General features: G+C 58.0%; 44 protein-coding genes and 1 tRNA gene (1 of these 45 running past the window's edge). 3 read left to right on the forward strand and 42 right to left on the reverse strand.

All coding sequences use genetic code 11. The features are described from left to right. Window positions 1-484 precede the first annotated feature (484 nt). From AC1AX7_RS07775 to AC1AX7_RS07790, 4 genes are all read right to left on the reverse strand, one after another. A complete protein-coding gene (locus AC1AX7_RS07775) occupies window positions 485-1,477 on the reverse strand; it encodes a response regulator transcription factor (protein WP_476509522.1) in 993 nt (330 codons plus the stop codon). 340 nt (window positions 1,478-1,817) lie between these two features. Beyond that, window positions 1,818-3,122, reverse strand: a complete 1,305-nt coding sequence (locus tag AC1AX7_RS07780; protein ID WP_476509523.1) for a citrate synthase — start codon at window positions 3,120-3,122, stop codon at window positions 1,818-1,820. Between the two features lie 270 nt (window positions 3,123-3,392). Further along, on the reverse strand, window positions 3,393-4,169 hold the full coding sequence (gene map / locus AC1AX7_RS07785; RefSeq protein WP_476509524.1) for a type I methionyl aminopeptidase: 777 nt from the start codon (window positions 4,167-4,169) through the stop codon (window positions 3,393-3,395). Window positions 4,170-4,232: 63 nt separating this feature from the next. Continuing rightward, the gene (locus AC1AX7_RS07790) at window positions 4,233-5,246 is read right to left on the reverse strand and encodes an HdeD family acid-resistance protein (protein ID WP_476509525.1); all 1,014 of its coding nucleotides are present in this window, start codon (window positions 5,244-5,246) and stop codon (window positions 4,233-4,235) included. A gap of 179 nt (window positions 5,247-5,425) precedes the next feature. On the opposite strand from AC1AX7_RS07790, the gene AC1AX7_RS07795 reads away from it, so the two are divergent. Continuing rightward, window positions 5,426-7,507 (forward strand): M13 family metallopeptidase, encoded by a 2,082-nt coding sequence (locus tag AC1AX7_RS07795; protein ID WP_476509526.1) that lies wholly within the window; start codon window positions 5,426-5,428, stop codon window positions 7,505-7,507. A gap of 57 nt (window positions 7,508-7,564) precedes the next feature. Here the strand turns inward: AC1AX7_RS07795 and AC1AX7_RS07800 are convergent, their stop codons facing one another. The 15 genes from AC1AX7_RS07800 to AC1AX7_RS07870 all read right to left on the reverse strand — a co-directional run bounded on the left by AC1AX7_RS07800 (window position 7,565) and on the right by AC1AX7_RS07870 (window position 23,036). Next, window positions 7,565-8,290, reverse strand: coding sequence for a single-stranded DNA-binding protein (locus tag AC1AX7_RS07800; RefSeq protein ID WP_476509527.1), 726 nt, complete (start codon window positions 8,288-8,290; stop codon window positions 7,565-7,567). A gap of 343 nt (window positions 8,291-8,633) precedes the next feature. Further along, window positions 8,634-10,430 carry a proline--tRNA ligase gene (locus tag AC1AX7_RS07805; protein ID WP_476509528.1) on the reverse strand — a complete coding sequence of 599 codons (1,797 nt, stop codon included), beginning with the start codon at window positions 10,428-10,430 and terminating at the stop codon, window positions 8,634-8,636. A 46-nt stretch (window positions 10,431-10,476) separates the two neighbouring features. Further along, window positions 10,477-10,926, reverse strand: coding sequence for a permease (locus AC1AX7_RS07810; protein WP_476509529.1), 450 nt, complete (start codon window positions 10,924-10,926; stop codon window positions 10,477-10,479). Window positions 10,927-11,048: 122 nt separating this feature from the next. After that, window positions 11,049-12,500 (reverse strand): PIF1 family DEAD/DEAH box helicase, encoded by a 1,452-nt coding sequence (locus tag AC1AX7_RS07815; protein WP_476509596.1) that lies wholly within the window; start codon window positions 12,498-12,500, stop codon window positions 11,049-11,051. Between the two features lies 1 nt (window position 12,501). After that, complete coding sequence (locus AC1AX7_RS07820) at window positions 12,502-13,356, reverse strand: Cof-type HAD-IIB family hydrolase (RefSeq protein ID WP_476509530.1); 855 nt, start codon at window positions 13,354-13,356, stop codon at window positions 12,502-12,504. 98 nt (window positions 13,357-13,454) lie between these two features. Beyond that, the gene (gene orn, locus AC1AX7_RS07825) at window positions 13,455-14,102 is read right to left on the reverse strand and encodes an oligoribonuclease (RefSeq protein ID WP_476509531.1); all 648 of its coding nucleotides are present in this window, start codon (window positions 14,100-14,102) and stop codon (window positions 13,455-13,457) included. A 187-nt stretch (window positions 14,103-14,289) separates the two neighbouring features. Further along, entirely contained in the window at window positions 14,290-15,831 is a 1,542-nt protein-coding gene (gene guaB / locus AC1AX7_RS07830) for an IMP dehydrogenase (protein WP_476509532.1), read from the reverse strand. Between the two features lie 137 nt (window positions 15,832-15,968). Continuing rightward, window positions 15,969-17,180 (reverse strand): MraY family glycosyltransferase, encoded by a 1,212-nt coding sequence (locus tag AC1AX7_RS07835; RefSeq protein ID WP_476509533.1) that lies wholly within the window; start codon window positions 17,178-17,180, stop codon window positions 15,969-15,971. Further along, window positions 17,177-17,839: an L-threonylcarbamoyladenylate synthase gene (locus AC1AX7_RS07840; protein ID WP_476509534.1), complete on the reverse strand. Its 663-nt coding sequence runs from the start codon at window positions 17,837-17,839 to the stop codon at window positions 17,177-17,179. Before AC1AX7_RS07840 ends, AC1AX7_RS07835 begins: the two co-directional genes overlap by 4 nt. Before the next feature lie 193 nt (window positions 17,840-18,032). After that, complete coding sequence (prmC, locus tag AC1AX7_RS07845; protein ID WP_476509597.1) at window positions 18,033-19,100, reverse strand: peptide chain release factor N(5)-glutamine methyltransferase; 1,068 nt, start codon at window positions 19,098-19,100, stop codon at window positions 18,033-18,035. 68 nt (window positions 19,101-19,168) lie between these two features. After that, window positions 19,169-20,257 carry a peptide chain release factor 1 gene (prfA, locus tag AC1AX7_RS07850; RefSeq protein WP_476509535.1) on the reverse strand — a complete coding sequence of 363 codons (1,089 nt, stop codon included), beginning with the start codon at window positions 20,255-20,257 and terminating at the stop codon, window positions 19,169-19,171. A 140-nt stretch (window positions 20,258-20,397) separates the two neighbouring features. Next, a complete protein-coding gene (rpmE, locus tag AC1AX7_RS07855) occupies window positions 20,398-20,610 on the reverse strand; it encodes a 50S ribosomal protein L31 (protein ID WP_476509536.1) in 213 nt (70 codons plus the stop codon). Between the two features lie 162 nt (window positions 20,611-20,772). After that, window positions 20,773-20,849: transfer RNA gene (locus tag AC1AX7_RS07860), tRNA-Ile, on the reverse strand. Between the two features lie 71 nt (window positions 20,850-20,920). Further along, entirely contained in the window at window positions 20,921-21,559 is a 639-nt protein-coding gene (locus AC1AX7_RS07865) for an ECF transporter S component (RefSeq protein WP_476509537.1), read from the reverse strand. 250 nt (window positions 21,560-21,809) lie between these two features. After that, window positions 21,810-23,036, reverse strand: coding sequence for an ROK family protein (locus AC1AX7_RS07870; protein WP_476509538.1), 1,227 nt, complete (start codon window positions 23,034-23,036; stop codon window positions 21,810-21,812). A gap of 169 nt (window positions 23,037-23,205) precedes the next feature. On the opposite strand from AC1AX7_RS07870, the gene AC1AX7_RS07875 reads away from it, so the two are divergent. Further along, window positions 23,206-24,690, forward strand: coding sequence for a xylulokinase (locus AC1AX7_RS07875; RefSeq protein WP_476509539.1), 1,485 nt, complete (start codon window positions 23,206-23,208; stop codon window positions 24,688-24,690). Between the two features lie 157 nt (window positions 24,691-24,847). Here the strand turns inward: AC1AX7_RS07875 and guaD are convergent, their stop codons facing one another. The 17 genes from guaD to AC1AX7_RS07960 all read right to left on the reverse strand — a co-directional run bounded on the left by guaD (window position 24,848) and on the right by AC1AX7_RS07960 (window position 45,695). Next, complete coding sequence (gene guaD, locus AC1AX7_RS07880; RefSeq protein WP_476509540.1) at window positions 24,848-26,230, reverse strand: guanine deaminase; 1,383 nt, start codon at window positions 26,228-26,230, stop codon at window positions 24,848-24,850. Between the two features lie 19 nt (window positions 26,231-26,249). Beyond that, on the reverse strand, window positions 26,250-26,873 hold the full coding sequence (locus AC1AX7_RS07885; protein ID WP_476509541.1) for a sugar O-acetyltransferase: 624 nt from the start codon (window positions 26,871-26,873) through the stop codon (window positions 26,250-26,252). 74 nt (window positions 26,874-26,947) lie between these two features. Beyond that, window positions 26,948-27,892 (reverse strand): nucleoside hydrolase, encoded by a 945-nt coding sequence (locus AC1AX7_RS07890; protein ID WP_476509542.1) that lies wholly within the window; start codon window positions 27,890-27,892, stop codon window positions 26,948-26,950. Between the two features lie 93 nt (window positions 27,893-27,985). After that, window positions 27,986-28,534 carry a Gfo/Idh/MocA family oxidoreductase gene (locus tag AC1AX7_RS07895; protein WP_476509543.1) on the reverse strand — a complete coding sequence of 183 codons (549 nt, stop codon included), beginning with the start codon at window positions 28,532-28,534 and terminating at the stop codon, window positions 27,986-27,988. A gap of 2 nt (window positions 28,535-28,536) precedes the next feature. Continuing rightward, window positions 28,537-28,710 carry a hypothetical protein gene (locus AC1AX7_RS07900; protein ID WP_476509544.1) on the reverse strand — a complete coding sequence of 58 codons (174 nt, stop codon included), beginning with the start codon at window positions 28,708-28,710 and terminating at the stop codon, window positions 28,537-28,539. Window positions 28,711-28,958: 248 nt separating this feature from the next. Further along, window positions 28,959-30,170 carry an iron-containing alcohol dehydrogenase gene (locus AC1AX7_RS07905; protein ID WP_476509545.1) on the reverse strand — a complete coding sequence of 404 codons (1,212 nt, stop codon included), beginning with the start codon at window positions 30,168-30,170 and terminating at the stop codon, window positions 28,959-28,961. Window positions 30,171-30,317: 147 nt separating this feature from the next. After that, window positions 30,318-31,769, reverse strand: coding sequence for a carboxylesterase/lipase family protein (locus AC1AX7_RS07910; protein WP_476509598.1), 1,452 nt, complete (start codon window positions 31,767-31,769; stop codon window positions 30,318-30,320). Then, window positions 31,766-33,355 carry a glycoside hydrolase family 43 protein gene (locus AC1AX7_RS07915; protein WP_476509546.1) on the reverse strand — a complete coding sequence of 530 codons (1,590 nt, stop codon included), beginning with the start codon at window positions 33,353-33,355 and terminating at the stop codon, window positions 31,766-31,768. Before AC1AX7_RS07915 ends, AC1AX7_RS07910 begins: the two co-directional genes overlap by 4 nt. Then, window positions 33,352-34,491: a glycosyl hydrolase family 8 gene (locus AC1AX7_RS07920; protein WP_464343351.1), complete on the reverse strand. Its 1,140-nt coding sequence runs from the start codon at window positions 34,489-34,491 to the stop codon at window positions 33,352-33,354. Before AC1AX7_RS07920 ends, AC1AX7_RS07915 begins: the two co-directional genes overlap by 4 nt. A gap of 1 nt (window position 34,492) precedes the next feature. Continuing rightward, entirely contained in the window at window positions 34,493-36,535 is a 2,043-nt protein-coding gene (locus AC1AX7_RS07925) for a right-handed parallel beta-helix repeat-containing protein (RefSeq protein WP_476509547.1), read from the reverse strand. A 49-nt stretch (window positions 36,536-36,584) separates the two neighbouring features. Beyond that, the gene (locus AC1AX7_RS07930; protein WP_476509548.1) at window positions 36,585-38,456 is read right to left on the reverse strand and encodes a sialate O-acetylesterase; all 1,872 of its coding nucleotides are present in this window, start codon (window positions 38,454-38,456) and stop codon (window positions 36,585-36,587) included. 122 nt (window positions 38,457-38,578) lie between these two features. Then, window positions 38,579-40,210 (reverse strand): glycoside hydrolase family 43 protein, encoded by a 1,632-nt coding sequence (locus AC1AX7_RS07935; RefSeq protein ID WP_476509549.1) that lies wholly within the window; start codon window positions 40,208-40,210, stop codon window positions 38,579-38,581. Between the two features lie 85 nt (window positions 40,211-40,295). After that, window positions 40,296-41,111 (reverse strand): ABC transporter ATP-binding protein, encoded by an 816-nt coding sequence (locus AC1AX7_RS07940; protein WP_033500824.1) that lies wholly within the window; start codon window positions 41,109-41,111, stop codon window positions 40,296-40,298. Further along, window positions 41,104-41,976 (reverse strand): ABC transporter ATP-binding protein, encoded by an 873-nt coding sequence (locus AC1AX7_RS07945; RefSeq protein WP_476509550.1) that lies wholly within the window; start codon window positions 41,974-41,976, stop codon window positions 41,104-41,106. The genes AC1AX7_RS07940 and AC1AX7_RS07945 overlap by 8 nt, the downstream gene beginning before the upstream one ends. Window position 41,977: 1 nt before the next feature. Continuing rightward, window positions 41,978-42,919 (reverse strand): ABC transporter permease, encoded by a 942-nt coding sequence (locus tag AC1AX7_RS07950; protein WP_226649180.1) that lies wholly within the window; start codon window positions 42,917-42,919, stop codon window positions 41,978-41,980. A 15-nt stretch (window positions 42,920-42,934) separates the two neighbouring features. Continuing rightward, window positions 42,935-43,927: an ABC transporter permease gene (locus AC1AX7_RS07955; protein WP_464343348.1), complete on the reverse strand. Its 993-nt coding sequence runs from the start codon at window positions 43,925-43,927 to the stop codon at window positions 42,935-42,937. A gap of 79 nt (window positions 43,928-44,006) precedes the next feature. Further along, complete coding sequence (locus tag AC1AX7_RS07960; RefSeq protein WP_476509551.1) at window positions 44,007-45,695, reverse strand: ABC transporter substrate-binding protein; 1,689 nt, start codon at window positions 45,693-45,695, stop codon at window positions 44,007-44,009. 463 nt (window positions 45,696-46,158) lie between these two features. Here AC1AX7_RS07960 and AC1AX7_RS07965 point away from each other — a divergent pair, with 463 nt between their 5' ends. Continuing rightward, window positions 46,159-47,967, forward strand: coding sequence for a family 43 glycosylhydrolase (locus AC1AX7_RS07965; protein ID WP_476509552.1), 1,809 nt, complete (start codon window positions 46,159-46,161; stop codon window positions 47,965-47,967). A 5-nt stretch (window positions 47,968-47,972) separates the two neighbouring features. Here AC1AX7_RS07965 and AC1AX7_RS07970 read toward each other — a convergent pair whose 3' ends face one another. From AC1AX7_RS07970 to xylA, 6 genes are all read right to left on the reverse strand, one after another. Beyond that, window positions 47,973-49,031, reverse strand: coding sequence for a LacI family DNA-binding transcriptional regulator (locus AC1AX7_RS07970; RefSeq protein ID WP_476509553.1), 1,059 nt, complete (start codon window positions 49,029-49,031; stop codon window positions 47,973-47,975). 233 nt (window positions 49,032-49,264) lie between these two features. Further along, window positions 49,265-51,154, reverse strand: a complete 1,890-nt coding sequence (locus AC1AX7_RS07975; protein WP_476509599.1) for a sialate O-acetylesterase — start codon at window positions 51,152-51,154, stop codon at window positions 49,265-49,267. A gap of 76 nt (window positions 51,155-51,230) precedes the next feature. Continuing rightward, window positions 51,231-53,258: an alpha-glucuronidase gene (locus AC1AX7_RS07980; protein ID WP_476509554.1), complete on the reverse strand. Its 2,028-nt coding sequence runs from the start codon at window positions 53,256-53,258 to the stop codon at window positions 51,231-51,233. A gap of 19 nt (window positions 53,259-53,277) precedes the next feature. Then, window positions 53,278-54,567, reverse strand: a complete 1,290-nt coding sequence (locus AC1AX7_RS07985; protein WP_476509555.1) for an MFS transporter — start codon at window positions 54,565-54,567, stop codon at window positions 53,278-53,280. After that, window positions 54,548-56,311: a glycoside hydrolase family 43 protein gene (locus tag AC1AX7_RS07990; protein WP_476509556.1), complete on the reverse strand. Its 1,764-nt coding sequence runs from the start codon at window positions 56,309-56,311 to the stop codon at window positions 54,548-54,550. Before AC1AX7_RS07990 ends, AC1AX7_RS07985 begins: the two co-directional genes overlap by 20 nt. A 284-nt stretch (window positions 56,312-56,595) precedes the next feature. Next, a protein-coding gene (gene xylA / locus AC1AX7_RS07995) for a xylose isomerase (protein ID WP_476509557.1) crosses the window boundary here: on the reverse strand, window positions 56,596-57,671 show its 3' portion. Its footprint extends 271 nt past the window's final position; only the last 1,076 of its 1,347 coding nucleotides appear in the window; its start codon lies off the right edge, out of view; its stop codon occupies window positions 56,596-56,598.

Raw genomic sequence — 57,671 nt, forward strand, 5'->3', positions numbered from 1 at the left:
AGACCGGCGACGCGTCGCATGTACCGGTCGCTGTAACGTCTTCTTCCGTCCTGTGACATGAGAAACCGTACCTCCAAAAATCAGATCAGAATATTTCCAATCCAACTTTTGGGGTGCAGTTCAAACTGAATCACCCCTTCTTTTTCCCCTGTGCTTCTTTTTTATGAATGCGCAACGCATAATGCAATTGTGGCATAAAAGAAACCCCTCATGATTGATAAGTCAACGTTCGTTGACCGATACCGACAAACGTTGATGATTTCCGCAAACAGGAAACTCGGAACAGGCGTAATATACGCCCCAGCCATGCAAGCATGGCCGATTAGAATGACGTCCATGCTCGTTACCGGCATAGGCGATTTGTTAATCCTGTCGATCGTCCACACGCGCTTTGATGATTCTTCCGACCGCCTTGCTTCCCCACTCAACATGCCTAATGTTGACGATCTTTCCGGGCTGAAGACTGTAGAGTGCCACAGACTTTTCAACGCACACCGCATCCCCCTCCCCATCCGTTCGGGCGCAGGTACGTTTTCCTCAATTGACCCCATTTCGCCGCCGCCTGAGCCAGGGTTCGGCAATGTAGTTTCTCTCTGGCGCGTTTTGTGTATGTACGAACAGTTGCGGCGGAAATGTCGAGACGGTTGGAGATCTCATTCTGGTCGTATCCCCGCAATGTGAGTTCCAGAATCTGGATCTCCCTGGACCCAAGGTCCGGCTTGTCGGCAGGGTTTGAATGTGACGGATGGTCACACTCGCGTTGATGGCTATGGGCCGCCGTATCGAACGACACATTCCGGCATTGGGGCGGAGGGGACATCGTTCTCCCCCGTGCAAGCGTTCGGACCGCAGCCGCGATTTCCCTGATATCGGTCTTTCCGACAATGCCCTGGGCGCCGCATTCGGCGACTTCGGCAGCATACGATTCCAAAAGGTATGACGTAATTCCCAGCAATGCGACCCTGCCGTTATCGGCACGTATCGCACGACAGACCTCAGTCCCCCGCATATCATCAAGCGACATGTCCACGATCATGACATCAGGCGTTCCGCCCTTCAGGCAACGGGAGACCGCGTCCCTGCCTTTTCTCGCCACCCACGCCACCGACAATCCGTACCTGCGCTCGAGCAAGAACCGCAAAGCGCCGAGCACGATCGGATCGTTATCCACGATGGCGATGGAGATTTCACTACCCGTCACAGGTTCCATACCAATCACATATACATCCGGCATGTTTCGCCGCATCGAAGCGAATCTGAACGCCGGTTGAACAATCCCGTCGAGAGCCTTCCTCGGCAGGTGCATGCCGAACGTCCCTCGCTGACCGAACGGACCGAATGAACCGAACCAGCCGAACGGACCAAATCGGTCAAACCAGCTGAACCAGCCAAACCGGTCAAACGGCCCGAACCGATAGAGCGGACCGAGCCTGCCGCCCCCACGGCGAACATCCGATGACGAATCGAGCCGATCCATACAACGGTCCGGTGCGCGTTCCGCCGGTGACCGCCGAACGTAAGCCCTCAACGGCGACAGGACACCACAGGGAAAGGAAAAACCGATTCCCGTGGAATGTCCCGCATGTTTTGAAGGCCATCTCACGATTGTGTGTACATGCGTCTTCGAACCGACCCATTGCCACACCGTTTTTCCTTGAAATTCCAACGGACGAATCACTGTCCCACGACGCTAGGGTGCACACAATCGCAAAATAGCTCCGCGGTGAAACCATTTTCGCACCACACCCGACCGTTTTGAGTAAGGTCCACGCCGGTTTTCACGGCTCGCGGCTAGGAAGCCCGGGCCACGAGCCGGTTTACAGTTCGCACTGCCGTCCCTCGATCGGCACGTAGTCGCGCTGCGGCTCGCCGGTGTAGACCTGACGCGGGCGGCCGATCTTCGTGTTCGGGTCGGCCAGCATTTCGCGATACTGCGCGATCCATCCGGGGATGCGGCCCAGTGCGAACAATGTGGTGAACATGGCCGGGTCGAAGCCGATGGCGCGGTAGATCAGCCCCGTGTAGAAGTCGACGTTCGGATACAGGTGGCGCGAGACGAAATATTCGTCGTTGAGGGCGATGTCCTCCAATTCGGTGGCGACGTCGAAGAGGGCGCGCTCGTCGGCCGGCAGACGCTTCGTGTCCTCGCGGTCCATGATCTTTTCCAAATACTGGCGGGCGATGGCCGCGCGAGGATCGTACGACTTGTACACGCGGTGGCCGAGGCCTGAAATACGCTGGCCGTTCGCCTTGGCGTCCTCGACGAATTCGCGTACGGACTTGCCCGAATCGCGGATGGCCTTCAACTGGCGCAGCACCGCCTCGTTCGCCCCGCCATGCAGCGGTCCGGACAACGCATTGATGCCGGCCGCGATGGAGGAATACAGATTGGCATGCGCGCTGCCTGCGATGCGCACCACCGACGTTGAGCAGTTCTGCTCATGGTCGGCGTGGATGATCAGCAGGCGGCCCAGCGCGTGCACATACAGCGGGTCGGATTCGAACGGCTCGTACGGCACGGCGAAGCACATGCGCAGGAAGTCGTCGACGTAGCCGCGCGCATAATCCGGGTACAGCATCGGCTCATCGCGGCGACGGCGGAAAATATAGCTGACGATGGTGCGGACCTTCGCCATGATGATGACGGCGGCCTCGTCCAACTGGTCGGAATCCAACGAATCGGTGGTGTCCGGGTAGAACGTGGCGAGCGCGTTGACCGCGGAGGCGAGCACGCTCATCGGATGCGCGGTGCGGGGGAAGGAACCCATGAACGTGCGGAAATCCTCGCCGACCATCGTGCGATGGTTGACGTCGGCGCAGAAGGCTTCGAACTGCTGTCTGGTCGGCAGTTCGCCATGGCGCAGCAGCCATGCGACTTCGAGGAAGTCGGATTGCTCGCAAAGCTGTTCGATCGGGTAGCCGCGGTAGCGCAGGATGGAACGCTGCCCGTCGATGTACGTGATTTTCGATTCGCATTGCGCGGTGGTCAGGAAGCCCGGGTCGAGGGTGACCCAGCCGTCGTTGCGCAGGGAGGAGACGACGATGCCGTCCGCGCCGGATGTGGCCTTGACTACAGGCAGCGTGTATTCGCTGGAATCCACCTTGAGCTGGGCCATCGCCATATCGCATTCCTTTCGTCGTGCCTGCCGTAAGCAAAGTATCGTTCACTATAGGGCACATTCGTTTCACGGGATGTTGCCGTCTCAAAATGACGTTTTATATGCGGGCAGGATATGCGGACGGACTGGTGACGAACCGCTGATGAGCCGCTGGGACGGGGGACGGTATGGAAAAGCGGCATCGCGCCTCATATGGAAAGACGTAATGCCGCTTTGGATGGCTGCGGATGCGATTGCGCGCCCGTACGATGCGCGCAACCGTTTGGTCTCGCGCTAGTCGCGCACGGTCAGAATGATCGGGCCGTTTTCGGTGATGGCGATGGTGTGCTCGCTGTGCGCGCCGCGGGAGCCGTCCTGCGAGCGCAGCGTCCAGCCGTCCTTCGGATCCTGGTAGATCTCGTCGGTGGTCTTGAGGAACCACGGTTCGATGGCGATGACCAGGCCCGGGCGCAGGCGGTAGCCGTGATGGGCCTTGCCGTCGTTGGGAACATGCGGGTCGCCGTGCATGATGTGTCCGACGCCGTGCCCGCCGAATTCCAGATTGACCGGGTATCCGTAGGAGCGGGCCACGTCGCCGATGGCGCAGGAGATGTCACCGAGTCGATTGCCCGGCTGGGCCATTTCGATGGCGGCCGCAAGCGCCTCTTCGGTGCTCTTGATCAGGCGCAGGTCTTCCGGATCCTGCTTGTCGCCGACGATGAAGCTGATGGCGGAGTCCGCCACCCAGCCGTCCACGTTGATGGCGAGGTCGAGGCTGAGCAGGTCGCCGTCCTTCAGGTTGTAGTCATACGGTACGCCGTGCAGCACCGCGTCGTTGACGGAGGTGCAGATGTAGTGGGCGAACGGGCCGGTGCCGAAATCCGGGGCGTAATCCACATAGCAGGATTCGGCGCCCTTGCGGTCGATGATGCGCTTGTGCACGAATTCGTCGATTTCCAACAGATTGGTGCCGACTTTGGTGAATTCCTTGAGGTCACGCAGAATGCCGCCGACAAAACGTCCGGCCGGCTTCATCGCCTCGATTTCCTTTGGTGTCTTCAATTCGATCATGCTTCCACCCTACTTCGTGAGCTCTACTTCGTCGATGCCGTCCGTCGACGCCGGCGTCGAATCCTAACGCTTGGGCGTCTTGCCGAAGGTGAAGGCGCGGATCAAAGACGATATGCCCGTGATTATCAGCGCGATGCCGCCGAACATCACCAGCCATACGGTCGAGCTGACCGGCGAGCACAGCACGATGAGCCCGGCGATGATGGAGATCACCGCATACGGGATCGCCCATCCCGATCCCGAGGTGCGCCATGATTCGATCAGCGCCATCACGCCTTCGACCATCCATCCGAGCCCGACGACCATCGTGATGAGCAGGACGAGCGTCTGCGCGGAAACCACGGAATTCTTCAATACGACCACGCCGCCGACGGCCAGCAGCAGTCCCACGAGCACGTCGAGGACACGCCAGCCGCCCGGCAATCCGACTTCCACCAGCGCCATGATGATGCGGATCACGCCGGAGACGACGAAGTAGATGCCCAAGGCGACGGCCGCGACATGCAACGTGGCGCCGGGCCACAGCAATAGCGCCGCGCCGATCAGCAACGCCGCGACGCCGACCACGCCATAGACGACGCGGACCGCGTTCTTCGCACGTTGCGGCAGCATTTCCTCGATCAGCCGGAATGGATTCGAGAACAGACCGGACGGGCCGGCGCCACCATTCGGCGCGTATCCGGCGCCGTTGTTCGCGTACCCCGTTCCATACCCTTGGCCTTGACCGTTCCCATAGCCGGCCCCATAGCCGTTCTCGTACGGCGCCCCCTGGGGCTGGTCCGTCCCGTACTGCCACTGGCCCTGCGGCCCATACGGGTTCTGAGGATATGGCGCCTGGGCGTAGGGGCCCTGCCCGTAAGGGTTTTGCCGATCATACGGGTTCTGGGCGTAAGGCCCCTGCCGGGGATGGGGTCCTTGTCCGTATGCCTCCTGTCGTCCTTGCTGTTCCTGGGGCTGTCCCGACGCGCCCCATTCCGGCTGGTTCCATCCGTTCTGCCGATTCATGCCGCCCTGTCGTCCGTCGTCATATCCACGGTCCTGGCTATCCGCGCCATTGCCGATATCGTCTGTCATCATCGCTCCTTACATGCCTGCATGCGGCCGGCCTCGGCCTTTTCACGATGGCTGAGGTCCGGTCCGCGCCCAAACCCCAATGTAGGCGCCCTACCCTGTCGTTCCCGGCAAGATTCATGCATGTTCGCTGTGAAGCGCCTGCATGGACGGGAATTGTCACCAAACGCGGATAGTGTAAAGCCATGAATACAACCCTGACTTCGGGCATCGATCCGGCATCGTTCTCCGCCGTGACTTCCGCCTCCACTGATTTGTTCCGCTATGTCAACGGTCCCTGGATCGATATGTACCGTCTTCCCGACGACCGTTCCCGTTATGGCTCCTTCGACAAGCTCGCCGAGGACGCCGAAAGCCAGATTCGAGACATCCTCGAAGACGCCGACTGTTCTGCGACCAAATCGCAGGCGCTGTATCGCAGCTTCCTCGACGTCGATGCGATCGAACGGGCCGGACTGACCCCTATCGCGGATGCGTTGAAGGCCATCGACGAAGCCGACTGCAAGGCCACGCTGACTCGCGTGCTTGGCTCGTTGAATCCGACCGGAGGCCCCGATCTGCTGGGCATCGCGATCTACGGCGATCCGGGAGACCCGGACAACAACATCGTGCATATCGAGCAGGCCGGCCTGGGGCTTCCCGATGAGGCGTATTACCGCGAAGACCATTATGCGCCGATTCGCGAAGCGTACGTCGACATGGTGGCCCGTCAGTTGAGGAACGCGCATTACGCCGATTCCGAAGACGAGGCCGTCGCTGACGCAAGGCGTCTGCTGGATGTGGAGACGCGCATCGCCGACGCGCATTGGGATAACGTCGCCACTCGAGATTCGCAGAAGACGTATAACCCCGTCGATTTCGACGAACTTGCCGAGATGCTCGCCGACTTCGACATCGTGGCTTGGGTCGACGCCTGGCAGGCCGCATATGACGCGACCGAAGCCGCTTCCAGCCAACCGGTCGATTTCAAGGGCGCACTGTCCCGCGTGATCGTTCATGAGCCGAGCTTCCTGACCGGTTTGAACGCTTTGTGGAAGAACGTGGAGCTGGATGATCTGAAGCTGTGGGCCCGCGTTCATACGATCGTCGGCTCCACGCTGGTGCTGCCGCACGAATTCGACGAAACGAATTTCGACTTCTACGGCAAAGTGCTGTCGGGCCAGAAGAAGCAGCGCGACCGCTGGAAGCGCGCGGTTTCGCTGGTCAATGGCGTCTGCGGCGAGGATGTCGGCCGTGAGTATGTGAAGCGTCATTTCCCCGAGTCCTCGAAGCACCGCATGGAAGAACTCGTGGCCAATCTGATCGAAGCGTACCGTGTGTCGATCTCCAATTCCGATTGGCTTGGAGAAGGCACCAAGGCGAAGGCGTTGGAGAAGCTGTCGAAGTTCGTGCCGAAGATCGGGTATACGGACCATTGGCGCGATTACGCCGCGCTGAACGTGCGCGCGGACGCCGGTCTGGCCGCGAACATGCGCGCCGCCAACCTGTATGAGACCGGATACCAGCTGTCGAAGGCCGGCAAGCCGGTCGACAGGGACGAGTGGCTGATGAATCCGCAGACCGTGAACGCCTACTATGAGCCGACCATGAACGTGATCGTGTTCCCGGCCGCGATCCTGCAGCCGCCGTTCTTCAATCCCGAGGCCGAGGACGCCGCGAACTACGGCGGCATCGGCGCGGTGATCGGCCATGAGATCGGGCACGGTTTCGATGACCAGGGCGCCCAGTATGACGGCGACGGCAGGCTGCATGACTGGTGGACCGAAGACGACAAGAAGAACTTCGAAGCCCGCACGAAGGCGCTGATCGAACAGTACGACGCGTTCGTGCCGGTGCAGCTGGCCGAGAAGTATGCCGACGACCCCGACAAGGCCCCGCACGTGAACGGCGCGCTGACGATCGGCGAGAACATCGGCGATCTGGGCGGCGTGAACATCGCGCTCAAGGCCTACGCATTCGCTCTCGACAAGGCGGCCGGCCGCGAAGTCGACGGTTCGCCCGAAGCCATTGAGGCCTCGCTCGACACCGCTCCGGAAATGGACGGATTCACCGGCCTGCAGCGTTTCTTCCTGAACTATGCCTCCATCTGGCGTACGAAGAACCGCGACGAACTCGCGGAGCAATATCTGCAGATCGACCCGCACTCCCCCGCCGAATGCCGGACCAACGGCATCGCCAGCAACGTGGACCTGTTCTACAAGGCGTTCGACGTGCAGCCGGGCGACGGCATGTGGCTTGACCCCGATCAGCGCGTACGCATCTGGTAGCGACGGTTTCGTCATGGCCCGCCGTTCCCGGTCGTCATAACCGTCGTATCGGACCGATCAGAACGGCGGGCCGTCATCACCGTCGTATTCCGACAGTCCGTCGGATGCGGCGGTTTCATTATGTTCGGAGTTATTCCGGTCTCCGCCCCCAGCCGAAGCCGACATGGCGGCATTGACCTGTTCCACGGCCATATCATGGTCCGCAGCGACCTCCTCATGCACGGGAACGCTCTCGTTGACGGCGTCGGAAACAACTGCGGCCCCTTCATCATGGACCGTGATCTCCACCGGCATGACCCCGGCAGCGCCGTTCGCGGCAGCCGGCGGCACATTCGGCATATTCGCCGTGTTCACGGCAACGTCTTCATCATCCCGCTCCCGGTCGTTCTCATTCCTGGCGTTCCTGCTCTGCTTTTCCGTCCACCTGCGCAGATATGTCGTGCCGTAATTCAGATCATGGCCGACGCTGCTGGCTTCCAACACCGTTCTTGAACGCATTTCGCCCTGCTCGTTCGCCCACACTTCGGTGCTGAGCACGCCCGTGACGATGGCCGCATCGCCCTTGTTCAACGATTGGCATACGTTCGACGACAATGTGCGGTAGCTTTTCACCGTGATCCATGTGGTCGGAAGGTCCTTCCAGGTCTGCGTACGCTGGTCGAAATAGCTTCGCGTGCTTGCCAGCCTGAACCTGCTCGCATGTGGCATGCCGTTCCTGTTGTACTGTTCAGGCTTGTTGCCTACAAAACCCGTTATGGTCACTATCGCCTGCTGCTGTGCCATGATAACCGCCTTCGACTCGTCGTTGAGATTCGCTATGTTGCCCACGGAAGCACGGAAACGGAAAACGTCACATCAACGGGTGTGAGGGGTCGATCTATTCGATGTTCGAATTCTCCGTTCCGGCTTCCGCGATATCACCACTATCAGGGCATTCGCTTCCCGGCACAAGGCCGAACGGGCCTTGTGGACGAATGGACGATTCCGCCGGCGTGTTGTGGATAGTGTGTGGACTGTTTTTACTTATCCACAATGCAGAAGGCGACTCCGCCCAGCGGACGGAATCGCCTCCATATCAATCAATCGCGGCATCCATGACCGCTAGGAAACGGCGTTTCACGCCGTTTCAGGCCAGCAGTACCGACAGACGGCCGGCAATGGCCTTTGCGGCGTCGGCGACCGGCACGGCTTCGGAATTCTCGCCGTTACGGTCGCGCACTTCGATGGTGCCGTTGTTCACGGTGTCGCGGCCCGCGACGGCGATCAGCGGCACGCCGATCAGCTCGGCGTCCTTGAACTTGACGCCCGGAGAGACCTTCTTGCGATCGTCGTAAATCACCTCGACGCCATTCGCCTCAAGTTCGGAAACCAGCTTTTCGGCGGCCTCGAACGCGGCCTCGTCCTTGCCGGTGGCGACGACATGCACCTGCGCCGGAGCGACGACGGCCGGCCACGCCAAGCCCTTTTCGTCATGGTGCACTTCAGCCAGACAGGCGAGCACGCGGCTGACGCCGATGCCGTAGCAGCCCATCCAGACCGGAACGGTCTTGCCGTTCTGGTCGAGCACCTTCAGGTCAAGGGCCTTGGAATACTTCAGACCAAGCTGGAACACCTGACCGATCTCCACGCCGCGTTCGAAGCTCAGCGGACCGGAACCGTCCGGGCTCATGTCGCCATGGCGGACCTCCACGGCCTCCACGGTGCCGTCGGCCTCGAAATCACGGCCGTACACCGCATGGAAGCGGTGCTTGCCGGCTTCATCGCCGCCGATGATCCATTCGGAGCCACGGGCGACGTGCGCGTCGATGAAGAAGCGGACCGGCTCGGCCACGCCCGCGGCCTCGCCCTGCCTGCCGAACACCATCGGGCCCATGTAGCCGGCGACCATTTCCGGATGCCGCTTGAGGTCCTCCTCGGTGGATTCCTCCAGCTCGGACGGAGCGAACTGGGCTTCCAGACGCTTCATATCGACCTGACGGTCGCCCGGAATGGCGACGGCGATGACTTCACGCCACGGCTTGTCATGGTCGTCGTCTTCGGCATGCAGCACGGTGACGGCGACGGTCTTCAGCGTGTCGGCGGCGGTCCATTCGCGGCCGTCCTCACGCGGGTACAGGCGGTTGGCGGTGGCCACCAGATCTTCGATGGTCTTGGATTCCGGGGTGTCCAACGATTCCATGGCTGCGGTGGCGCCGCAATCGACTTCCGGCACCTCCGGAGTGGTCAGGGCTTCCACGTTCCAGGCCTTGCCGGACGGCGCCAGCGCGAACGTGTCCTCGCCGATCGGCATCGGGGCGAGGAACTCTTCGGAAGCGGAGCCGCCCATCGGGCCGGACATTGCGAACACCGGCACGTAATCCAGGTGCAGACGCTGGAAGATGCGTTCGTATGCGCCGCGCTCGTCCATATAGCACTGCTTCATGCCCTCTTCGTCCAGCGTGAACGAATAGGCGTCCTTCATCACGAATTCGCGTCCGCGCACAAGGCCTGCGCGCGGACGGAATTCGTCACGGTACTTGGTCTGGATCTGGTACAGGGTGACCGGCAGATCCTTGTAGGAGGAATACATGTCCTTGACCAGCAGGGTGAACATTTCCTCGTGCGTCGGCGCCAGCAGATAGTCGGCGTCGTGACGGTCCTTCAGACGGAACAGGTTCTCGCCGTACTCCTCCCAGCGGTGGGTCGCCTCATACGGCTCGCGCGGCAGCAGTGCCGGGAAATGCACTTCCTGGGCGCCGATGCCGTTCATCTCCTCACGGATGATGGCTTCGATCTTGTTGAGAACGTTCAAACCGAGCGGCAGCCAGGTCCAGATGCCGGGAGCGGTTTTGCGGATATAGCCGGCACGCTGCAGCAGCTTGGCGGAATCAACGTCGGCGTCGGCAGGGTCCTCGCGCAGGGTGCGCAGGAACATGGTGGACATACGAAGTGCTTTGGTCATATGCCCAAAATATTAGCGTTGGGGGACATTACCGCCCCTGCGCGCTCTCCTCGTCGACTTCGTCCTCCACCGCTTCCTCCAGCATCTCATGTTCGATGTCGAACGGAGGATACGCGTAGATGATCAGCATCAGCAGGCATCCGATCAGATACAGCGCATCCGCCAGCGGCACGATCGAAAAAAGCATCACGCTGTTGGGAATGAAGATGCCGACGCATACCAGCACAATGCCCGCGATCGGCAGGTAATACCACACCCAACGATGCCGTGCATTGGCCGCGTCCTTGCGTTTGACCGATTCGACATACATGGGCAGCACAAACAGCAGGCCGCCGATGATGGTGAGGATGTCGGTCAGCTTCACCGTGCCCCAGGCCGGCAGCGACGGCATGCCGAACATCAGGAATACCGCAAACAGGATAAGCAGACCGACCGCGGAGATCGCATACGACTTCATGTGCTTCATGTGCTTCATCATGCACCTCCAAATCCGCGAAACGGGTCTCCCCGCTTCGCCCGCACTCGTCATCGAGTACATCCAATGATAACGCCGCGCCATGCGCTTTCCCCGTAGCGAAGCGCCGTGATGCGGATCGTCGTTCAGAACAGGGCGGATTGGGCGAATTCACCGAATTCGCCCGCGTCCGGCATATCGGAACCGGCACCGACATCGAACAATTCAGGCTGGGCCTTGCGCTGCAGGAACGAGGAGGCGCCTTGGCCGGCAAGCTGCGCGCCGGCGGCGGCGGATTCGGCGCGCAGCCGCCCGTCGAGCAGCACCGCTTCCGGCGAGACGAGGAACATGCGCTCGTTGACGCCGCCCAGATACAGGCCGTCCAATCGTTCGACGCGCGACAATGCGACGTATCCCATGCCGGGCGCGAATGTGCGTCGCAGGTCCATGACCGCGCGGTCAAGCGTCATGCCCTGCGATTTGTGGATCGTGATCGCCCACGCGCAGCGCAGCGGCACCTGATTGACGGAGGCGAGCACGGTTTCGCCGTCCATCATCTCCCAGCAGTTCTGCTTCATCGTGACGATGTTGCCGTTTTCGAATTCGACGATCGGCCATCCGCCTTTGTTTTCCGGCGCGAATCCGCGCACCGTGCCGAGAGAGCCGTTGACGAACTGATGATCGGGATCGTTGCGCACCGCCATGACGGCCGCTCCGGTTTTCAGCACCAGCTTTTCCGGCGCAAGCATGTTCTTCTTCAAACGTTCCACAAGATTCGCCGGTCCTGCGGATTCGGCGTGGAATTCATGCGCTTCGCTGTGGATCTCGAACAGGCGCATGTCGTTAAGCGTGTCCGCCTGCCTGTTCACCGGGAACAGGTTGACGGCCTGCTGGCCCGGCTCAGGAAAAACGCCAAGCCTGGTCAGCAGCAGATCGCGGTCGGCGTCGTCCACGCGTCCTTCGCGGATATCGGTGAGCACACCGAGCAGCCGCCCGTCGTCCTGACGATGCTGTTCGGTCAGATAGCACACGACAGGCGACAATTCGTCCCACACCAGCGATTCGGTGATGAACCCCTCCGGATTGCGCCCCGCCTTCGCATAGCGTTCGCGGCTTGCGACGAATTCCGGCGAAGGCGCGATCAGGTCATGGTTCCTACCTGATACGCTGACCGGCGGCAATTGGAAGAAATCGCCCGACAGCACGACCTGAAGACCGCCGAACGGCCTTTCGTCATGCCGGACGCGCCGGCACACCTGATCGACCATGTCGAACAGCCAGGCGTGCATCATCGACACTTCGTCGATGATGAGGATGTCGGCGGCCTGCAGCTTGCGTTTACGACGTGCGCGAATGGTTTTGAGCAGATTGTCGCTCAGCGCGGTCGCCAGTCCGACGCCGCTCCACGAGTGGATGGTCTGCCCGTTGATATGCGTCGCCGCGATGCCGGTGGATGCGGTGACTGATACGGAGGTGCCGTCACGCCGCGCATCGGCGACGAATTCGTTCAGCACATATGTTTTGCCGGCACCGGGAGCGCCGGTGAGGAACACGTTCGCACCTGATTCGAGAATCGCCAGCGCTTCGGATTGGAGCATGTCAGCCGACCAGCCTGTCCACGACGCGCAGCACGCCATGTTCCACATTGGTCGGCGCGATGTAGCGCGCCGCCTCCTTCAGCCGCGGATGCGCGTTGCCCATGGCGAACGACCATTCGCCGGCCTCCAGCATCTCCAGATCGTTCAGGTAATCGCCGAACACCGCGGTCTGCGCCGCAGTGACGCCCAGATGCCGCTGCAAGGCCAGCACACCCTGCTTCTTGTCGACGTCGCGGTCCATGATATCGACCCAATGCGCACCGGAGACGACGACCTGATAATCGTCCGCCAACGGCAGGAACAAGTCGTTCGTGGTCGATTCCGCGTCACCGAAATCAAAAATCGCCAGCTTGAGGATCTCATCCTTTTCCGGAATGCCGGCCAGCACGTCGTACAGGTCCGGCACGACGCTCAGCGCGGCGTAGTATTTGCCGCATTCGGCGACGAAAGCCTCATCGTCGCGCTGCACGTACGCCGTTTTCAGGCCGCACACGACCAGTCCCGCATCATGGCGTCCGCCCGCGACGGCGTCGTCGACCAGGTCGATGACGCGACGGGTGACGTCGACGTCGACGCCGTGCGTTTCGACGACGACGCCGTCGACGGCCACGACATTGCCGTTTTCCGCAATGTAGGACAGGCCGTCCGCCTTTTGGGAGAACATGTTGCGCAGCGTCGCATACTGACGGCCGGATGCGGGCACGAATTCGATGCCGGCGGCGCGCAGCCTGTCCATCATCTCCCAAAAACCTTCCGGTATCCGGCTTTGGCCGTCGAGCAGGGTGCCGTCCATGTCGGCGACCACAAGACGGATGTCCTGCGGGCCTTCGATGGCGGTCCAATCAAGTGCGGTCATGCCCGTCCTTTCCGTGTTTCAGGTCTTCGATGCCTTCGATGTCTGCGATGCCGGCACCGATTCCATGATTCCGACGCCGGCGGCGTATGCGCTTCGTTTCAGTGCGCGATGCTGGTCGCCGAGATGTCGTCGGCGATCGCCTTCGCCTCGGCGGCGTCCGGGCCGGGGGCCGGCGCCATGAAGGCCTTGCGGTAGTAGCGCAGCTCATCCAAGGATTCGATGATGTCCGCCAGCGCACGGTGTCCGCCGTTCTTCGGCGGACGGTTCTCGTATACGGCCGGATACCAGCGGCGCGCCAATTCCTTCAGCGTGCTCACGTCGACGACGCGATAATGCAGGTGGCTCATCAGCCCCGGCATGTAATGGTCAAGGAACTTCTTGTCCGAACCGATCGAATTGCCGGCCAGCAGCGGGCGCACGCCCTGCGGCGTGAAGCGGGCCACGTATTCGGTCACCTTCGCTTCGGCCTCTTCGAGGCTCAGGCCATGCTCCCATTCATCGATCAGTCCGGAGCGCGTATGCATGTCGCGCACGAAATCGTTCATATGCGCCACCGCCGCATCGGACGGCTTGATCACGTAATCGATGCCTTCATCGAGCACGTTCAGATCGAAGTCGGTCGGCACGACGGAGATCTCCACCAATTCGTCGCCGCCGAAGATATCCAGCCCCGTCATCTCGCAGTCGATCCAGATCAGGCGTGAATCCTTCGCCGTATACGTTTCGCCATCATGCGCGTCAACCATCGTCAGCCTCGTTTCTGCATTCGCCTACCGGCATGCGCCGGCTTGTGTGACCTGTATGAAGCCTACCATCGCCGTTGCCCGGCAATACGAAGGCGAGGCCTGAAACCGGAGTTCCAGGCCTCGCCTCAGATGATCCATACGATCGATACGGCTGATGGGACCTCACGGTCGCATCAGTCCGTGCGGATCAGCCGCGGCCCGTGTAGTTCGGGGCTTCGGCGGTCATCACGATGTCGTGCGGATGGGATTCGCGCAGACCCGCGTCGGTGATGCGGATGAAGCGGCCCTTTTCCGGCATTTCGGCGATGTTGTGCGCGCCGATGTAGAACATCGACTGGTGCAGGCCGCCGATCATCTGGTACAGCACGGCGTTCAGCGAGCCGCGGTACGGGACTTCGCCTTCGACGCCTTCCGGAATGACCTTGTCGTTGGACGTGACGTCGGCCTGGAAGTAGCGGTCCTTGGAGTAGCTCTTCTTGCCGCGCGGAGCCATGGCGCCCAGGGAGCCCATGCCGCGGTACAGCTTGTACTGCTTGCCGTGCAGCAGGACCTTCTCGCCCGGAGCCTCCTCGCAGCCGGCCAGGGTGCCGCCGAGCATGACGGAGCTGGCGCCGGCGACCAGAGCCTTGGCGATGTCGCCGGAGTAGTGGATGCCGCCATCGGCGATGCACGGCACGCCGGCGGCGCGGCAGGCCTGAGCGGCCTCATAGACCGCGGTCAGCTGCGGAACGCCGACGCCCGCGACCACGCGGGTGGTGCAGATGGAGCCCGGGCCGACGCCGACCTTGACCGCGTCGACGCCGGCGTCGATCATGGCCTGAGCGCCCTGGCGGGTGGCGATGTTGCCGCCGATGATGTCAACGCCCTTGAAGGCCGGATCGGACTTGATGCGACGGATCATGTCGAGGGCCAGCTTGGCTTCGCCGTTGGCGGTGTCGACGACGAGAACGTCGACGCCGGCCTCCATCAGTGCGGAGGCGCGCTGCCAGGCGTCGCCGAGGAAGCCGATGCCCGCTGCGACGCGCAGACGGCCCTGCTCGTCCTTGGTGGCGTCCGGGTACTGTTCGGTCTTGACGAAGTCCTTGACGGTGATCAGACCGGTCAGGTGGCCTTCGGAGTCGACCAGCGGCAGCTTTTCGACCTTGTTCTTGGCCAGCAGGTCGTGGGCGTCTTCCTTGGAGATGTTGGACGGGCCGGTGATCAGGTTCTCCTTGGTCATCACGTCGCGCACCTTGAGGTGGTCGTAATCCTCGGAGGCGATGAAACGCATGTCGCGATTGGTGATGATGCCGACGAGCTTGTTGTCCTTGTCGACGACCGGCAGGCCGGAGATATGGAAACGGCCGCACAGCTTGTCGAGATCGGCAAGCGTGACGTCCGGGTTGACGGTCAGCGGATCGGTGATCATGCCGGATTCGCTGCGCTTGACGATATCGACCTGGGCGGCCTGATCGTCGATGGACAGGTTGCGATGCAGCACGCCGATACCGCCGTTACGGGCCATGGCGATGGCCATTTCGGATTCGGTGACGGTATCCATGGCGGCGGAGATCGCCGGAACCTTCATGGTGATGTTGCGCGTCAGATGCGTGGTGGTGTCCACTTCGGACGGAATGACGTCGGTTTCGTTCGGCAGCAGCAGCACATCGTCATAGGCGAGGCCAAGCTGGGAGAAAATCGGCGGAAGCGGTGCATACTGGGATTGAGCGTTCATATCGGTTGTAACCATAGGCCCACTATATGAGTGCGTGCTGACGAAACGACACGGACAATGCTATGGCCGTCGTGTCGCATATCGCCACTCGGATACGCGGGGAACATCACACCGACGATGCTGACGTTTCCGGCCTGTCCGTCATCCGCTTATCACTTGTCCGCCGTTTTTCCGACGGATTTCGCGGACGACTTCGCAGACGCTTTTCCCGCTGATTCCGCAGCGGGATCGTTCGCATGCTTCGCCGCTTCCAGCATCGCGTTTTCCTCACGGATTTCCGGCAGCCGACGCCGCAGATACGGATACATCGTCGCCGCGGCAAGCAGCGCCGCCGCGACAACGAATCCGATGGCGACATATTGGATTTCGAAGAACAGCACCATGATCGACCCGAATGCGATCAAAGCCGCCCATCCCCACAGGATCAGCACCGCCCCGCGCACCGAATGGCCGATGCGCAGCATGCGGTGATGCAGGTGCATACGGTCCGGATGCATCGGCGACTGGCCTTTGCGCACGCGCCGCACGATCGCCATGCACATGTCCAGCACAGGCAGGAACAGCACCAGGATCGGCAGCAGGATCGGCATGAACACCGGCAGGTAGATGCTGGCATGGATGGAGGCCGGATCCAAGCGTCCCGTCATCACGATCGACGCGCAGGTAATCAGATATCCCAGCAGCATCGAGCCGGAATCACCCATGAACAGTTTCGCGGGATGCCAGTTGTGCAGAATGAATCCGACGCACATGCCGACCATCGCAATGTCGATCAGCGTCGCCATCGACGCGTATGACGGCGAATTGCGGGCGATGATATACGAATAGATCGCGAACGCGATACCGCCGATCGCGACGATGCCTGATGCCAGACCGTCAAGACCATCCACAAAATTGACGGCGTTGATCGAAGCGACGATCAAAAACGCCGTGATCGTGATGGAAATGCTGGGCGACGCCGCCACAAGCGACCCCAACGGCAAGGAGATGATCTGCAGGCCGCCCCACGCGACGAATACCGAGATCAGCAGCTGCCCCGCCATTTTCAGCATCCAATCGAGATCCCACAGGTCATCGGCCATGCCGAGCAGGCAGATCATGATGGCGCCGGCAAGAATCACCCACGCCTGGTACGTGTCGGTGAACAGGCCTTGTATGAATGGGATGCGGCAGGCGAACAGCATGGCGACGGTGAATCCGATCAGCATGCCGAGACCGCCCATGCGCGGCGTCGGAATCGTATGCACGTCGCGTGCGCGCACTTTGCCGACCGCTCCGATATGGATGGCCAGATGGCGGATCAGCGGGGTGATCAGATAGGTGGCGCCGCCTGCGATCGCGGCAATGAATAGGTAGACTCTCATGCGCCGAGTGCACCGCCGTTCATGGTCAGGGCTTTGCGGATGACGGATTCGCGGATCATTCCTTCGCGCAGGATCTCGATGCCGTCGCGCGCGAGCGGATTCGCCGCGACGACGGTGCTGGCGACATGGCCTTGCGTCGGCCCGCCGTCCAGATACAGATCGACGGCGTCGCCGAAGGCGGCCACCGCCTCTTCGACGGTCTGCGCGCTTTCATTGCCGGAAAGGTTGGCGCTGGACGCCGCCAACGGGCCGGTTGCGCGCAGTATGCGCAGGCATGCGGCGGAATTCGGAATGCGGACGCCTTGTGTGGCCTCGCCGCCGTTCGGATCGCGATGCAATGTGGCCAGCGAGCAGTTTTCGCGGGCGACGGCGATCGGCGAGAATGCGCCGGGGAGGAATTGCGCCGCGAGACGATTCAACGGGACCGGCAGGTCGAGCCGGAGTCCTTCCAGATCGTCGACGGAGGCGAGAAGAACCTGCAATGATTTGAATTTCGGACGATGTTTCGCTTCGTAGATGCTGCGGATCGCGTCGATGTTGCGCGGATCGCAGCAGATGCCGTACACGGTGTCGGTCGGGATGACGATCAGGCCGCCGTCCCGGATGATTGCCTTGGCTTGGGCGAGGGAATCGTCGTCAATGGCTTGTACCAGACTCATGCTTCCTCCTTTATATACATAGCCTACTATTGCATCATTGCGCCCAGACGCCGGTCGCCACGCCGAAAATCACGGCGGCCGCATATCCGCATGCCGCCGCCGCGCCGTGGCCGCATGCGATAGGCATATGCGATGGCTGCGCATAATGTTCACGAGATATGGCCACACCTTGTATATACCGCGATCGCGCGGATCATGAGCCGATTGCCTTGCAGGCGAACAGGTAGCGCGGGCGCCCTGTCAGATCATCGCCGGTATGGGCGTCGACGAAGCCGCGCCGCCTTGCGTATCGGACGAGGCCGTCGCCTTGGGTGACGTCATGCTCCATGACGAGCGCGCCGCCTTCCCGCAGCAGCTTGTATGCGCGGTCGATGATGCGTTCGGGAATCAGCATGCCGTCCGGCGAACCGCCATACAACGCCAGTTCGGGGTCATGGTCGCGCACTTCCGGCTGTTCGGGAATATCGTTGAGCGGCACATACGGCGGATTGGTGACGACCAGGTCGATGCCGCCGTCCAATTCGCGCAGGGTTTGCGGTGATGTGGCGTCGCCGACGATCAGATGGTAGCGTGAGCGGTCCGGTTCCGTCTGCAATGTGTTGCATCGGTTGAGGTCCGTCCATTGCGCGGTTTCCTGCGACAGTTCAACGGCCCACACTTCACTGTTCGCGACTTCGGTGACGACCGACAATCCGATGGCGCCGCTGCCTGCGCATAGGTCGACCACGCGCGGGCCATGCCGGACCTGCCCGTTTTCGGTACGATCAGGCTGAGGTTGCGAGGACAGCCAATCCAATCCCGCCTGCACCACGGTTTCGGTTTCCGGACGAGGAATGAAAACGCCCGGACCGACCCGAAGATCCAGCCATCGGAACGGCGCGTGGCCCGTTATATGCTGCAGCGGCTCACGCGAGGTGCGACGCGCGATCATATCGTCGAAACGACGCAATGCAGCGGCGATGTCGTCAACCGTATCGTCTTTCGCCATATCACCGGCATCATCTTGTACTGCATCATCAGCGGCATCGCCGACCGCACGGCCGGCATTCGCCGCACCGATCGCGGCGCCCGCCAATGCCGAAACGTCGTCGCGCATCAGCATCGCCTTGTCGATGTCGCGCAATTCGCAGCCGAAGGCCGCGGCAAGCAGCAATTTGGCGTCATGCCGCGGCGTATCGATGCCCGCATCCCGCAATGTCGTCGCGCTGCGGCGCACCAGTTCGGCGACGTCTTGCGTTGCGTCCGACGCGACATCCCGCATGGTATTGTGCGCAGAATATCGTCCGGCGGCGTCTGCTGCGATTTCAGCGGCGGTCATGGCGAACGCGACTACTTCTGGTTGGCGAGACGTTCCGCCTCATCGGCTTGGATATCGGAGTCGATGACGGCCTGCAGGTCGCCGTCGAGCACGGCATCCAGATTGTAGGCCTTGTAGTTCGTGCGATGGTCGACGATGCGGTTCTCCGGGAAATTGTAGGTGCGGATGCGCTCGGAACGGTCCAGCGAACGCACCTGCGAATGACGCATGTCGGCGGCCTCGGCGGCCTCCTGCTCATGCTTCATCGCCAGAAGACGCGACTTCAGCACGCGCAACGCCGCCGCACGATTCTGAATCTGCGACTTCTCATCCTGCATGCTCACGACGATGCCGGTCGGAATATGCGTCATACGCACCGCGGAATACGTGGTGTTCACGGACTGGCCGCCCGGACCGGAGCTCATGAAGATGTCGATCTTCAGATCCTTCGGATCGATTTCGATCTCGTCGTCGTCCTCATCGGCTTCGGGGAATACGATGACGCCCGCAGCGGAGGTCTGGATACGCCCCTGCGATTCGGTGACGGGGATACGCTGCACGCGGTGCACGCCGCCCTCGTATTTCAGCGACGCCCACACGCCGTCTTCCGGAGCGGGCGTGCCCTTGGCGCGGATGGCCAGCTGCACATCCTTGACGCCCCCCAATTCGGTGGTGTTCTCGTTCTGAATGACGGTGGTCCAGCCGCGCTTTTCCGCATAACGCATGTACATGCGCAGCAGGTCGCCGGCGAACAATGCGGCCTCTTCGCCACCGGTGCCGGCCTTGATCTCCATGATGGTGTCGCGCGCATCGTCGGGATCTCGCGGAATCAGCGCGGTACGCAGCTTTTCCGTGACTTCGGGCAGACGGGCTTCAAGACGCTTCGCCTCTTCGGCGAAATCGGGATCTTCGGAAGCCATTTCCTTGGCGGCCTCCAAATCGTCGCACACCTGACGATACGTGTTGTATGCGGAGACGATGGAGCCGAGTTCCGCGTGGCGGCGGCCCAGTTTGCGCATTTTGTCGGGATTGGACGCGACGTCCGGCTCGGCCATCTGTCGCTCGATGCTGGTGTATTCCTCCAATGCCGTCGCGGCTGCGGGGAATTGCTCGTCTGCCATGCTGATGTTCCTTTCCGCTGTCGCGGCAATGTTCGGATGTATTCGATGAATGTCGGGAATATACAAAAACGCCAGTCCCGCGAGGTCTGACGGGGTCGCCGAAGCGACGCCTGCCTTGCGATGGACTGGCGTTGGGAAAGCTACTTAGCCTTCTTGCCGTAGCGCTTCTCGAAGCGGGCCACACGACCACCGGTGTCGAGGATCTTCTGCTTGCCGGTGTAGAACGGATGGCACTGGGAGCACACATCGGCCGTCATGGCTTCACCCTTGTAGGTGGAGCGGGTGACGAAGGTGTTGCCGCAGGAGCAGGTCACTCGAACGGCATGGTAATCAGGATGGATACCCTGCTGCATAATTGTCTCCTAAAGATTCAGGTGACCCGGGTCGCCATGCCCCGATGGCAGGCGTGAACCGGAACTTTCGAAATTGTACTCCCCCATCCGGATTTTCAGACACGCCGAAAGGATTCGGAATCGGAAAAACGCCGCCACCGGCTGGGTGACGACGTTTGAAAATGGTGGGGGCGCACAGGCTTGAACTGTGGACCGGCGGATTATGAGTCCGATGCTCTAACCGACTGAGCTACACCCCCGACCGTCGATATGAAAACCGACGGTCACAGATAATAGCAGATGTTCCGCCGATTCGCCATACACGATGTTGTCATATGGTTTTGCGGAACGCCCGCCCGGAGGCGAGGCGGTCGAGCGCACCGGTTTTGGCGATGGCGACATACAGATGCCAGCTCATCACGCCGGCGATGATGACGCCGCCGAGGATTTCGCAAATCATGTGGATGGTGCCGCGCGGACTGAACAGAGAGACGCCCTGATAGCGGAACAGCAGCAGATAGAAGCCGTATTCGACTGCGGTCAGCGCGCCCGACGCGATCGCCAGCAGCATATTGAAGCGGCGATATCTTGTCAGTGCGAAAGGAATCTCCGCGAACAGTCCCTGCAGTATGGCGGAAACGAAAACGAAGCTGATTGAGAATTGGTTGCCTATCAGCATTTCGGCGGAGGCGCCGACGATATTGACGAATACGCCGGCCCCGGGCTTGCGGATGATCAGCATCGCCAACGTGCCGGAAAAATACCAGACCGCGTGCAGAATGCTGGCAAGGCCGGGCAATATTGCGCCCAAAATCGGCGACAATGACGAATACGCGAAATTGAATCCCCAAAACACCACGCCGCAGGCGACGCCCAAGGCGGCCGCTACGGCGATATCGGCGGGCCGCCAACGCAGTCGCGGCGATTGCAGGGATGAGGGTACGGATGATGTGCGATTGTGTTGGACCATGCGAAGGCTCCCGATATTCATGTGGCCGCGCACTGTGGATGCATGTCGCAGACGTTCCTTGACCTGCGCGGCACGGGCGGGAACGTCACCGGCAACTGTAGCAGCCGCCACGTAGAGGCGGCGTCCCGTGAAGGCGCAGCGGCTCCGATGCGATATCGGGGAACGATTCAGGCAACCGATATGTCAGTGACCGCGTCATCGGTTCCATCATCGATTCCGTCGTCAATCCGGCAAGCGCGCAATCGCATCATCAATCCTGCTGCATGAATCGCAACGGATTGTCCACGAAGCGGCGCAATCCGACCTGCGCGGCACCGAGCAGTGCCGGCCTGTCGTTGACGTCGGAAATCAGCACGCGCACCTGCACGCGCGAGCTGCCCAGCACCTGCGGGCGAGTCATCCGTTCCAGACGGGCCACCAGACCGTCGTCGAAATGCGCCCATAGGCCACCCAAAATCACCGTATCGATGTCGCTGAGATTGACCATGGTCACGATCACCGACGCCATGGCTTCGATGGCGCGATCCACCACCGCGACGACCGTTGCGTCTCCTTGATGCCAGCGTTCGGTCAGTTCGTTCAGGCATTTTCGATTGGCTGCGGCGCTGCCGCTGGCGATTCCCGCGGCTTCGACCATCGCGCGACGGCCCGCGTAGGTCTCCAGGCATCCCCTGCGGCCGCAACGGCATACGGGACCTCGCATCTCAACCGACATATGGCCGATTTCACCGCCGAAACCGTGGTCTCCGACGACGACCTGCCCGTCGCGCACGATCGCACCGCCGATGCCGATATCGGTCGACATATAGATAAACGAATCGGACGGACCGACCAGTCCGTCGTCGAGACGTTGCGATGCGTAGCCTGGAATCTGCGCCAAGGCGGCCATATTCGCTTCGTTGCCGGCCTGGACGTCAAGTCTGCGCACCACGTCGAATTTGGCCAGGTCCAGCTGCTCCCAGCCCAGATTACGCGCCACGATCAGCTGCATGTCGTCGGTGACCAATCCAGGCAACGCCAATGCCGCACCGGTTATCGTATATCCTGCTTCCGTAAGCCGCCGCTCCAGCCGCATCGACATGGCATCGAGCTGGGCGAAGATCTCATCCGCGTCGGCATTCGACATGTCGGCATCGGTCCATTCGCCGTCGGCGATGGACCCGTCCAAATCCAAAGCGATGACGCCGAAGCCATCGGTGTTGATCTGCAGACCGAGACCACACAGGCGGCCTCCCCGTATGCACAGCGGCGTGCTCGGACGACCGTATGCCGGCTGCGCCACCGGCTCGCCCTCGCATAGGATGCCGTCGTCCATCAGCAGCGACACCAGCAGCGACATCGTCGCCTTGGTCAGGCCCGTGCGTTTCGCCAGATCGGCGCGGCTCAGCTGATCGGTGGTGCGCAGCAACGTATCAAGCACTACGGAAAGATTATGGTTGCGCAAATCATCCTGATTGATTCTTCGTAGCGAAGGCATCGCCCATCATCCCCCTACCATTTCGATGCATCATTGCACTGCCGCATCATTCCGTATTTTTCAAAAATCAAGAACAATGCTACACTGAATATCATAGTTCATTCATCTAACTATTGCCGCACGCCACGCCGCTGTGCGTGCGACGGAACATTGCGCGCAAGGAGGCACAATGACAACTCTGGTGGCCGGCATCGATACATCCACCCAATCCTGCAAGGTACGCGTCACCGACGCCGAAACCGGCGAACTGGTGCGCTTCGGACAGGCAAAGCATCCGGACGGCACGTCCATCAATCCCGACTACTGGTGGACCGCATTCCAGGAAGCCGCCGAGCAGGCGGGCGGTCTTGACGACGTCGCGGCCCTCGCGGTCGGCGGCCAGCAGCACGGCATGGTCATTCTCGACAAGCAGGGCCGCGTGATCCGCGATGCGATGCTGTGGAACGACACCAGCTCCGCACCGCAGGCGGCCGCGCTGATCGAAGAGCTCGGCGCCGCACCGGCCCAGGAAGGCGAACCGGAAGACGTCGTCGCACGCGGCAAGCAGCGTTGGGTCAAAGCCGTCGGCTCCTCCCCCGTCGCTTCCTACACGCTCACCAAGCTCAAATGGGTCGCCGACAATGAGCCCGAAAACGCCGCGAAAATCGCCGCGGTCTGCCTGCCGCACGATTGGCTGAGCTGGCGCATCGCCGGCTACGGCCCGGTCGAAGAGGGCGAAGACGCCCATCTGGATGCGCTGTTCACCGATCGTTCCGACGCTTCCGGCACCATCTATTTCGACGCCGCATCCGACGAATACCGTTACGACCTGATCGACATGGCATTGGGCCGCCATGATGTGATCCTGCCGACCGTGCTCGGCCCGCGCGAAGCCGCAGCGGTCAAAGCCTCCCCCGACATCGCCGGCAAGGATATCGAAGGCGGCTGCATCATCGCCCCGGGCGGCGGAGACAACGCAATGGCCTCCCTCGGACTGGGCATGGGCATCGGCGACGTGTCCGTGTCGCTGGGCACCTCCGGCGTTGCGGCGGCCATTTCCGAAAACCCGACCTATGATCCGACCGGTGCCGTCTCCGGATTCGCCGACTGCACCGGCCACTACCTGCCGCTGGCCTGCACCATCAACGGATCGCGCATTCTCGACGCCGGCCGCTCAGCCCTCGGTGTCGACTATGACGAACTCGCGTCCCTGGCATTCGCTTCCGAGCCCGGTGCCGGCGGCATCACGCTGGTCCCGTATTTCGACGGCGAACGCACGCCGAACCGTCCGGACGCGACCGCGTCCCTGACCGGTCTGACCTTGAAGAACACGACCAAGGAGAACCTGGCCCGCGCATTCGTCGAAGGCCTGCTGTGCTCGCAGCGCGACTGCCTCGAACTGATCCGCTCGCTGGGAGCTTCGATCGACCGTATTCTGCTGATCGGCGGCGGTGCGAAATCCGAAGCCATCCGCACGCTGGCACCGGGCATTTTCGGCATGGATGTGACCCGACCGGCCACCGACGAGTATGTGGCCATCGGCGCCGCCCGCCAGGCGGCCTGGGTGCTGTCCGGCGAGGCCGAGCCGCCGGCATGGAAGCTCACCATCGACGGCGTGGAGACCGGAGAGCCGATGCCGGCCGTATATGCGGCCTATGCGAAGGCCCGCGGCTGAGGCCCGCCGGATTTCCGGACCCCAGCGGCCGGTCGGTGATTCGATACCCCCGACGCGTAGCGTCGGAAACATCGCAATACCATGAAAACAGGCGGTGGCGGCTCCCTGGCGCCGGGAGCCGCCACCGCCTTTGCGTATATCCGCAACCGATTCGTTGTTATGCGACGGAGCCGTGCACAAGCATGCCCTGCACCCACACAGCATGAATGTTGGCCGGAGTGGACAGGTTGATGATCTTCTGGAAAACGTCGCGGGGATCTTCGTCGGCATCAAAGACCGGAAGATCGTTGCCGGGGGCGTGTACATCAATCAGCTGGGCGTCCCACACTTCGCCCGGCCGCAGTGCGCCGGCGTTGACATGCAGCGCGCTCGCGCCGCCGACCGTGGCCAGCCAGAACGCCTGGTCAAGCGTTATCATGCTGCCCGGGACACCTCTGCTTGCGGCAGGCATTGCGGGGTTCACGCCGTGCATCAATGCGCGCGAGGAGATGGCGGCCATACGGATCATGGAATAGATGCTCGGATCGTATCCGCCGGAGATGTCGGTGCCGAGGCCGACGGTGACGCCTTGCGAACGATATCGGCGAATCGGGGCGACCGCATCGCCGAAGTAGGCGTTCGACAGCGGGCAGTGTGCGACGGCAGCGCCCCGACGTGCGAACAGGTCGGCATCGGATTCGGAAAGGAACACGCAGTGATGCATGACCGTGCGATCGGTGAGCAGACCGAACGTGTCCAAGGCTTCAGTATCGCTGCGTCCGTATCGACGCATCGCCTCGCCGTGTTCCCAATCGCTTTCCGAGCAATGCGACTGCACGTACGAATGGTATTTCGCGGCAATCTCGCCCAAGCCCTCCAAGGCACGATCGGTGCAGCTGGGCACGAAACGCGGCGTTACCACCGGATGCACGCCTTGAGCGCACCGCACGCCATCGACGTCGTTGACGAACGCTTCGGTGTCGGCAAGCGCTTCGTCGGTGGTTTCGCGATAGTAGTCGGGGCTGGCTTGCGGATCGTCCATGACGACTTTGCCGACGAAGGCGCGCTGGCCTTTGTCGGCGCAGATTTTCGCCAGTCCGACCGCCGATTCGCGGTGGATGGTGTCGAAATACAGCACGCTTGTGGTGCCGCGGGCGAGCAGCGCATCGACGAGATGCGCGTGTGCCCTGTCAGCGAAGGACTTGTCCGCAAAACGCGATTCCGTCGGGAATGTGTATTTGCCCAGCCAGCGTTCCAACGGCTCGTCAAGAGCGGTGCCATCCTGCACCCATTGCGGGGCATGCACATGAAGATCGCTGAACCCCGGCAGCAGATACTGGCCTTCGGCCAGCGAGGTCAGGCGCCCCAGCCGCGCGGCTTCGCCGCGAAGCGCGAAATATCGCGAATCGTCCGGGGTGAAGATGTCGGCGATGATGCCGGAGTCGTCGATGATATACAGGGCCTGCGGTCGGAATTCCACGGTGTTTTCATCCGCGCTGGCGAAGGCCGGGCCCTCGACCGCATGGCTCATACGGGCGGAAATGTCAGTAATCGTGCTCATTCTTCCACTATGCCATATTTCAGGCTTCGACTTCAGCAAAGGCCGGGTCGCAATCCGGCAGTTCGCGAATCACCCGGCACGGGTTTCCGACCGCGATGGAATTGGCCGGGATGTCCTTGACCACTACGGAACCCGCACCGATGATCGAATTGTCTCCGACGGTAACGCCCGGGCAGATGGTGACGTTGGTGCCGAACCATACGTTATCGCCGATGACAACGGGAGCGGTGTGTTCCCAGCCGTCCAATCTCGTTGCGGCATCCAGGGCATGGTTGGGGGTTGCGATGGAGCAGCGCGGACCGATAAGGCAGTTCTTGCCGATGATGACGCGACCGCCTCCGACGATCAGGAAATCCTTGTTGATGAAGGTGTGGTCGCCGATGGCGAGGCCGATGCCGTAGTCCAGATTGATCGGCGGACGGAATTCCACACCTTCTCCGGCTTCCGGAACAAGCTCATGGAACAGTCGCATGGCTTCTTCCTGATTTTCAAAGAAAATCTGATTGATTTTCGTACATGTGGACTGCGCTTCCCAAGTCAGCCCCGGCAAGGATTTCGACTTGCGGTATTGCATGGGTCGCCCTTCGAACAGACGACGGACGTCTTCGTCAGCGTCCAACAATTCCCGAAGATCTGCGGTCATGTTTTCACCTTTCCGATTATTTGAACATCACTTAGTTCACTGCTTAAACCATACCCGTCTCCGGCCATGTTCAATCAGTCGGCATGTAAAGCGCGGAACACATAATCCTTGTATTCCGCCGCATGTAGACGACTGCACACGGACACGTTCGGCTCACGGCCCAACACATTGTTCACATCAACCAGCATCGCGCCATAGCTTGGCCCTTGCGACGTATCGACCTGGCAATAGTAGCGTTTGCAATCGGCGACGCATTGCGGATGCAATGCCGCCGACATCGCAGCGGGATCGGCCATGTCAAGGCATTCATCATGGAAACGCTCGCGATTCAACGCCAGCAAATCCTTATTGCAATCCATCGCGAACCGCCCCAGATCACCGCTTTCGCGGATACGTTCAATATCGGCCTTCGTCAGCATGCAATCACCCAAGCAGGCGTCCCAGCCGACGAATGTGACATCCTGTAATCCGGCTTCCACCACGATTTTCGCTGCTTCCGCATCCTGCCAAATATTGAATTCCGCCACCGGCGACGCATTGCCTCGCCCCAATCCGGCACTGCCCATGATCACGATGCGCCGCGCGCGACGCACCGCCTGCGGATCGACGCGCAACGCCAATGCGATATTGGTCAACGGTCCCAATGCAATAATGTCAATCGACTGATTCTCATGCGAACGCAATGTTTCGATTAATTTGATAACGCCATTGCCATCCGCCGCATGCAAACGACGCGGCTTGAAACCGATATCCCCCATACCATCGCCGCCATGCGTTTCGTACGCGTATGACAGGTCGTTAAGCAGCATGCATTCGCTGCCACGGTATACCGGCGGCTCATACGTGCCCGCGTATTCAATCGTGGTAAGCGTATTCACCGTCGCCTGATCGACATGCACATTGCCTGAAACCGTTGAAAACATGAGGATTTCATAATTCGGGTCGTTCAACGCCATGGCGATGGCCACGGCGTCATCCGATCCACAGTCAGTGTCGATAATCAGTTTTTGGCGGGTCATGCGGTTCCTTTGTTACTATGTTGCATTGAGGTTTTCAATATGAATGCATGAATATCCTACTGTTGCATCCAGGGTTCATCGGCGACCGTCACGTCATGTCCAGTGCGCGACGATGCGCCTTGCCAACAAAGGATTCCACCACTGGTTGTCAACAAAATCGTATAGACCATATCGGCCATCGCCGAAATCCAATGTCGCGACCGTGGATGTGTGAGGCTCCGGTTTGAGATCGGCAATCCATCCGTCAAAGCGCAGCGGGTCAACCATCGGTGCGGTAAACGAACGCGCATTAACGGCAACCGTCTTCAAACCAATATCCATATAGTCGCGCATCAGCGCCACCGCATGATACAGATGCGTCGAAGCGACCTCAACGCAATTCACCTGGCCGAGCGCGCCGGAACGCAACATATTCAGACGGGCGGCGTGCCCTGGCATTCGATAATACTGTTCGCCGACCTGCACCATATCAGCACGATCCGAAAGACGCTGCCATATCGCACGCAATCCATCCAGATCCGGCGCCGGAGGCGTTTCGCAATAGACATGATGGCCGGCATCGACCAAGTCGCAGACCGCCGTCGGGGCTGCCGGCCATGATACCGCAACAGCCACGAAATCCGTTTTATACGAATCCAGCATTGTCAGTCCGAACAGGCCGGCACCTGGTATTCCTGCTGGATGCGCCGCATCGCATCATCATGTTTACCGACGACAAGCGCCACTTTCAATCTGTCCGGTATCGACCGTGCCACACGGCAAAAGAAACGACTCCGCCATCCGTCACCGATGATGGCAATACGATACGGTTCGTTCATATCTCCTCCTTGAAAAAGACCGTGCGTTTCCCGCGGGAAACGCACGGCAACGAATCCGATTCAAGTCAAGCAATGTCGCGAGGCGAGAAAGCCGCGATCGACGATGAATTCACAAAACCGTCGGTATCAGTCAGTACCGGGCCGACGGCGTTCACACGAATGCCCCGCGTTTCTCCGGCAACGGCACGTAAACGCCTTTGCAACTGTCATATCAGCGTTCCTTTCAAATTCCAAAGACGCAAGCCGGCTCAGAAGGTCACGGGAGCGACGCAGTCGGCGAGGATGGCACGGGCGTCATCACGTGTAATCGCACGATAGGAACCGCCGGCGTTGCCGGCATGGTCGGCAAGCCTGTCGAGCACCGCATCAAAGTCCTCACCGTCGGCGGGCACACCGATTTCGGCAAAGGTGCGCGGCGCTCCTACGCGAGCGAGGAAATCGGAATACCGTTCAATGCCTTCCTCGGCAATGACCTGTTCGCTCTTGCCGGTGGCATCAACGCCCCATACGTTCACTGCCCAACGGGCGAAGCGAGCAGTGGATTCAGGGCAGAAACGATACACATACTTCATCCAATGCGGGTGCACGACGGCCAGACCGGCCCCGTGCGCGACGTCATAGTAGGCGCTGATCGCGTGCTCGATGCCATGCGTCACCCAATCCTCTTCCTTGCCGCGGGAGATCAGACGGTTCAACGCCAACGTGGAATCCCACATCGCGTTGCTGCGCGCGCGATAATCCTTCGGATCACGCTGGCAGTCTCGCCACGAGCGCAGGATATGGCGCTGGATGGCTTCGGCCATTTCGTCGGACAGGTTGTCGTCGCTGGGCAGCGACAGATACTGTTCGCAGGTGTGACAGAACATGTCGACGAAACCGTATGTGGTTTGAACATCCGGCAGCGTCATCAGATAGCTGGGATCAAGTACGGAGAATTTCGGCGTCAGCGGGAAGGACGTGTAGCCGAGTTTGCGATGGCGCTCCCAATTGGTCAGTACCGCGGCGTCGCCCATTTCGGAGCCGGTGGCTGCGGTGGTCAATACGACGCCCAACGGCAACAGATGTTCCGGCGCGGGCTTGCCGGTTTCGATATAGTCGTCCCAGACGTCCTCGTCTTCGCCGATGCCGCTGGCGAGACAGATGAACTTGGCGCAGTCGATTGCCGAGCCGCCGCCGACCGCAAGTACCAGGCCCACATGATGGCGGCGCACCAATTCCACGCCTTCCAGCACTTTGTCAAGGCGCGGGTTGGGCGTGACGCCACGCAATTCCACGACTCTGCTGCCGGCTTCGGACAATGCAGACATCACATCGTCGTAGGCGCCGTTGCGTTTGATCGACCCACCGCCGTACACCATCAGCACGGCACCGTCATATTTGCGGGCCTCCTGTGCGATGTTCGCAGCCTGTCCTTTGCCGAAATAGATTTTCACAGGATTGTGGAAAATGAAATTGCGCATGACGTTCCTTTCACCAAATGCTTTCTCAGGATGTACAGCCGACGATGGGCGACCTGTCTGTTTGCCGGCGAACCATTATGCGGCAGGGACGATCTGCAAAGACCGTCCCTGCCTATGCATCAGTATTCACACATCAACTGTATGCCGTCACAGGCCAGATGCCTTTCGATCTGTTTCGGTGAGCCAATCCGTCTGCATGCCCGGCTTTTGGCACAAATGCATGGCAGGGCATTTCTCTCCGACGCAACGACCCCATGTGGGCAGCGGCGCTCCGTCGCGGTCCGTTCCGTTGGGATCGCCATTGGCGGCGAAATTGGTCCAATACAAGCCCATTCGCCTTGCCAGATCGTAATGCCATCCAACGAATGGACGCCAGCATTTCGCAAGGCTGCCGAAGGAGAACCACAAGTCGGATGAGTGGAAGGTTCCAGCATCGTCTCCCGGCATATCAACGTCGAAATGGTAGTAGTAGGGAGCTTTGTCATATGCGGTTGTCCACGCATGAATGAACGCCAGATTGCCCATTTGCCCGACATGTTGAAGACTGCCATCCGCTTGAGGAACGATGAATTCGTTCGTCGTATTACCGACCATTACATCGACTTCGTTGGCGTCGCCACGCCCGATGATTTCGGCTTCCTGATCGGGCAGGAACAAGCCGTCAATGCACGGCACCCAGTTGACCATCATCGACCAATCGCCTTCACGTCCGCTGTCCGGCGGAACCGGCAGGGATTCGGCGGCTTCCAATACCGTTCGGGCCGGGATTGCACGGGCCTGTTCCAGCGTGGAGACACCCAATGCTTCGAACAGACGGATTCCGTTGGCCTGCGCATGCTCCAGCGTGTCCTGCCGCGCATTGAAATACCCTAGGCCTGCGCCGGATTGCATGATGGCTTTCTGAAACAGGCCATGATTCATCGGCGAGCAGATCTGGGCCAAGACGCTGGCGGCACCGGCCGATTGGCCAAAAACCGTAATGTTTTCCGGATCTCCGCCGAACTTCGCGATGTTTTCCTTCACCCATTGGATTCCGGCACGCTGATCCAGGAATCCAAAATTCGCATATGGTTCGCCGTCGCCGCGTTTTACGGCCTCCTCATGCAGCAAAGGGTGCGTCATAAACCCAAACGCATTCAGACGATAGGCCACACTGACCACAACGACGCCGTTCGCGGCGAGATGTGTGCCGTCGAATTCCTTTTCAAATGTGCCGCCGCATTGATAGGCTCCGCCATAGATCCAGACCATGACCGGCAGCTTTTCGGAGGCTACCATGCTATCCGCGCCATATCCACGTAATGCCGGAGTCCAAATATTCAGGTAGAGGCAATCCTCGCTCATCGGCACGGCCGGATCAGTGCCCCATTCACGATCATAGAAATCATCGGAGGCGCCCGGCGTCGGCTGCATCGCGGTAGGCCCGAAATCGAAGGCTTGCAGCACACCATCCCATGGCAGGGCCGGCTGCGGTGCGCGCCAACGCAAGTCCCCGACAGGAGGCTGGGCGAACGGGACCCCTCGGAACACGGTGATGCCCTGATCTTCAGCCGCCAAGCCTTCGACAGTTCCTTGCGCCACTATGACCTGTCGCTTCATTGCTCTCTTTCCTTCGTATCCGGCGTCGAATACGCAAAGTCGTAAAAATCGGCGATTCCACCGGTCTCTTTTGTCGAATACAGGAACAATCCGATACGGCAACCTGTGAAATGATCCATTTTGAAGACCATCCGGTGCGCTGTCCCCAATGGACACCATTCGGATTCCGGCGTATCCGCATCGCGGTAGAAGAACGTCACTTCATCCTTGCAATCGGTGAAATCATATACCGCGCGCAGGCGCATGCAATCCGCATCCGCCATGATTTCCGCATCCGTTACGGCTGGACTGTCCCAATCATTATCGGAGAAGATGGAATCGTCATTCGCCGGCTTGTATTGGACGGTCAGCATCGTGCGGCCGTTCCTTCGCGTAAGCGCGATGTAGGAATAGCATCCTTGGAACGCCGCCAATCCGGCGAAGTCGCCATCATGCAATGTCGACGCGTCGACGGTGACTTCGGCCACCGTCACAGGCCCCATCGTGCGCTGCGTCAGCGTGTTCCATGCATGATTGAGATTCGAGCTGATGCGTCCGGAATGCAGACGGAATGCTCCCGGACGTTCCGTCAGTGACCAGTATTCGTTATGTGAGATGTGATTGAACTGCCAGTATGGCTGCAGACAGTTGGCATCGACTCCGCCTTCGGCGTTATACCGGGCTATGAATTCGCTGCCGTTGATGGGCGTGACAGGTTCGGCACAGCTTGCAGCCGGCACGCTGACCGACTGCGGCACTTTGCCGTTCTCGCCGACGACGGGGAATCCGTCCTCGCCGAACCGCATCGGCATCAGTATCGGCACGCGTCCCACACCGCCGCGGTCCTGCATCATGAATGCATACCAGTCGCCGTCCGGAGTGTCCACCATACCGCCTTGCGCGACTCCGTAACCGTGGAAGGACAGGTCGTCTTCGATAATTTCACGCACTTCGAAAGCGCCATCCAAGGATTCGGCCATCAAGCAGGCTTCTGTTTTGCCCTTGCCTTGCGGGAAGTGACAGGTGAAGACGTAATAGCGTCCATCATGCTTGTACAGGTGACTGCCCTCATAACCAAGGTCAGCCTGCGGATCGTCCTGCACGATGACCCGGTCGAGCCCACCCGGCATCGGCCCGCTTAATTCAGGATTCAACTCCGTGATGCGCAATGTCGACTGCCCATGTACGACATAGGCTCGATCATCGTCATCAAAGAACAGTCCGCTGTCGTAATAGAAGCCGTCAAGCTCACGCTTTCGCCATGGGCCGCATGGATCGTCCGCCGTCAGCAGATAGCTGGCATGCGTATCGTTGGCGGCGAACAACACATACCAAGTGCCCCGATGGTAACGCAGTGACGGCGCCCACATGCCTCGACCGTAGGCGTTGGCACCTTCACATTCCAAACGTTCTTCAGGGGTATCCGCCACGATATTCAATGCGTGCGCAATGAATTCCCAATGCACTAGGTCATAGCTGCGCAGAATATCGCACCCGGGTGTGAAATGCATAGTCGTAGTGGCCATGTAATACACGTCCCCGACCCGGATGATGTCTGGATCAGGAAAATCCGTGTAGACCATAGGATTAGTTGAGGTAATCATCATTCATACCGATACTTTCCGCTCAACGCCAGCATGGCGAAAGCATAGAGGAAATTGTCATAGTAACGACGCGTGCCGGTTCGCATCGGCGTATTCCACAGCATGCGCACCCATTCACGGGCATTATGTTCCGCGTCGGGCTGGGCCGAATGCACCGCCGCAAGTGCGCCTTGCGCGGTCGCGGCCAGGAATCCGACCGGATGAAGCACGACCTCGTCCACGGCGGTGCCGTCGATGGCGTAGACGCTAGTACGGTCGTGGGTCAGGAAGAATCGCTGCAGCGCGGCGACGCGGTCGCACAGCACTTCCTGCGGACCGTTCCAGGCTGCATCCAGTCCGATATTCGCCGCAGTACGGTAGGCGTCAGAATAGAAATGCCAATGATTGGACTCGTCGACATGCGGCTTTCCGTCATAATCCGCGTATTCAGCGTTCATGCCGGTCCGCTCGTCGCAGGCCGCCTGCAGATAGCGACGGCTTGCGGCGGCTGCCTCATGCCAAAATGGACGGTCTTCTTCGTCAGCTTCTTCGGCGAATACTTCATAGAAGTGCGGCAGATGGTAGGACGGATCGCTCCACTCGGTCTCCGGAATGAACTTGATGAGCTTGTTGTCGGGATTCCACATGGGCTCGCCGTCGTATCGTTCGCCCTTATGAACGCAATATCTCAAGATCTCGCGTCCCCATGCGGAATATTCGTAGATATCCTCGCCATCACCCCAGCGACGGGAGGCGAGGAACAGGTCCATCGCGAAATATTCCTCGCCGTCAGGTGCCGGACCGTTCGAGTTCGGCGTACCGTCCGGCGCGACCGACCATGCGAAATAATGCGCATGGTGACCTTCCTCCATGTACATGTGACGCATTACCCAGCCCCACAGCTTGTCGAATACGTCCTTACGGTCGTATTGCAGGGCGATCATCATCGCATAGCTCATGCCTTCGGTACGCACATCGTTGTTGCCGGTGTCCATCACATAGGCAAGACCTTCGTCGTTCTCCCAATAGAATTTGTTCGGACCTTCGAAGATCTCATGCCAGACCTGCGCCACGCGCTTGTCGATGTCGTCCTGGGCATATCCGCATTGTGCGAACATGGATTTATCCAATGTCTTGTTGGTATCGGCCGTGTTTGTCATATCAGTTGTTCCATTTCCAGATTCGAATGTGGTTCTCTCCAGCGGCAAGGCCATTCAATGCACCGGCCTTGCGTTCCGTTGCCGTCAAGGCTTGCCCCAGCAAGTCGGTGTCCAGCACATAGTCACCGCCATCGGGCTGTTCGTAGCGTTCTTCCACGATGCGCGGCACGCCGAGCATATCGCTGGTGACGACCTGCATCCTGGTATCGGCGACGGCCTGCGGCACAGCGCACTGCAGGTACAGTCCATCGGCTTCTTCGACCAATGTCACCGGCATGGACTCATCACATGCAACGCTCATAGAGGCGGTGCCACCGAAGAATGGGGCATCCTCCCGCATACGACCCGAATCGTCGACCATGCCTTCCTGCTTGCTCAGACCCCGGGCACCGGACAAGTAGACGTTGCCGCCAGCATACAGCGACTGCAACGGATTTCGCTCGCCGCCGCCCTGTGAAGGATCGGCCCACATGGCCCGCTGACGTTCCAAGTATTCATGCATCGACATCGGGCAATCGCCGTAAGCGGACAAACCATATTCACCGACGGCCGGCTTCACCGGCTGCGGCGCGAACATGTTGTTCAGCCAACGCTCATCGCCGCCGGACACCACTGCGCATCCGGCCACCTCGGTGGTATGCGGATAGTGATACGGCGTGGAACGGTCGGGGACGGTATGTGGTTCGATGGCGCCGCAGATCAGATTGTTGACGAAGGCACCGCCTTGCGACCAGTTCTGGAACATCACCGGCGAAGCGAAAACGTTATTGTCCACCAGATACGGCCCATGACTCACTTCAATCATCAGATCACGCACGTTGTTGTGGAACACATTGCGAGTGATGCGCGTGCCCTGTGTCTGCCAATCCATCCACATGCCCAGCGAGCAATCGTGGATGTTGTTGTTGGCAATGACCGTATCCAATGCGGCATGGAATTTGATGCCGGCGACTTCCCATCCGAAGAATTCGCGCTTCAGCGCGATGTGATGGACGTGATTGTGCTCGATACGGCAGAATGCGCTGCCCATATGACCGACGATGGCATTCTGGCCGCACTCGTAGATGTCGTTGTTGCGTACGATATGACCGCCGATCAGCCCCTTCTCCCAGCCGATGCGACGGGCCTTGAACACAGCCTCCAACTGGTATTGGTAACCGGTTTTGCGCTCGGTTTTCGCCCACTCGTTGTCGCCGGATGAGTTTTCCTTGCCCAACGACACCGCAGAGAATTTGGCGTCATGCAGGACATTGTCTTCGATGATCCAGCCATACGACCAGTTCGGACCGACCATACCCCACTGCTGCGAGGTCGGCGGCGCCCAATCGCCGGTGGCCTGCGCCATTTCGAAACCGCGCACAGTGATGTAGTTGACATGGTTGCGGGACGGGAAGAAGCACGCACGACGAACGCTGATTTCCACCAGTTCCGCATTCGGATCGGCACCTTGGAAATTCGCCCAGATCGTTGTGGTGCCGGCACGCTCGTCCACTTCGGCATGCCACGCATAACGGGTACGGTCCGCATCCGGTACAGGGCAGGGAATCTTCAACGCGAAATCCTCATCCGTGTCACGAGGTCGCGGGTCGTATACACCTTCCAACGTCGTCGATTCGAAGAAGGAGACACCGTTGAGATACACATCACCAAGATGTTTGTCCGGCTCCTTGCCGAACTTGGGCATTTCCAGCCAGTCACCGAAAATCGCAGTCGCGAAAGGATTGAAATCGCCGAACATCGCGTTGTCAAGCGTCACCGTCCACACATGCGGATGATCGGCCAATTCCGTCCAGCCCTGCACGCATTCCGAGCCTTTGATAACCGGCCGAGCTTCGCCCTCGGCTCCGCAATAGGTGATGCGTTCATGTTCGCTCAGACCACCGTGCCTCGGATCAACCTGTTCGCGGTATACGCCTTCATGCACGATCACCGTATCGCCCGGAGCAGCCACCTGCGCGGCCTTGGAAATCGTGGCGAACGGATGCTCCGCGTCGCCGCACGCGGCATCGCTGCCGGTTGGTTTGACATGGTATTCAAACGTCATTGTTGAATCTCCTTCTTCAATATCGGGATGTGACCAATACAAAATCTCGTTACGACAATTTGATACGGAACGGCGTCACCGGTATACCGTACTCGTCACACAGCAACCCGCGATGCGGGTTGTTGCCCCACGCGTATCGGATGGATTCCGGACGACGCGGCGGCAACGCAACATGGACCGTGTTCCCGTCAATGATCGCCGGCATGGCCTGCACGGTGCCGCCGTCGGACCAGACATATTCGAATTCCTCCGGAACACCGCCGTCCAACGTCGCCATTGCACAATCCTCTGCACTGTCATCAGGCTTCGTACCGTACGTCACATGCACGAACGAGATAACGGCCTCATTGCGGGCCCGGTCAATGGTGACATCGCGTACGGCTGGCTGCAGGGTGTTCTCGCCGTAGACCAGTGACAACGCGGCTTCGAACAAACGCGTACCAACCAGCTGTTTGTTATAGGGATGCAGGTCGTTCCAAGCACCAGCATCCAACGTGACGACGGTGGCCACATCATTCACGTCCTGCGACACCTGCCATTCCGCCTCACGAATCAGCGGCCAACCGCCATCATCGAGACAATTCATCGAAAAGACAGGCAACTGGACAATCAGGAACGGCATACGTTTTTGCGCCCACTTACAACGCCACAGATTGATCATTGCGGCCAGCATGTCATGGTATTGCGTGGCGCGGTCGCCGGTGTTTGATTCACCCTGATACCACAGTGCCGCACGGACACCGTAAGGAATGCACGGGGCCAGCATGGCATTATACAGGCCGACCGGCTTCCAGCGGACGAAATCCTCGATTGGTCGGTTCTCATCGGTGCGCGAGATGACCGCATACCGCCATGCTCCGGATACGTCGAAAGATTCGTCTCCGACACGCAGGAACATGGATTTGCCTGAAACGACGCATCCCATATCGTTTTCGCAAATCAAGCAAACGCGGATTTCGTTGGCACCGGCATGCAGAATGCCTTCATCGATCGTGAAATCCAACGGCTCGTACTGGCATGTGGTGCTACCGACGTGCCGCCCATTCACAAAAACCTCGGTACTGTCCATCCACAGACCAAGACGCAGCAATGCAAACCTGCCATCGCACTGGCGAGGCAAATATACGGTTTTGCGGAATTCCACGCGACCACGGAAATCGGACAACCCGGCTTCACGGAATAGGGCAGGGATGTCCATCGTATGCCACCGCCATTGCTCCTGTGGAATTGCATTCTCATCAAGGCGACGCAACCAATCCTGCTGGGCAGCGATGCTGTCTGCACTGCGTTTCTCGGCAACCCCCTCCCCCAAATACGGTTCCAGCTCCTTCACAGCATCGGAGAACCGCTGCAACGTGTCCCAATCCAACCAGGATTCGATTGGGGACCCTCCTAACGAGACGTTCAGCAAACCGACAGGAACATTGTAATGCTGTCGGATATGCTTGGCGAAGAAGTATGCGGCGGCAGAGAACTCGGGCAGGCCGTCCGCATCGCAGGCGGCCCAATGCGCCTCTTCATGATCGGCGACCGGACCATTGAAGTCATAACGCCACACGACTTTGTACTGACGAAGCAATGGATCCGGCTCCTTCTCGAATTCCGAGGGATAATCCGGCTTGACCCATTGCATCGGCAGTTCCATATTGGACTGGCCCGAGCACAGGAACACCTCACCTACATAACATTCACGGGTCAGTCGTTCGTCACCGCATTCGATGACCATCGTGAACGGCCCACCGGGATTCAATGAGGGGAGAACAGCCTTCCAAGCGCCCTTCTCATCGGCCTGAGACGTCACCGCATGTTCCTGAACCGTGACCGTCACGCTCCGCCGTGGTTCGCACCACCCCCACACCGGCACGTCCTGTCCGGATTGCAGCACGCATCCGTCATCGAAAATCTTCGGCATCGCAAGCATCGTCGCGTTCCCTTTTCTTCCATCTTTGACCGGCCATATGAAATCTCCGTCATATACGATTCATGACGGTTTGCATACGCCAGTGGCGACGAAAACACACGTTTCCGTCGCCACCAGAACACCTATTCGTTATCAGGCAATTCCCGATAATCGAATTCGCCGAATTTCGCGACCCTGTCGTATCCGGACAAATCAACCACAGCCATACCAACGAATGCTCCGGTGAAGAAGCCGCCGTACTGGCGCACAATATAGTCGTCCGACAGAATCTTCGCGTCCAGCTTGAGGCCCAAATCAGTCCACGTGGTCCCGTCAAACGAATATTCGTACGAATACCACTGCTTACGCACCTTCGTGCGCAGCCATACGGTCTTCACGTCATCCGGCACAACAGGTGCCTTGTCGCGCAGGAAAGACGTGTAGTTGTTGAAATCGTTCTGTGCGACTTCAATCACACGGCACTGACGCTGTTCGTCCCAGGTCACGAACACCCAGGACCAGCACAAATCGTCATAGTAATTCGTCAGACCGGCCATTTGACGGTAGTTCTTCGGATCGAATTCGACTTTCACGGTCGCATCGAAGTTGAACGCCTGCCAACGACGCGCCACCAACGACAGGTCGAACAGATTGCACAGCGAACCCTGGCCACGCAGTTCCAATGCACCGCCGCCGACCTTGCCCATGTTCTTATCGAACGGCACGCGCAGCGTGTTCCAATTCAGGTCCAACGTGTCCGACATGAAATCGTCATGCTGGCTGTGATCCGCAGGCGCCTCGGTCTCGATGGCGTCCTTCGGGGCATCCACATAACGCTGTCCGCTGTGCCCTCCGACAACGTACGGCCAACCGTCCTCGGTCCATTCGACCTTCTGGATGGACGTTTCACGGCCCAGCGTACACCAGCCGCGAGGATCGGTGAAGGATTCGTTGTCATGATGCCACGGACGGCCACACAGCGAGGCATAATACCATTCGCCCGACGGGGTATCGACCAGCGCACCGTGGCCCTGCTTCTGCAGATAGGAACGGGGCGTGTCGAAATTCGTGATGAACGGATTCGATGGCATGCCTTCAAAGGACAGCGCGTCCAAAGACCTGGAACGGGCCACGACTTCCTGATGCGTGTATACGGTGCCGCCTTCAGCAGCGAACAGGTAGTAATAACCATTGATCTTGTACAGATGTGGCCCCTCGGTAAGCTTGACGTCCGTGCCACGCCAGATCGTGCGTTCGGTTTCCGGCTTGAGCTTCATCGTCTCCACATCGAATTCGGTAAGCGTGATGCCGTCGAATCCATGATGGTATTCACGGAAATCCCAAGTCTGCTGCACCAGATACTTACGGCCATCGTCATCATGGAACAGGCTTGCGTCGAAGCCGACGCCGTTCACACGAACCGGCTCGCTCCACGAACCACGAATGTCCTCTGCCGTCACCAGATAGTTCGTGCAGTCCTTGAACGCGCCGTTCACGACCTTCACGTCCGTGTAGATAAGCCAGAATTTGCCGTCCGCATAGGAAAGATCTGGAGCCCAGATGCCACCGGATGACGGATTGCCTCGCATATCAAGCTGGCTTATGCGGCTCAGTGGACTCGGCAACAGGTTCCAATGGACCATGTCCTTGGACTCGTGCAGACGGACACCTGGGAACCATTCGAACGTGGAATTGGCAATGTAGTAGGTATCCCCGACTCGAATCATAGAGGGATCGGCATTGAATCCCGGGAGAACGGGGTTTGCGATTTGCATAATAAACGCTCCCTATGAGAATGCAACAGTGTGGCATAAACGGACTGCCTTATATAGACGACAGCGGTTTATGCCACACAATCCGTCACGCGATATGGTCACGCTTGGCACGGAAAAACGCATCCGGATCCGGTGCGGCACCAAGCAACTTCTTCGTATACTCGTTCTTCGGATGCAGAATCACCTCATCCGATGGACCATGTTCAACAATATCGCCGTGGTACATCACCATAATTTCATCAGAAAAGTGACGGGCAGTTGCCAGATCATGAGTGATGTACAGCATGGCAAGCTGTTCTTCCTGCTGGATACGGGCCAACAGGTTCAGCACACCTAGGCGTAGGGACACATCCAACATCGAAACCGGTTCGTCAGCAATAAGAATCTTGGGCTGAGGAGCCAGAGCGCGAGCGATGGCTACACGCTGACGCTGTCCGCCGGACAGTTCATGAGGACGCCGCCACATGAAGTCCTTGGCCGGAGACAATTCGACGCGCTCCAAAAGCTTCATGACCCGCTCTTCATATTCCTCTTCTGTTTTAGCCAAATGATTGATCTTCATCGGACGAACAAGATGGTGATAAATATTGTGATACGGATTCAAGGAAGCAAACGGATCTTGGAATACCATCTGCACGTTGTGACGATACTGGTGCAAAGCCCTGCCGCCGCGAGGAACCGGCTTACCATCAAGTGTAATGGTACCTGAAGTCGGAGTCTCCAAGCAAGTAATCATTCGCGCGATAGTTGATTTACCGGAACCGGATTCGCCCACCAACGCAATCGTCTTCCCGGATTCCAGCGTAAAGCTGGCATCCTTGACCGCATGAATCGTGGTGTGTTTCAGACCATTGCGCAGATCGAAATCCTTGACAATGTGATCGAGCTTGATTTCACTCATGGCTCTTAACCTCCGAATTCTTCGCAACCACGCGGACAAAATCTCCACGATCGCCCGTCAAGGACGGGAAGGAGCCCAGCAAACGCTGGGTATATGGATGCTGGGCATGCCAATAGATGTTCTCGGACGTGTTCTGCTCAACAATGACACCGTTCTTCATCACGGCGATACGATCCGTGATTTCCAAAAGCATCGGCAAATCATGCGTGATAAAGATGACGGAAAAGCCACGCTGATTCCTGAGTTCTGTGATCTGCTGAATGATTTCGCGTTGGACGACCACATCGAGCGCAGTCGTCGGCTCATCCATGATAATCAACTGTGGATCAAGGGCCAAAGCCATGGCAATCATCACACGTTGACGCATGCCACCAGACAGTTCGAACGGGTATGCAGCCAAACGATTGGGGTCAACATGCACAATCTTCAACAACTCAGCGCATCGATCCTGACGCTCCGATTTGCTCATACCAGGACAATGCGTAATGTACACATCCTCCAATTGCTTACCAATCTTGGTAACCGGACTCAGTGAATTCATTGCGCCTTGGAACACCATGGATGTCTTCGCCCAGCGATAGTCACGCAATGCTTTCCCCTGTAAGGCACGCACATCAATTGTTTCGCCGGATGCATCATGGAACAGCACTTCTCCCGAGGAGATACGTCCAGGAGCTTTCAGCAAACGGTTCACACTGTAAGCAAGCGTGGATTTGCCGCATCCAGATTCACCGGCCAAACCCATGATCTCTCCACGTCGAATCTGCAAGTTGGCATGCTGCACAGCATGTACCGGATTCTCGGAATCGTAGATGACATCAAGATCGTTAATCTCGAGCAGGACGTCCTTATCGACTTCAGACATCTCACTTCACCTTCGCTTTCTTGCTCTTGGCAGGCTTGGCGTTCAACGTGCGCAGCTTCGGATTAATCACCTCATCGATCGTGAAGTCGATGAAGGACAGGCCAGCGCCGATGATGGCCACAACGACTCCCGGCGGGATGAACCACCACCACGCACCGATATTGATAGCGGCCGCATTCTGGGAGTAGTACAACATCGTGCCCAAAGTCAACTGGCCAGAAGCACCAAGTCCAATGAATGACAGCGAGGATTCGCCAAGAATTGCGAAAATCACGGCAAACACGAACTGCGAAGCCATACAAGGCAACAGGTTCGGCAGAATTTCGACAACAATGACTCGCCAAGGACGTTCGCCTGAGATTTTTGCCGCCAGCACATAGTCCCTACCGCGCATGGATAGGGTCTGCGCGCGCAGCACTCGGGCCGAACCGGCCCAAGAGGTAATAGCCAAAACGATGATCACCATAGCGATGCCTCGGGTTGGGGACATCACTGCAATGACGATGGTCAGAGGCAGTCCAGGGATAACTAGCATGACGTTAGTAATCAAAGCCAGCAAATCATCCCAGATGCCACCGACGTACGTACCAAGGATACCGAAGATTCCAGAAAGAATCGTCGCAATTATTGCCACTGAGAAGCCAATAATCAGAGATCCACGCGTCGCATACGCCAACTGCATGAACACATCCTGGCCACTCATCGTCGTACCCAGTAGATGCTGTGCAGACGGGGCTGTCAGGCCTATGTCACTGATGGCATTCGGGTCATCGCCGAAAAATGGCACGATAATCGCGAACAGCAGCACCGCACCGAGCAGTACAAGACCTGTGACAAGCTTGGCGGAGCGACGCGGAAGCATACGCTTGACCGCATCGAAGCGATTACGTTTAGGAGCCTGATGATTGGACACTTTTGTAGCAGTCATAGTTTGTGAAGTCACGACAAATCCCTCCAATCAGTCCGTCTGGCGAGTTCGGGCATCAATGAAACCGTAAAAAACATCCACGATGAAATTGACGACCAAGACGCTGGTTGTGATGATCATGAAGATGCCCTGCATCAGGGCGTAGTCATTGTTCTGCACAGCCAAAAGCAGCTGCTGACCAATGCCAGGATAAGAGAACACCGTTTCAGTAAGCAGCGAGCCGCCCACGACGTTGCCCAAGGAAACAGCGAAACCAGACACCGACGGAAGAATGGCGTTTCGAGCCGCATAACGCCACTTGATACGGGAATCTGTCAAACCCTTGGCCTCTGCAGTGAGAATGTAGTCCTCAGACAATGTGGAAACCATCATGTTACGCATACCAACCACACCTGCACCAAAGGAGCTAACCAAAATAGTCAAAGCGGGAAGGAAAGCGTAATGCAGTAAGCTACCGATGAACACAGGCGAAAGCACGGGATTCAGATGTTGGTAATCGTATCCGCCGGAAAGCGGGAACCATCCCAAAGTCTTGGCGAACAAAGACACAAAAATCAATGCAAGCCAGAAGTAGGGGACAGACTGGAATACGGTGGATACCGGGACAATGAAGCTGTCGAACTTTCGTCCGTGCTTCCAACCAGCAGCAATGCCCATAATCTGCTGCAGGATGAAGGACAGAATCGTGGTAATGCCAACCAGACCGATTGTCCAAGGAAGTGCGTTCTTGATGACTTCCAAAACCGGGGTTGGGAAGTAGGCCACCGAGATACCCCAGTTTCCGGTGAAAATGTTTTTAAGGTACGTAACGTATTGGTCCCAAAGCGGCTGACCGTCACTTTGACCCAGCATGGATTCTATAGCAGCTCGCGTGTCCGGCTGTACAGGGCCCTTTGATGCCAATCTGTTCAGCACGATGTCCACCGGATCGCCTGGAAGCATGCGCGGGATAGCGAAATTAAGCGTAAGCGCAGCAAAGAAAGCGACCAGATAGAACCCGAACTTACGAAGATAGTATTTCATGGCTTCTCGATTCGGTAGGGTAGGTGTCCGTCGATATCTGACGGACACCTACCAATTGTTTGGGATATTGGCGGTAACGTCACTCGTTATCCGTCACAGGCTTAATCTGACGAAGGATGATACCTGTGTCCCAGGTATTCCAGCTGGCCGGGGCGGCGTAGACGTTGTCCTTAGTGACCCAACCGGTGTATTCCTTACTGGTCTCCACCATGGTTGCGGTACGCATCATCGGGATGTATGGCATGTCGTCATAGACCTGCTGCTGGATAATGGCGTACTGTTCCTTCTTTACATTGGTATCGGTGGTCGAGTTGATGACATCCAACGCATCATCTACGGTCTTGTTGGAGTAACGGGCCCACCCGTTAACGCCCTTCTCACCGACCTTAGCCGTCTGGTCGGAAGCGTAGAAAGTATTGTAGAAGTCATACGGCTCGGAACCCGAATACCACATGTTCTCAGTGATGATCTGGAAATCACCCTTCGAGTACAGTTCGGTCATCTCATTGGCGGAAACCTGCTTGACCTTCATTTCGATACCTACCTTCTTCAGCTGCTGACCAGCAACATCAACGCCGTTGATTGATTCGGTCCAGCCGGAGATCGCGGGCACTTCAAAACTCAGACGCACGCCGTCTTTCTGGTAGATGCCATCACTGCCCATCGTATAACCGGCATCTTCAAGCAGCTGCTTTGCCTTTTCAACATTGGCCTCTTCCGGAACCGTCGATTCAGGAACATCCGGAGACAGGTACTCTTCGTTTTCAGGAGTAGGAGTCAGCGAAGAGCTGGAATCGTAGAAGATACCGTAGAATGCCAGCTTGTTCAACTGCGCACGATCCATACCGTAATAAATCGCCTTACGGACGGCAACATCGGTCTGCGGACCAGTGCAGCCAAGTTCGGCATTGGAACAGGTGACCAGCACCTGCGCACTAGACGGCATAGTCAGATAATCAACCGGAGCATTCTTCAACTGCTTCTCCGGATCCTGGAATACATTCGAAGCCCAGTCGATTTCACCTGCGATGATTGCATCCTGGGTGGCAGTACCGCCAGCATAGGATGTGTAGCGAACACCGTCGATATATGGCTGGCCCTTCTCATGGTAATTCGGATTTGCACGGAACACATAGCTCTGTGAGGTAAAGTCCTTTTCATCAAGTGTGAACGGGCCACTCGTGACAGGATTCTTATTCACATCGGTGGTCACGTCGTCCATCTTTTCGAAAACATGCTCCGGAACCAACGGAACACCGGTGAGAATGGCGCGAGCCGTCATGGTTGCAACCTGATCAAAAATTAGCGTGAAGGTGGTGTCGTCGACCTTTTTAACAGTGCCGTGCCAGCCAATACTGTTCAAGCCACTGTTTTTATTAATCAAATTAAAGGTATACACGGCATCATCAGAGGTAATCGGCTTACCGTCACTCCATTTCAGGCCGTCCTTCAACTTAATCGTAAGCTCTTTGTTATCATCGCTGAACTTATACGATTCGCCCAGCATCGGTTGCATCGTATCGTCGCCGCCTGCCACATTCACGTAGAACAGCCCCTCATACAGAGCACCGCAAGTACCTTGAGAAGCGGTCGGGCTCAGAGGATTCCAGTTCTCAGTAAGCTGCGACGTAGAAGTCGTCGCGATGTTGACGATGTTTTCCGCTTTCTTAATGGCTGCATCATTGCCATCACACGCGGCCACAGAAAAGGCCACAATACCTGCACAGGCGGCTGCAAGCACACGCTTCCAGGTTCTTGATCTCATCATGTCTTTCTCCTTTGGTGACATGCACGAATCACATCTTTATGTTTCGTTAAACTTTGGCTTTTAGCCAAAGCACTGTTTGATTATATAGCTTAGTTTTAAAAAAAGTCAAGTCGTTTAACTTAAATACTGGAAATCTTAATAACGAAAACGACTCGCCAGTACTTTACGAAACTTTCGATTATATTTTCCCGCTAAAAAAATAAAGGAATATACATGTTCCCACAGACGAGCTTAGCGACAAACCCCTGTACGCGCCTCATCACCCAGGTATGCAAAACAGCGACACGGCACGACGTCAACATGGACCCTGCCTGCTATGGCAATCATCGAAGGGCCGACCTATGAACACAGAAATATTGCGCTATAATCTACAAGCGGCGCATCGTTGCGCCCATTCCGAATCACATAAGCCATGCGTCCCGGAATCAAGGACACAGCTTCACCCCACCGAGAGGATTCCGTTATGGAGCACATTCTCAACAGACGAACCGCCACCATCCTTGCATATACACGCATCCATAAGCCTGGGATGACACCCTGCGGTCTGGCCTACGCCGTTCACTTTGCCATCAGCAGAGACGGTCGCGTTTATGAATCTCTGAACCAGAACTACGGTATCCTATTCGCCCCGGCAGATATCACAGAAAACAACACAATTGACACAAAAAGCCTGAAAAACCCCTACATCTTTCCCCTTATAGAGGGAGGTTGGGGCATCGCCGCAATACGCACACAGGAAACAGGAGAGCCAGATTCCAACCACCGCATATTGATATGGAAGACCAAGGATTTCATGACCTTTACGCAGCTTGATCCGCTTTCAATCGGAAATGAAGCCGCTCACGCATTGCACGTCCATATCGAAGATGACGGTTACTCATTTGCATGGAAATCCGATTCTGGCTGCTATGAGACATTGCTCCCCACATTGCCCGGCACTGCCCTCGAAGTCAAGCCCACCGTCTGGCATGAGGAAAAGGAAGCTGAAATGCTGCCAGGTCTACCGGAGGATGCCATACCTGGTAATAGCGTTATGATTAATGCCTCACTGGCCGACAAACTGACACTATACTGGGGAGAGCTCTCCCACTGCGCCACTCATGTGCCCGATTCAGTTATCGCCCACTGCGCGAAGGATATCGAATCTATTGCCGCCATTGCAACGTATACGGACGGCTCCACCGCGCCGCAACAAGTGGATTGGGATATGTCCACCGTGGACTTCACCAAGCCAGGCGATTATGTCGTGCACGGCGTGCTGCATGGAAACCGTTATCGTTTCCCGCTCACGCACGGAACCGGCGATCCGGTCATCGTACCGTGGGCAGGCAAATATTACCTGCTGTTCACCAATGACAAAATGAACGACGTTGAGTTCTATGCGCGAGAAGCCGACAGTCCGGAGGAGTTATTCGCTCCTGGCATCGAAAACCATCTGATTTTACCTTACGACGAGCTAAAAGGCCATATCCAGACGTTCTGGGCACCGGAATTCCACATCGTGGGCGGCGAACCATATATCTTCTTCGCCATCAGCGGCAAGATTTGGGGACCGCAATGCCATGTCATGCATCTACGTCATGGCGGGAGTTTCATCGACCAGGAAAGTTGGGAAGAACCAAAACGCCTTGTACGTGCGGATGGCAGCCCGTTGGCCGCAAGTGGAATCACGCTCGATATGACGGTAATCAAGGCTGGGGGCCACACCTACGCTGTATGGTCATACCGCAACGGATTCAACGATTCGTTCGATACCGGCTCCATGCTCTATATCGCCGCATTGAACGAAGACCGGCCATGGATGCTGGCCAGCGAACCACGACTGCTCAGCCGTCCGACGCTCAGCTGGGAAAATACGGAAGGTACGATCAACAACGAGGGACCACACTCATTTGTTACAGAGGACTGCGTCTATCTGAGCTACAGCGGAGGCGCTGCAAACAGCTACACGTACGCGGTCGGTCTGCTGACCGCGAATCCGCAGGATGATCTTTCCAATCCCGCAAATTGGCACAAAAGCCTTACACCGGTATTGCACTACAAGTCGGTTGCGGGAGAATACGGCCCCGGCCATAATTCCTTCTTCCGGGACGATCTTGGCAACCTGTGGATTGCGTTCCACGGCGAGGTCAGTTACGAAAGCCGTGAACGTTGCGCCGGTATTCGCCGCGTGCATTTTGATGTGGATGGACGTCCGAGATTCAACCTTTCCGCGAATCGCGACGTCAATCCGGCCCTGCGCAATGTGTCGATCCACGTGACAGTGAAATAAACGAATTAGTCGACCGTACGAGGCGCACATGTGCTGTTGCGTACCACCAGCCCCACAGGCAGAATCGTCGTACGCAACAGCACCCTGTTGGCGTGGATATCCATAATCAGCCGGGTGGCAAGCGATGCCATTTCTTGCAACGGCTGATGAACAGTGGTCAACGGCGGCCCCATGAACTCCGAGGTCTGTATGTCATCGAACCCCACTACGGAAAGATCTTCCGGAATACGTAGCCCCAGCTGTCGTGCCGCCTCATATACGCCCATACATTGCAGATCGCTTCCTCCAAAAATGGCGGTGGGTCGATTCTCCACGTCCCTAAGTAACGACATCGCCTGCTCATAGCCGCTTTGAGTTTTGAAATCACCTTCCCGAATCAAAGTGGAATCGTGAAGGATTCCTTTTTCTTCAAGAGCCGACATATAACCCGACAGACGCGCCCTGGAGCAGAGCATGGACCGGGGACCGGTGATAATGCCGATACGGGTATGGCCGAGATCCAACAAATGCTTTGTCGCGATAACACCTCCTCTCCAATTGTCCGCCTGCACAGAGATGCTGTCGCTTGACGGCTCACCTGATGGATCAAGAATGACATACGGTATATCGTGATCACTCAAACATTTATGCTCGCTGTCAGTCAGCTCGGAAAACACGAGAATGGCACCAATCGGGCGTCGTTGTGCCACATCATCCGCCCATTGCGGATCTACATGCTCCCGGCTACCGCTTTGTGTGACGACGACGCTGACATCAAACAGTTTGGCTGTCGTCACCATACCACGTAACAGCTCCATGCCCCACACGGTGTCAAGACTTTCAAACACCACTTCGATGCACCGGCTGGTGCGGTACAGATGTCGTTTATGACGCGAATACCCGCTGGCCCTCAGCTCCGTATCAATGCGTTTGCGCGTTTCGGCCGAAACATCCGGATGACCATTGAGAACCTTGGACACGGTCGCTAACGAGTATCCTGTCCGACGTGCGATATCAGCAAGACGGACGCCTTGCACCCGACGATCCATAGCATGTGAACGCCGTCCAGAAGATGAGGCCGCCATAAGCCATTCCCTCCTCGTATGCTGTATGTTACTTACAGTCGCACCCATGTCAATATTTTCGCATTGGAGTTTCAAGCCCCCCCCCCCCGGGAAAAATGCAGACAGCTGAGGTTTCCCGAACAATGCCTGCTTCGTCGATATTGCAAGTCTTTCACCGTCACCGAACATGGTGCCGAATCCAATACCGCGATGTCAGAATTCTCGCATCATACAGAAATCCTCGGCCTGTGCCGTTACTGCACGACCAATTCAAAGGGAGTGGCGGGCAATCCCTGATCATTATACAGGAACAGCTCCGGTGACGGATCCCAAGCATAACGAATCAACGTTCCTCGATTCAACCTGATTTCCTGACTGATCGGAACCTTAATCAAGTGACCGCCATGGCAATCGTACCGACAAGCCTTCACCCGATATATCGAGCCTCCCGGCTCCAAAATGTCAAAAGGCACGTCGCCTGTGCAGACCAATCCCCCTCCCGTATGGATGAAGGAGATCTCAACGCCATCATCCTTGTGAATCGCCATGACAGGAAGCGGCCCCATCGGCTCGCAATCACGTCCATAAACCAACGACTCGGCAGCCGTTGCCAAGCGCTGCGCGACATGACGCTTATCCAAAGGATGCAGGTCATTGTCCTCTCCGTATCCGATCGTCACCACCATCGCCGTGTTCCACAACGTCAAAGCGCGCCGTTGCTCATCACGCAGCCTTGGCCAATCGCAATCGGGCTCCAAAGTATAGTTCGGCAATTGAGCAAATATGAATGGTAGTTCCGGACGCTTGAACAGCGCACGCCACTCCTGAATCAGCGACATCAACAGCTGCGCATAGCCATAAGACGCATGGGCGTTGGACTCCCCCTGATACCACAACACACCGGTCAGCGATAAGCGTGCCAGCGGAACGATCATTGCATTGAAATCACCAACCGGAAAATACATGAAATTCTCCGGTTCCATACGATCCGGCATAAAGCATCCACGCTTGGCCTTCCATGGTCCGTAATCGTCAAGATCAAGGCATGAATTGCCATTAACCATCAACAAATGCCGCTTATTCCGCGTCAGCTGACCTCGTCCGGTAAAAATCATCATGCGTATGACCACGGTAAAGGATGCGGGAAGCGATGAAACTTCATATTCACGGGGAGGATACCGGTAGCTGGTCTGTCCGATAAGCCGCCCATCTACATAACATTCGTCAGCATCCACGATGGTTCCAAGACGCAATCGGGCCGGCTTGCCTACAAACGGCTCCGGAATGGTAATGCGCTTACGAAGCCACACAGCACCTGACGCCTTAATTTCAGGGTGCTCCGATTCCGTCAACGACATATCGGCCCAATCGGAATCGTCATAATCGGGAAGGGACCATCCTTCGCGCTTGCCACGATCAAAAGCATCCAGATCATGCATGTATCGGCGTTCATAATCCGCATACCATTGCTGCTGATATTCGATGTACCCTGGCTGCAGCACACGATTGAAATCACCAGGAAGCATTCCCAACGATTCCAAATTCCCGCGGCTCATCCATGATTCGATACGAGTGCCGCCAACCGCCGTGGAAATCAAACCAATCGGCACGCCAATGGATTCTCGCAGGTATTGGGCGAAGAAATAACCGATCGCGGAAACCGATGAGATATCGTCAACCCCTGCCGACAGCCATGATCCCGATGGGACATCATCATGGCGTCGAATAAAATCAAAGATTTGCGGTACTGCGAATATGCGAATCATTGAATCCTGCATCGGGCCCGTTTCGTCAGGAAACACCACGGAAACGCGCCCCACATTCACTTCCATATTGGACTGTCCGCCCAACAGCCACACATCGCCATACATCACATTGCCGACGAGGACACGTTCATCATCCGATTCGATGCACAGATCAAATGGGCCGCCCGCTGCATGACATGGCAATTCGACCTGCCAATGCCCCGACGCATCGGCGATGGACGAGCCCTGCAATGCGTCGATACCGACCCGTACTTCGACTCCAGGCTTGGCATCACCCCATATGGTCACCCGACGGTCGCGCTGCAGTATCGCACCATCCGTAAACAACGGAGAAACCTTCAAATGACTGTTCTCCGTATTCCTTCGCATCGCATTCACCAATGACCTTCCTCTTTCTCAGTACAACGAATCCCGCCGTCACGCCTACACAATCAGATACCCATACGCCGCTCCATTATGGGTAGATAAGCCGTCCCTGCTGATCGGGAATCCCACTCATGCGGTAGAAAAACGTGTTTATCTGATCACGCCAAGCGATGGCATCATCCAATTGCAGGTTCAAGCGTTCCGACACGTTGTTGAAATCGGATTCGGGAATCAGTCCCTTCACACCATTCCACAAGTCGATGAAGGTCTGCACATGTTCCGGACCGGCAAAATGTGTGTCGTAAATGTGCTGCAATACGGTTTTACCGCTATGAAGCACGTGGCTGTAAGACACATGATGAAAGAACAATAGCAGCTCGTCAGGCGTGCTTTCCACATGCTCATAGATTGCAGCCTGCCGTTGCGGATATTGCGCTGTATACCCCGAACCCGATGCCTGTGTACGGTCGACGCCGACCCCCAATCGATCGGCAAAATGGTAGGTGCCCCAACGATCATATTCGTAACCGTTCACAGATGGTCCGTAATGCTCTCCTGGTACAACCATAAATCCCACACCAAGAGGCGCGGTATACCCCTCATACACGGCATTGGATTCCAGAAGAATCCTGCGAATCGCAGACTGTGCAGCCGTACCGACCACGTCAGGAAAGGTCTGGGATATCCACTCATCGGCGATATCACGAGCGCTGATATCGTTATCCCAACACATACGCCCGAATCCATATAAATTGGCCTGCGCCAACGTATTGCCGGTCCAATTACCGTCCATTCCGACGTTGCTCACTCCCGCGAATCCCGTATGACGCGAATCTGCGCAACGGGCGCGAATAATTGCAAGGACTCGTCCATCATCCACCGATGCCATGGTGTCGGTGTCAATCATCGCCAACCATTGGGGCAACACGTAGTTCACGTCTATCTGATGACCCAGATATTCGGCAGTAATCTGGAATTCCACGATGATGTTGGTATGTTTCATGCCGCCGATGAGCGTGTTCAGCGGCTCTCTCGTCTGAAAATCCATCGGGCCGAATTTCACCTGCAGAATGACGTTGTCCGCGAATGCTCCGTCAAGGCCGATGAAGTTCTCGTATGCGGCTTTAGCCCGGTCGGTATGCCGGTCTCTCCAGTCTTGGTGCGAATTGTAGACGAACGCGCGCCAGACCATGATGCCGCCATACGGGCGAACGGCGGCTGCTAGCATATTCGCCCCGTCGGCATGCGTCCGCCCATATTGCATAGGCCCCGGCTCTCCTTCGGAATCGGCTTTCACTACGAAGCCCCCGAATTGCGGTATTCGCGCATAGATGTCGGCAACAACGTCGTTCCACCATCGGCGCACTTCTTGATTACATGGGTCACAGGTGTCAAGACCGCCCAAACGCTTGGGACTGGCGAAATTCACCGAGACGAATAGGGCGATGCCAAATTCGTCGAACAATGCGGCGATGTCGGCGACACGGCTGAGGAAAGGCTCAGTGATCAATCGTACGGCCGCACCACGCACATTGACGTTGTTGAGACAAATCGCATTGATGCCGATGGATGCCATCAGTCGCGCATATGCGGTCAGGCGGGCGAAATCACCTCTGAACGGATTAGTGACATCCCGTTCGGGAAAGGAACGGAAGTCCGTATGATCGTTGCTGTCAAGATGTCCGAAGAAAATCGATTCGCCGGCGTAACCGCGTTCGACTGAGCCGTCGATCTGATCCCAATGATCGATCATACGTATGGACTGATCGGGAACAGAGGTGCGCTCGCGCACTCTCCCATCGACGGCTATGTCACGTAGATATGCATAGAAACCATACACCAGACCTACGCTGGATTGGCTTTCTATGATGACGCGGCCCTGCTCCTGACGGATGCGATACGCCTCATCGGAGGGGGTTCCCAACCTTGTCATACGCACGATAATCGTTGCCGCTGCTTCGCTGCAGACAATGGTCTGATGCAGGAATCCGATGATTTCCCTACGCAGACGTATCGTGCGCGCATCTTCGGCGTCAACATGAATGAACCATTGCGCCTCCGGCACGCGTTCACGGAAGTTTTCGGCTTTCAGCCACATCGCATCCGCCATATTCATCTTTCCTTCCACTCTGTCTTCACCATTTCACAGACCGGAAGCAGGCTGCCGCGCACAGCACGCCTACGACCTGGAATAGGAAAATATGCCCGTATCCGAACGTGCCGATAACACCGGCGGCCGCAAAAGAACCGCAGACGCCACCCAACGTGTTGGCGAGATTCAGAAATCCCAGATCTTTTGCCGCAGCCTCGGGATTCGGCAGCACATGCAGACTCAATGTCTGAATCAATGCCGAATTAGAGCCACTTCCAACGCCATTGATCGCCGCATATGTCATCAGCCCCAACGGGGTCGGCACGATAAAAGCGACCAACGATGCGAAAGCGATGATGCATGTCGTCACCGTCGTCATATCATGCACACGACTGAGACGGTCGCTTAATGGGCCTGCAATCGTGCAGCATGTCATGCCGACGATTAAGGAAATGGCAGCGTTCACGGACAGCAGCCTCCCTGCGGCATCATCGTCAAGTCCGATGTAATCCTGCATGATGTACAGCATGTAATTCGATGCCATGCTGGAGCAGGTGACCAGCAGGAAACGTCCGGCCAGCACCTTATAGAATTCGCGCGCTCCATGAGTAGGAAACATGAACATCGACGCCAATTCACGGACGTGCAACGGCTTGGCTGGTTCATGCTCGTTACCCGGCTCCGCAGCAAGCAACGCGGATACGATACCGCCGGCAATCGCGATGGCGGCCAGAACATTCACACCGACCGTCACATTGTCCAGGAACTGGGCCGCGACCAAAGCGCCTAGCTGAGAGCCTCCCATTTGCCCCATGCCGTACGCCGAGGACACCGTGCCCCTCCAACGCGGGGAAACGCGGTCGGACATTTGGGCCACCATGGCGGAGGCCACCCCATTGACCACCACCTCGTACAGGCACCACCACAGCAGCATCATACCGATGCTGCGCGCCTGTCCGAACATGAACAGCATCAGGCAGGACAGTATCGAACAGATCACGATCCAGGGCTTGCGCTTACCGAAGCGAGACCTGGTCCTGTCGGAGAGCGCGCCGAGAATGATGTTCGAGAACAATGCCACCACCATGGCGGTGGAGGAGAACATCACCAGCAATGACACCTTGCCGTCAGGGGCGATGACGTTCAGCCGCTGCGGCAGCAACGTGGAAATGGCGCCCTGATGCGGCAGCAGCCAGCATGCAGGGCCGATAACCAGAGCAATCGTCAGTAATTTCGGAAAACGCTCCTCAGCCGAATCCACAGCATTGGTCTTGTCGGGAGCATCCCGTCCCACGGAATGCCGTAACGACAATTCAGCATCCCTCACCGTCATACACACTACCGGCCATGCACCCGACGAATCCACCGGACCATTCCGTACTCATAAAGCGCGCATCCAGTTCTTCCAAAACCGTCGTATCGGGGTCCTCCAGCAATTCACCCGGGGTCAGACCATCGCCTTTCGCTTCAGACAGTGCGGTCTTCGCGCATTGCATAATCATCAGACGATTATCATGGAACAGCACAGCCACCGTCAGTCCGTCAGCGGTCTTTTCAAACGGCAGCATCGCCTGCGACCGCTCACCGGCATTGACCGTCAGACGGTTCACGCTGTTCTCCGACATATACAGCGTCACATAATTCGTCGAATTCTGCTGGACACGCAGCATACCGCACTGTGGCATCGGCATCAGCGTATTATCCTCACTGATACGGCGATACAGCACGCTTCGATTCCCACGAACAGCCACCAACGAATCGTCTTCAAGCGAATCGATCGTCATATCAAGCACCGTCATCGTTGTACCTTCAGCAGCGTCAGCAGACGGCGCATGAAGTGTAATCGCCGCGTTGCCGTCACCATTGTTGACGATATCAATCGTTTCAGGCAAACGTCCCAATCCGGCGGCGACGACCGGCCAGCCCGGATCGCCCTGCGGAGTAATCGGAACGCCGGTACCATCCAATTTCCAATTTGCAGGATTGTGCTCCCACGTCAACGGCGCGACAAAGGATTCACGTCCCAAATAGCTCAGTAATTCACCCGGCTGAGCACCGACGGTTTCACGCACGCCCAACGTGACAATCCACCAACCAAGCGTCGGATGGTGAAGCATGTCGAAATGTCCGACACACTGAATCGGATCAGCCAAGCCAAGATGCCGATGCGTCAAAATCGGATTCTTCTTATCGGCATGGAACAGACGACGATACACGCCAACATAGCAACGCTCGTTCTCACGAGCCGGCGTAATGACATCACCGGATTCGTTCAATGCTTTATCGAACGCTTCAACGGCAGCGCGCAAGCCATTCGGCGCGTACGTACGCATCGCCATTTCGCTGTGCTCAAAACTGGTACCGCCCTCGGCTGTCATCAAATAAACGTAATCGCCGATTCGGTACAGGTGCGGGGCCTCCGCCCAAACGGCCTCCACGCCATAACCCTTCCAAATCACAGATTTGCCGGCACCTGCGACACCTCCATCATTGATCAGCCTCCACCCATCGGGATCGATGCGCTGCGTCCATACTTCAGTCTGACCTTCCCACTGCGAATCAACAGCCGGCCTGGTCTGCGTCCAGTAAACCGTGCCGTCCGAATCTTCAAAGATGTCGGGATCGATGCCTTCGGCACCGGTGATCCAGAACGGCCCGCGCCATGGCCCTTCCAGTGAATCGGCCTCGATGATGAAATTGCCTTCCGCAGCCAATGCCGCATCCAATTCCGCCTGAGTGCATCCGCCCGACAGCGCCATCTCCTGGTTAATGCGCGCGATCGTACATGCGATCACATATTTGCCGCCGATGTTTCGCAGGGTCGGCGCATAGACTCCGCCGGAATCATCAACGAATGGAATCAACAGACGACGGGCCATGTCGGCGTCGATCGCATCGGATGCATGCGTCCAATGCGCCATGTCGGTCGACACGTGGATAGGCAAACCCGGGACCAATTCAAACGTGGAATTGACCAGGACGATTTCCTGTCGTTCACCGTCCCAGATCCAGCTGGGATCCGGATACATGCCGTGAAGAATCGGATTGGATACGATGACACCATGCTGTACGGCCATGCGAGTTCCTTAATAGAAATAGATACGTTGGAATGACATCGATTCGGCGTCCTCGCCGAAAACGTTCGCCATGGGGACGAGTTTTCATACCTCCGCAAACGGCGGAACCGCCCAGACCGCATACATGATCTGGACGGTTCCGCTGCTTCTGCGATGAAGGAAGGAGTATAGGAGAAAAAGGAAAGAAGAAGGAGATGGATGATGCAATCGTCGCGTACGCCGGCGATGCGGCGCGCCTGGCGCACGCGACGATCACCATCACCGATTCTGGTTTTCGCCTTGAATCAGGCTTCGGCCAGGGCGTCGATGATGTAGTTGTTGATGGTGGCCTTGACACCCTCGAGATGATCGGACTTGGTGGCTTCGATCAGCTTGGACTGCGGAATGTCCAGAGCGTACTCCTCCAGGGAGGCCAGCGAAGCGGTGCCGTTGTCGATGGTGGCTCCGATGCCGGAATCGTAGGAGGCGTAGCGCTCGGCCTGCAGGTTCTGGATGAACTTGTCCTCGTGCATCTTGGCTGCCACAAGCAGGCCGGCCGCGAAGGTGTCCATGCCGGCGATGTGGGAGCGGAACAGATCCTCGGCGTAGAAGGAGGTACGACGCGGCTTGGCGTCGAAGTTCAGGCCGCCCTTCGGGCCGATGGAGCCTTCGTCGAGGACCTCCCACATGACGGTGGTGGTTTCGACCAGATCGGTCGGGAACTCATCCATATCCCAGCCGATGAGCTTGTCGCCCTGGTTTGCGTCGAGGGAGCCGAGCACGCCGGCCTCACGGGCGGTGCGGATCTCGTGCTGATAGGTGTGGCCTGCCAGGTTGGCGTGGTTGCCTTCGAGGTTCAGCTTCATGAAGTCGATGTCGTAGGTCTTCAGGAAGGCGATGGCGGTGGCGGCATCGAAGTCGTACTGGTGCATCGTCGGTTCCTTGGCCTTCGGCTCGATCAGGAACTGGGCATCCAGGCCGATTTCCTTGGCGTATTCATGGCACATGTGGAAGAACTGGGCCATATGGGCCTGTTCGCGCTTCATCTGGGTGTTCCACAGGTTCTCGTAGCCTTCGCGGCCGCCCCAGAACACATAGTTTTCGGCGCCCAGGCGCTTTGCGATCTCCAGGGAGTGCTTCAGCTGGCCGCCGGCGTAGGCGTAGATGTCGGCGAACGGGGAGGTGGAGGCGCCGGAGACGAAACGCGGGTTGGTGAACAGGGAGGAGGTGTTCCACAGCAGCTTGACGCCGGTGGCCTTCATGTTCTCTTCGATCCTGTCCACGACCTTGTCCAGGTTGGCGTTGGTCTCGCGCAGGGTGTCGCCTTCCGGGGCGATGTCGCGGTCGTGGAAGCAGAAGTATTCGGCACCGAGCTTGGTGA

It is taken from the genome of Bifidobacterium sp. LH_449 (genome assembly GCF_056356755.1).

Bases quoted from the DNA above. Each gene is read 5' to 3' on its own strand.
- AC1AX7_RS07960 (WP_476509551.1), bottom strand. From the start codon at position 45,695: ATGATGAGATCAAGAACCTGGAAGCGTGTGCTTGCAGCCGCCTGTGCA.
- AC1AX7_RS07930 (WP_476509548.1), bottom strand. From the start codon at position 38,456: ATGCTTGCGATGCCGAAGATTTTCGATGACGGATGCGTGCTGCAATCC.
- AC1AX7_RS07870 (WP_476509538.1), bottom strand. From the start codon at position 23,036: ATGCCTTCGCTACGAAGAATCAATCAGGATGATTTGCGCAACCATAAT.
- AC1AX7_RS07835 (WP_476509533.1), bottom strand. From the start codon at position 17,180: ATGAGAGTCTACCTATTCATTGCCGCGATCGCAGGCGGCGCCACCTAT.
- AC1AX7_RS07775 (WP_476509522.1), bottom strand. From the start codon at position 1,477: ATGGATCGGCTCGATTCGTCATCGGATGTTCGCCGTGGGGGCGGCAGG.
- AC1AX7_RS07905 (WP_476509545.1), bottom strand. From the start codon at position 30,170: ATGCGCAATTTCATTTTCCACAATCCTGTGAAAATCTATTTCGGCAAA.
- AC1AX7_RS07840 (WP_476509534.1), bottom strand. From the start codon at position 17,839: ATGAGTCTGGTACAAGCCATTGACGACGATTCCCTCGCCCAAGCCAAG.
- AC1AX7_RS07945 (WP_476509550.1), bottom strand. From the start codon at position 41,976: ATGTCTGAAGTCGATAAGGACGTCCTGCTCGAGATTAACGATCTTGAT.
- guaD (WP_476509540.1), bottom strand. From the start codon at position 26,230: ATGAGCACGATTACTGACATTTCCGCCCGTATGAGCCATGCGGTCGAG.
- AC1AX7_RS07990 (WP_476509556.1), bottom strand. From the start codon at position 56,311: ATGGCCGTACAGCATGGTGTCATCGTATCCAATCCGATTCTTCACGGC.
- AC1AX7_RS07910 (WP_476509598.1), bottom strand. From the start codon at position 31,769: ATGAAGCGACAGGTCATAGTGGCGCAAGGAACTGTCGAAGGCTTGGCG.
- AC1AX7_RS07920 (WP_464343351.1), bottom strand. From the start codon at position 34,491: ATGACAAACACGGCCGATACCAACAAGACATTGGATAAATCCATGTTC.
- guaB (WP_476509532.1), bottom strand. From the start codon at position 15,831: ATGGTTACAACCGATATGAACGCTCAATCCCAGTATGCACCGCTTCCG.
- AC1AX7_RS07885 (WP_476509541.1), bottom strand. From the start codon at position 26,873: ATGACCGCAGATCTTCGGGAATTGTTGGACGCTGACGAAGACGTCCGT.
- prmC (WP_476509597.1), bottom strand. From the start codon at position 19,100: ATGCGGGATGTCGCGTCGGACGCAACGCAAGACGTCGCCGAACTGGTG.
- AC1AX7_RS07985 (WP_476509555.1), bottom strand. From the start codon at position 54,567: ATGACGGTGAGGGATGCTGAATTGTCGTTACGGCATTCCGTGGGACGG.
- AC1AX7_RS07820 (WP_476509530.1), bottom strand. From the start codon at position 13,356: ATGACCGCACTTGATTGGACCGCCATCGAAGGCCCGCAGGACATCCGT.
- AC1AX7_RS07900 (WP_476509544.1), bottom strand. From the start codon at position 28,710: ATGAACGAACCGTATCGTATTGCCATCATCGGTGACGGATGGCGGAGT.
- AC1AX7_RS07915 (WP_476509546.1), bottom strand. From the start codon at position 33,355: ATGATGATTACCTCAACTAATCCTATGGTCTACACGGATTTTCCTGAT.
- AC1AX7_RS07935 (WP_476509549.1), bottom strand. From the start codon at position 40,210: ATGCAAATCGCAAACCCCGTTCTCCCGGGATTCAATGCCGATCCCTCT.
- AC1AX7_RS07970 (WP_476509553.1), bottom strand. From the start codon at position 49,031: ATGGCGGCCTCATCTTCTGGACGGCGTTCACATGCTATGGATCGTCGG.
- AC1AX7_RS07795 (WP_476509526.1), top strand. From the start codon at position 5,426: ATGAATACAACCCTGACTTCGGGCATCGATCCGGCATCGTTCTCCGCC.
- AC1AX7_RS07890 (WP_476509542.1), bottom strand. From the start codon at position 27,892: ATGACCCGCCAAAAACTGATTATCGACACTGACTGTGGATCGGATGAC.
- AC1AX7_RS07875 (WP_476509539.1), top strand. From the start codon at position 23,206: ATGACAACTCTGGTGGCCGGCATCGATACATCCACCCAATCCTGCAAG.
- AC1AX7_RS07815 (WP_476509596.1), bottom strand. From the start codon at position 12,500: ATGCTCCAATCCGAAGCGCTGGCGATTCTCGAATCAGGTGCGAACGTG.
- AC1AX7_RS07790 (WP_476509525.1), bottom strand. From the start codon at position 5,246: ATGATGACAGACGATATCGGCAATGGCGCGGATAGCCAGGACCGTGGA.
- prfA (WP_476509535.1), bottom strand. From the start codon at position 20,257: ATGGCAGACGAGCAATTCCCCGCAGCCGCGACGGCATTGGAGGAATAC.
- AC1AX7_RS07865 (WP_476509537.1), bottom strand. From the start codon at position 21,559: ATGGTCCAACACAATCGCACATCATCCGTACCCTCATCCCTGCAATCG.
- AC1AX7_RS07980 (WP_476509554.1), bottom strand. From the start codon at position 53,258: ATGAATATGGCGGATGCGATGTGGCTGAAAGCCGAAAACTTCCGTGAA.
- AC1AX7_RS07780 (WP_476509523.1), bottom strand. From the start codon at position 3,122: ATGGCGATGGCCCAGCTCAAGGTGGATTCCAGCGAATACACGCTGCCT.
- AC1AX7_RS07925 (WP_476509547.1), bottom strand. From the start codon at position 36,535: ATGACGTTTGAATACCATGTCAAACCAACCGGCAGCGATGCCGCGTGC.
- AC1AX7_RS07805 (WP_476509528.1), bottom strand. From the start codon at position 10,430: ATGTCCACCATGTTCCTGCGCACCCTGCGCGAGGACCCTGCCGACGCC.
- AC1AX7_RS07965 (WP_476509552.1), top strand. From the start codon at position 46,159: ATGGAGCACATTCTCAACAGACGAACCGCCACCATCCTTGCATATACA.
- orn (WP_476509531.1), bottom strand. From the start codon at position 14,102: ATGGTTGACGCGCATGATGGCGAAACGTATACGGCGAAGGATTCACGC.
- AC1AX7_RS07800 (WP_476509527.1), bottom strand. From the start codon at position 8,290: ATGGCACAGCAGCAGGCGATAGTGACCATAACGGGTTTTGTAGGCAAC.
- rpmE (WP_476509536.1), bottom strand. From the start codon at position 20,610: ATGCAGCAGGGTATCCATCCTGATTACCATGCCGTTCGAGTGACCTGC.
- AC1AX7_RS07940 (WP_033500824.1), bottom strand. From the start codon at position 41,111: ATGAGTGAAATCAAGCTCGATCACATTGTCAAGGATTTCGATCTGCGC.
- AC1AX7_RS07895 (WP_476509543.1), bottom strand. From the start codon at position 28,534: ATGCTGGATTCGTATAAAACGGATTTCGTGGCTGTTGCGGTATCATGG.
- map (WP_476509524.1), bottom strand. From the start codon at position 4,169: ATGATCGAATTGAAGACACCAAAGGAAATCGAGGCGATGAAGCCGGCC.
- AC1AX7_RS07955 (WP_464343348.1), bottom strand. From the start codon at position 43,927: ATGAAATACTATCTTCGTAAGTTCGGGTTCTATCTGGTCGCTTTCTTT.
- AC1AX7_RS07810 (WP_476509529.1), bottom strand. From the start codon at position 10,926: ATGATGAAGCACATGAAGCACATGAAGTCGTATGCGATCTCCGCGGTC.